This window comes from Goekera deserti (assembly GCF_010685995.1).
Classification (GTDB): Bacteria; Actinomycetota; Actinomycetes; order Mycobacteriales; family Geodermatophilaceae; genus Goekera; species Goekera deserti.
Genome location: NZ_JAAGWK010000001.1, coordinates 1 through 41,149 on the forward strand (window position 1 = coordinate 1; position 41,149 = coordinate 41,149).

Below are 41,149 nucleotides of genomic sequence, written 5' to 3' on the forward strand. Positions count from 1 at the left end.
GAAGCCCTCAACCACCTACTCTCACCACCTCAACCAACCGGTGATGCAACGACCACCTGAATCCACCTGAGCTGATCGATGCTGAGCGGGCGTCAGAAGAGGGCGGTCATGAGGGCGCGGCGGGCGGGGCCGACGCGCGGGTCGTCGTCGCCGACGACGGTGAACAGCTCCACCAGGTGCCGGCGGGCGACGTCCCGGTCCTCCCCGGCCGTGCGCCGGACGACGTCGAGCAAGCGGGCGAAGGCGGCGTCGACGTCGCCGGTGCCGAGCAGGAAGTCCGCGGCCCGGGTCTGGGCGGCCACGTCGTCCGGTGCCGCGTCGGCGGCCTGCAGCGCGTCCGGCCCGGCCTCCTCGGCGCGGCGGAACACCTGCACCTGGCGCAGCGCCAGCCCGGCGACCGGGTGGTCGGGCTCGACGGCGAGGATCGCCTGGTAGGCCTCCTCGGCGGCGACCAGGTCACCGCGGTCCAGGGCTGCCTCTGCGGCGTCCAGGCGCGGGTCCTCCGGCTCCTCGGCCTCGTCGGCGGGCTGCCCGCCGGGCACCGCGCCGCCGGTGGTGGCCGCGACCAGCTCGGTGACGAACTCGCGGGCCTGCTCCTCCGGGATGGCGCCGCTGAACTCGGCGACCAGCTGGCCCTGCCACACCGCCTTCACCGCCGGGATGCCCTGCACGCGCAGGCCCTGGGCCAGCGCCGGGTTGGCGTCGACGTCGACCTTGGCCAGCACCCAGGTGCCGTTGCCCTCGGCCGCGAGACGCTCCAGCACCGGGGACAGCTGCTTGCACGGCCCGCACCACTCGGCCCACAGGTCCAGCACGACCGGCACCTGGAAGGAGCGGTCCAGCACCTCGCTCTGGAAGCTGGCCTCGTCGACGTCGACCACCGCGGAGCCGGGGGCACCGGCGGGTGCGTCGGCGCTCGGCGGGGGCGCCGACTGGGCCCGGGCAGCCGCGTCCGAGCGCGCCTTCACGGCAGCGAGGTCGACAGCACCGGCGAGCGAGGCGGCCATCCGGGCCTGCTGGGCAGCGGCGCGCGGGTCGGAGCGCGGATCGGGTCGAGCGGGGCGGTTCGGCTGCATGGCCCGATCTTCCCACCGGGCCGGGGCACCTGCTCCGGCCCCCACCCGGCAGCCGGCTCAGCGGTCGCCGGGTGCCGCGTCCCCCGGCGGCATCGTCCCGCCCTGGCCGGGGGCGGTGACGTCCTCGGTGCGCACGTCGCCGGCCCCGAAGCGCACCCGGCGCAGCACCTGGAAGAGCGTGTCCAGCTCGTCGTCACCGAGGTCGCCGAGGCCGAAGTCCAGCCCGGTCAGCGCCGCGGTCGCGACGTCGACGACAGCCCGCCCGCGCGGGGTGATGGTGGCGAGCACTCCCCGGCCGTCGCTGGGGTTCGGGCGCCGGACGACGTACCCGGCCGCCAGCAGCCGCTCGATGGCGTTCGTGACGCTCGTCGGGTGCACCATGAGCCGGCTGCCGATGACCTTGAGCGGCAGCTGACCGGTGCGGGAGAACGTGAGCAGCACCAGCACCTCGTACCGGGCGAAGGTCAGCTGGTGCGGCCGCAGCGCCTCGTCGAAGCGGGCCAGCAGGATCTGCTGCACCCGGAACACCGACGTCGCCGCGCGCATGGACGCTGCCGGCCCGAAACGCTGCTCCCAGGTCTCACCGGCGCGCTCGATCGGGTCGAACGGCAGACCGAGCGCGCGTGCCATGGGCGCAGACGCTACCGGCACGGTGGCCGCCCGCCGTGCGCGTCGGGAGGTGGGCCCCCTCGGAGGAGGGTGCAGGTGCTCCCTCAGGCGGCGCGCAGCGCCGGTGCGTGCCGGACGCCGAAGACCTCGCGCAGGGCGACCCGCGCGGCGTTGTCCCCGCACATGCCGTGCACCGCGGGCCCGGGAGGCGTGGCCGCCGAGGCCAGGTAGCGGCCGGCCATCGGCGTCCTGTAGGTGTTCCAGCGGGGGACGGGGCGGGCCAGCATCTGGCGCAGGGACGCCTCGCCGTTGGAGATGTCACCGCCGACGTGGTTGGGGTTCCAGGCCTGCATCTGCGGCGCGTTCTTGGTGGCGCGGGCCAGCACGAGGTCGCGGAAGCCGGGGGCGAACCGCTCGATCTGCCGCTCGATGGCGTCGGTCATGTCCACCGGCGAGCCGTGCGGCACGTGCACGTAGGCCCAGAACACGTGCTTGCCCTCCGGCGCCCGGCTGGGGTCGACGACGGTCGGCTGCACGGCGAGCACGTACGGCAGGTCGGTGGTGCGCCCGGCGGCCGGCGCGGCCTCCCCGGCGATGGTCTCCTCCAGCGTGCCGGCCAGGTGGATGGTGCCGGCCCGCCGCACGTCGGGGTTGGTCCACGGCACCGGCCCGGACAGCGCCCAGTCGACCTTGAACACGCCGGGCCCGTGCTCGTAGCGGCGCACCCAGCGGCGGTAGCCCTCGTGCACGCCGGCCCCGGCCATCTGCACGAACGCACCGGGCGAGGTGTCCAGCAGGACCGCCGGGACGCGCTCGAACTCCCGCAGGTCGGTGACCTCGTGCCCGGTGACCACCTCGCTGCCCTGCTCCTCCAGCGCGCGCACCATCGCGTCGGCCAGCGACTGCGAGCCGCCCTCGACCAGCGGCCAGCCGGCGTGGTGGGCCAGCATCCCGAGGATCATGCCGAGCCCGGAGGTCAGCGGCCGGGTGAGGTCGAGCATGCCGTGCGCCGCGGCACCGCCGATCAGCGCGCGGGCGTCCTCGGTCTCGAAGTACCGGTGCGCCAGCCAGCGCACGTTCGGCAGCGCCTGGAGGCCGAAGCGGGCGATGCCGGTGACCCCGGAGGTGGGCAGCCGGCGGAAGGCGCTGGACAGGAAGTACCGCACGATGTCGTCGCCCTGGGCAACCAGCGGCTCGAACAGCCGCCGGTAGTTGTCCGCGTCACGCCCCAGCCCGCGCGCCGTCTCCTCCAGCGAGCGGTGGGACAGCGCGGCCCGGCCACCGTCCAGGGGATGGGCGTAGGCGATGTCCGGGTGCAGCAACCGCACCCCGCGGGAGGGCAGGTCGAACTCCCGGAAGAAGGGCGACGCCGCACCCATCGGGTGCACGGTCGAGCACACGTCGTGGGCGAAGCCGGGCAGCGTCAGCTCCTCGGTGCGCATGCCGCCACCGGCCCGCTCCCCACGCTCGACCACCTGGACGGCGAGACCGGCCGCCGACAGCCGCAGCGCCGCCGCGAGCCCGTTGGGTCCTGCACCGACGACGACGGCATCCGGGGTCCCGTTCACGGGCCCATCCTCGCCGAGGCGTGCCCGAGCTGCCGGACGAGCTCGTCGGCGGCCCGGTAGGGGTCGGTGCGGCCGGCGAGCACCTCGGCGGCGAGCGAGGCGAGTGCGGTCGACCCGCGCAGGTCGCCCATCCGGGAGCGCAGCTCGGCCACCGCGATCGCCTCGATCTCCCGGGTGGCCCGCTCGGTGCGCCGCCGCTGGCCCTCCCCCGACGACACCAGCCACCGCCGGTGCTCCTCGACGTGGGCCAGCAGCTCCGGCACGCCCGTGTCGGACTCCCTGGAGGCGACGGTGCGGCACACCGGGGGCCGCCAGCCGTCCTGCTCATGCCCGAGGGTGAGCATCGCCCGCAGCTCGCGCACGGTGCGGTCGGCGCCCTCCCGGTCGGCCTTGTTGACCACCAGGACGTCGGCCACCTCGAGGATGCCGGCCTTGGCGGCCTGGACGCCGTCGCCCATGCCCGGGGCCAGCAGCACCAGCGTGGTGTCGGCCAGCGAGGCGACCTCCAGCTCCGACTGGCCGACGCCGACGGTCTCGACCAGCACGACGTCGCAGCCCGCGGCGTCCAGGACCCGCAGCGCCTGCGGCGTGGACCAGGCCAGCCCGCCGAGGTGCCCGCGGGACGCCATCGAGCGGATGTAGACCCCGTCGTCCAGCGCGTGGTCGCCCATCCGCACCCGGTCGCCGAGCAGCGCGCCGCCGGAGAACGGGGACGACGGGTCCACGGCGAGCACGCCGACCCGCCGGCCGGCCGCGCGGAACCCGGCCACCAGCGCGGTCGTGGTGGTGGACTTGCCGACCCCGGGCGGGCCGGTCACGCCGACCACCTGGGCGCCGCCGGTGTGCGGGGTGAGCGCGGCGGCCACCTCCCGCAGCAGCGGGCTGGCGTCCTCGACCAGGGAGATCAGCCGGGCGACGGACCGGGGGTCACCGGAGCGGGCCCCACGGACGAGCTCCGGGACGTCGACCGACCGCCGGCCCCGCCGGGGGCCGGCGGGGCCGACGGCCGGGTCGGTCAAGCGGCGGAGCCGGCCCGGGCGGGCACGTGCAGGACGAGGGCGTCGCCCTGCCCACCGCCACCGCACAGCGCCGCGGCGCCGACGCCGCCCCCGCGTCGACCGAGCTCGTAGGCCAGGTGGAGCACGATCCGGGCCCCGCTCATGCCGACCGGGTGACCCAGGGCGATGGCGCCACCGTTGACGTTGACCTTCTCCGGGTCGACGCCCAGCTCCCGGGTGGAGACGATGCCGACCGCGGCGAAGGCCTCGTTCAGCTCGACCAGGTCCAGGTCGGCCGGGTCGATGCCCTCGCGGGCACAGGCCTTGGCGATGGCGCGCGAGGGCTGGCTCTGCAGCGAGGCGTCCGGGCCGGCGACGACCCCGTGGGCGCCGATCTCGGCCAGCGGGGTGAGGCCGAGCTCGGCCGCCTTCGCCGCGCTCATCACCACGACCGCGCAGGCGCCGTCGGAGATCTGCGAGGCGGTGCCGGCGGTGATCGTGCCGTCCTTGCTGAAGGCGGGCTTCAGCCGGGCCAGGCTGTCCACGGTGGTGTCGGCACGGATGCCCTCGTCCTCGCGGAACTCGATCGGGTCGCCCTTGCGCTGCGGGATCAGCACGGGGGTGATCTCGTCGTCGAACAGGCCGTTCTTCTGCGCCGCGGCCGCGCGCTGGTGGCTGGTGGCGGCGAACTCGTCCTGCTCCTGGCGGGTCAGGTCGTAGCGGGCGTTGGCCTGCTCGGTCAGCAGGCCCATCGCCACCTGGTCGAAGGTGTCGGTGAGGCCGTCGTGGCTCATCGAGTCGACGAGCGCGGTGTCCCCGAACTTGGTGCCGGTGCGGGAGTTGGCCAGCAGGTGCGGGGCCTGGGTCATCGACTCCATGCCACCGGCGACGACGACGTCGAACTCGCCGGCGCGGATGAGCTGGTCGGCCAGCGCGATGGCGTCCAGGCCGGACAGGCACACCTTGTTGAGGGTGAACGAGGGCACCGACATCGGGATGCCGCCGGCGACGGCGGCCGGGCGGGCGGGGTTCTGCCCGGCACCGGCCTGGATGACGTGACCCATGATCACGTAGTCCACCTGGTCCCCGGAGATCCCGGCGCGCTCGAGGGCGGCCTTGATGGCGACCCCGCCGAGCTCCGCTGCGGAGAAGTCCTTGAGCGAGCCGAGCAGACGGCCCATCGGGGTGCGGGCGCCGCTGACGATCACGGAGCGGGACATGGTGCCTCCAGGAGCTCGGGGCCGCCCTCGTCGGCGGCCTCAGGATCGTGGTCCGCGCGGACGCGGACCCGCCCGCGGCACCGCTGGTCACGGCACCTCGACGGCCGTGGCTCGTCGTCGGGCTCAGGGAGGATAGTTCGACTCCGGGACCCACGGGGAGGGGCGTCGCCCAGATGTGGAGCAGCCCACAGGGGCTGGGCCTGGGGCGTCCGCGGCGGCAGGATGCGCGCCGTGACCACCGACGACCACACCGGCCTGCCCTCCGAGCTCTTCACCACCATCGACCACGTGGGCATCGCGGTGCCCGACCTCGACGAGGCCGTCGCCTTCTACGCCCGGGCGTTCGGCGTCCACTCGGTGCACGAGGAGACCAACGAGGAGCAGGGCGTCCGGGAGGCGATGCTGGCCGTCGGCGACGGCGCCACCCGCATCCAGCTGCTGGCGCCGCTGACCCCGGAGTCGACGATCGCGAAGTTCATCGGCCGGTCCGGGCCGGGCCTGCAGCAGCTGGCGTTCCGGGTCGCCGACGTCGAGGCGGTCAGCGCGACGCTGCGCGAGCGGGGACTGCGCCTGCTCTACGACGTGCCGCGGCGCGGCACCGCCGGCAGCCGGGTCAACTTCGTGCACCCCAAGGACGCCGGTGGTGTGCTCGTCGAGCTGGTCGAGCCGGCTGGTGGTCCAGAACACGTCTGAGACGTCTGTTCAGTCCTGGTTACCGGCCGGTAACCTCCGCGCACCGCACTGCCCCCCCCTCGAGCCAACGACGACCCGGGAGACCACGTGGACCAGATCAGGGACGCGATCCTCAACGACCAGCTCGACGCGCTGGGCGGCCTCTCCGTCCCGGAGTCCTACCGCGGCGTGCTCGTCCGCAAGGACGAGCAGGAGATGTTCGCCGGGCTCGCCACCCGGGACAAGGACCCGCGCAAGTCGCTGCACGTCGACGAGGTGCCCACCCCGGAGCTGGGCCCGGGCGAGGCGATCGTCGCCGTCATGGCGAGCTCGGTGAACTACAACACCGTGTGGACGTCGATCTTCGAGCCGGTGTCGACCTTCGGCTTCCTCGAGCGCTACGGCCGGCTCTCGGAGCTCACGAAGAAGCACGACCTGCCCTACCACGTGGTCGGCTCGGACCTGGCCGGCGTCGTCCTGCGGGTCGGTCCCGGGGTGAACCGGTGGAAGCCCGGCGACGAGGTCGTCGCGCACTGCCTGTCCGTCGAGCTCGAGGACCCGGCCGGTCACGACGACACGATGATGGACCCGCAGCAGCGCATCTGGGGCTTCGAGACCAACTTCGGCGGGCTGGCGGAGCTGGCCCTGGTCAAGAGCAACCAGCTGATGCCCAAGCCCGGCCACCTCACCTGGGAGGAGGCCGCGGCGCCCGGACTGGTCAACTCGACCGCCTACCGGCAGCTGGTCAGCCGCAACGGCGCGAACATGAAGCAGGGCGACACCGTCCTCATCTGGGGCGCCTCGGGCGGCCTGGGCTCCTACGCGACGCAGATGGCGCTCAACGGCGGCGCCATCCCGGTGTGCGTGGTGAGCAGCCCGGAGAAGGCCGAGATCGTCCGGCGGATGGGCGCCGAGCTGGTCATCGACCGCTCGGCCGAGCAGTACAAGTTCTGGAAGGACGAGGACACCCAGGACCCCAAGGAGTGGCAGCGGCTCGGCAAGAAGATCCGCGAGCTGACCGGCGGCGAGGACGTCGACATCGTCTTCGAGCACCCGGGCCGCGAGACCTTCGGCGCCAGCGTGTACGTGGCCAAGAAGGGCGGCACGATCATCACCTGCGCCTCGACCACCGGGTACGTGCACCAGTACGACAACCGCTACCTGTGGATGAACCTGAAGAAGATCCTCAGCTCCCACTTCGCCAACTACAAGGAGGCGTGGGAGGCCAACCGGCTGATCGACAAGGGCCTGATCCACCCGACCCTGTCGAAGGTCTACCCGATGGCCGAGGTCGGCCAGGCCGCCCTGGACGTCCACCGGAACGCCCACCAGGGGAAGGTGGGTGTTCTCACACTGGCCCCCGAGGAGGGGCTGGGCGTGCGCGACACCGCCAAGCGCGAGCGCCACATCGACGCGATCAACCGCTTCCGCGACGTCTGACGGTCACCGGCGCGCCACCGTCCGTCCCCCCGGTCACCAGCTGTCCGGGGTCGATGACGGTGTGCGCGCCGGTGCCGTGTCCTGCCCGGCCACCGGGGCCGGGAGGTCGGGCGGGCAGCCCGTGCCGAACTGGACCGGCCCGGTTCTAGTGAGGAGGATGGGCCCATGAGCGACCCCCGGCACGACCTCGTCCCGATGCGTGAGGCCGCCGTCTCCTTCGACGTCGTCCTGCGTGGCTACGACAAGCACCAGGTCGCCGAGACGGTCGAGCGCCTGGACGCCGACGTCCGCGTCGCACTCGCCGACCGGGACGCCGCCGTCGCCCGGTCCGCCGACCTGGCCGCGCAGCTCTCCGCACTGCACAAGGAGATGGAGTCGCTGCGCCGCAAGGCCGCGACCGCCGTCGCCCCCAGCTTCGAGAACATGGGCGAGCGGATCGCCCACATGCTCCGGCTGGCCGAGGAGGAGGCGGCGGAGCTGCGCCGCACCGCCGAGGAGGAGACCACCGCGCTGCGCGAGGCCACCGCCGAGGAGGCCGAGGGCCTGCGCCAGCGCCTCGCCGCCGAGGAGACCGCGGCCGCGCAGCGGCTCGCCGCGGCCAACGACGAGGCCGAGCGGCTCGTGGCCGAGGCCCGCCAGCACGCGGAGCAGATCTCGGCGAAGGCGCAGGCCCGCGCCGACGAGCTGGTGCAGAAGGCACAGGAGCGGGTCGCGCGCCTGGACGCCGACTCCCAGGCGCGCCGCACCAAGATCGAGGAGGACTTCGAGATCGCCCAGCGGTCCCGTCGCGCCGAGGCCGCCCAGATCGAGCAGGAGCGGGCGCACGCCTCGGCCGCGGCCGCGCAGCAGCGCATCGCTGCCGCCGAGCAGCACGCCGCCCGGGTCGTCGCCGAGGCCGAGGCCGCCGTGGCCCGCGTGCAGGGGGTGCGCGACGACCTGCTCGACCGGCTCGCCGGCGTGCACCAGCTGCTCACCCAGCTGCCCGACCTCACCGACCGGCTCGCGCCGGACGCGGCCCGTCCGACCGGCGGTGGTCAGCGCCGGCCCGTCGCGCAGGGCGACGCGCAGGACGGCGATCCTGCCGCAGGGTCGCCGCGCGCGACCGGCACCGACCGCCCCACCGTCCCGTCCCAGCCGGGCGGCCGGCTGCCCCATGCCACCGGGCCCGACTCCGCCCGGCCTGCTGCCGTGCCGGCGTCGACCGACTCGGGCACGATGTCCGTGGCCGCCGCCGCGGCCCATGAGCAGGGGCAGGCCGCCGGCGACGGGGCCGCCCCCGGTGCACAGCGTCCCGCCGCACAGAGCCAGGCACCGGCCGAGCGAGGCCGGGACTCCGGCACGCAGGCATTGCCCGTGCAGCCGGCGCAGCAGCGCGTCGCGGAGAGCACCCCGCCCGCGCGCTGACCTCACCCGCTCGCGCGCCACGGCGCCCAGGCCCTGGCGGTGCCCGCGCGCTCCGGCGCGCGCGCTCACCTCGCCTTCCGCTGAGCCGGCCGCTGGTCGATCCGGCCGTCCGCTGGTCCGGCCGTCCGCTGGTCCGGCCGTCCGCTGGTCCGGCCGCGCGCCGGTGTGGCCGTCGGCTGACCCATCCGTCCGCTGACCCCGCCGCCCAGCGGCCGGCCGGTCGCCCGCCCTCCAGCGGGTGTGACCGGCCGGCTCCCGTCGTGGCCTGGCGCGTCCAGCGCTCGCCGTCCTCTCCACGGGAGACGTCACCCACCTGGTGACCTAGGGTGAGCCCCCGGATCCACGTCGCGCAGCGTGACCAGGCGTGACAGGGTCCGCACCAGCGCTCCCCTGTCCACCCGGCGTCATCGCCGGCGGTCGGCCGGGCCGATCCGTGAGAGGGGCCCCGTGTCAGAACCGCACCCGGACCCACCCGCACCGCTCCGCGGTCCCCGCGGACCCGCGTCCGACCGGCACCGGCTGCGCGGTCCGGGCGAGCGGCTACGGTTCCGCCGCTCACCCGCCCCGGGACAGGGCACCCGCCCCGAACAGGACGTTCCTGCTCACGCCGCCGCTGCCCCCACGGGCCCGGCGTCCGACCCGGTCACCGGCCCGACGCCCGCCCCGGCCGTCGGCCCGGACCAGCCCGCTCCGGAGCGAGCCGCCCCGGCCCCGCCCGCTCCTGACCAGCCCGCTCCGCGTCCGGCCGGCGCGCACCTGCCCTCTGCGGACCTGCCCGAAGCGGACCTGTCCGGGCACATCCCCGGCCAGGGCACGCCGGGTCGGCCCGTGCGCAGCCGGGACGTGCCAGGCCGAGACGTCCCGGACCGGGACCTGCCCGGCTGGGGCCTGCCCGGCCGGGACAGGACCGGCCGGGACGTCACCGGCCGCGGCGTGCCGGACCAGGGGTCGGTCCCGCCCGGCGGACCGCGCGACCAGGTCGCCGGCTCCACCGGGGCGCCGGCGGCCCAGCCTCCCGGGTCCGGCACCGGGAACGGGACCGACCCGTGGGCGACCGCCGACCCGGACGGGTACCCGGGCGCCCACGAGCCGCACACCGACACCGGGCGCCTCGTGCCCCCCGGCACCACCGCGTGGGCCCCGGACGCAGCCGGTCCACCCCGTGAACCGTCCGCTGCGCCGCGATGGGCCCGTCGACCCCGCCCGTCCCCCGCCCCCGTACGGACGTCCCCCGACGCGGACGACCTCCTGCCGCCGCTGACACCGCCGTCGGGCGACACCACCCGGACCGCCCCGGTCGGCGGGGGTCCGGGGGTCCGGCCCGGGTCCCAGCTGTTCCTTGCTGCGGCCGAGGAGGACCCCCTCGAGCAGGCCGGTGCCCGGCGCGCCCGGCACCGCGCCCGCTCCCGGCGGCTCAGCCCGCGGTTCACCGTCGGCCTGCTCTGGCCCATCGGCGCGCTGCTCCTCGTCGGGCTGGTGAGCGCCCGGCTGCTGCACGGCACCCGACTGCCGGACGACGGCCGGCTCACCGCGCCCGCGTTCGCACTGCTGCGCGGCGACAGCGGCACTGGTCTGCCTGCGCTGTCACCCGACGGACTGGGCGCCCTGCAGACCGCGGTCTACGCCACGCTGACCCGGGCCTTCGACCGGCACGCCACCCTGGTGGTCGCCGGACGCGAGCTCCTGCTGGTCAGCGTGCTGGTGGCCGGTCTGCTGCTGTGGCGCACCGCCCGGCGCGTGGGGCTGAGCAACCCCAGCTGCGCGGTGGCCCTGCTGGCGTTCGGCGCCGTCCCGGTGATCACACCGGTGTACCTGGCCAGCAGCCCCGGGGCGTTGGCCGTGCCGTGGCTGATGCTGTCGGCGTACCTGCTGGCCGGGGGACGGCCCGCGCCGGCAAGCGGTGTGCTGGCCGCCGTTGCCGCGGTGCTCTCGGTGCTGCTGGCCCCCGACGTGCTGCTGCTGGGCCTCGCCGGTGCCGCCGCGGCCCTGGTGACCGGTGCAGTACTGCCCCGCTGGCCCGCCAGTCGCCGGCTCGCCTGCGCCCTGGCGCTCGGGCCGCTGTTCCTGCTGGCCACCCTGACCCTGGACCGCTGGGACCCCCAGCCCGCCAGCCCCGGCCGCTGGGGGGCCACCAGCGGTGAGCTGGTGACCGTCACGGTGGTGCTGGTGCTCGTCGGGCTGCTCGGCGCGGTCGGCCTGCCCCGGTTGCGTGCCGCCGGGATCGCCCTGGCGCTGACCGCGGCCACCACGGTGGCCCCCTCCCCCGGCCGGCTGTCGGCGCTGCAGGTCTGCCTGCCGGTGGCCGCCCTGCTGGTGGGTGCGCTCGCGCAGGTCGCGGTGCGCCGCGTGCTGGCCGTGCGGCCGGCGGTGCCCTCCACGGCCACCGGCCGCCCGCGTCCCGGGTCCGCGACCCGGTCCCGGCGGCTGCTCCCGCTCACGCAGCTGGCCGCCGCGCTCGCCCTCGGAGCCGCCGTCGTCACCGCGAGCCTCGCGCTGGGTCGGGCCCCCACCAGCGACTTCGGCGACCGGGCACACCGGGCCACCCTCGCCTGGCAGGAGCAGCAACTGGCACCGGACGCGGTGCTGGTCGGGTCCGGCCGCATCTGGTCGGAGCTGGTGCACGCCGGTGGCGACCCGGCGCGGGTGCAGCTGGCCGGGGACACGCCCGCCGACGCACCAGGAGCTCGCCTGGTGGTGCGGACCACGACCGGTGCGGCCCCGCAGCCGGCGGACGCCGTGGCCACGTTCACCTCCAGCGGCGTCCAGGTGCACGTCGAGGACCCGGACCGGGGCAGCCCGACACCCGCAGCGCGCGAGCAGCGCCGTCAGCTCGCCGCGGCGCTGCTCACCAACCCGACCACCTCCGACTCCGGCCAGGCGACCGGTCAGCTCACCGCCGGCGACGTCGACCCGCGCCTGCTGTCGCTGCTGGCCGGGATGTCGGCACAGTTCGGCGTGGGGCTGCACAGCCTGCCGGTGGTGGCCGGGGAGGAGGGCACCGGCACGCTGACCCGGGTCGCGGTGCTGGACAGCATGGACGGCGTCCCACTGGACCAGGACCCCGCGCGGGTCGACCGGTTGCAGGCCTGGCTGTCGGTCCAGCGGGCCCCGTTCGCACCCGACGTGGTGCGCCGGACACCCGACGGGCTGCTGCTCGCGTTCCACTACGTACCTGACCCCGACGCCCTGGTCGAACGGGCCACCGCCTGAGTGTCGGGACGGAACGCCCCGTCCCGGGTTGGCAACCGGGGCGCCGAGCGGGTAGAGACGTCCGTGCACACGTCCGACTGCACCCTGTGACGGAAGGCCCCCGATGACCACCACGACCCGAGGCCTGCTGGTCACCCTGCTGTGTGCCGCCGCGGCACTGCTGGGCATGAGCCCGGCCAGCGCCGCCGACACCGGCCTGCTGCGCCTGGCCCACCTCTCCCCGGACACGCCGTCCGTCGACGTCTACGTCAACTCGGTCTCCGACCCGAACCAGGCGATCACCCTGCCGGGCGTCTCCTACGGCACCGTCTCGGACTACCAGAGCGTCCCCGCCGGCACGTACACGGTGAGCATGCGGTCGGCCGGCGCCGACCCGTCGACCCCGCCGGTGCTGTCCACCACCGTCCAGATCGAGCCGGGCAGCGCCCGCACCGTGGCCGGCGTGGGCTACTTCGCCTCCCTGGGGCTGGAGATCCTGGACGACTCCCTCGCGCTCCCGCCGGCCGGCCAGTCCCGCGTGCGGGTCATCTCCGCGGCCGCCACCGCGCCGTCCCTGGACGTCGCGGTGACCGGTGGTTCCAGCGTCGCCAGCAAGCTCGCCTTCGCCGCGCGCACCGACTACGTGGACGTGCCCGGTGGCACGACCACGCTGCAGGTGACCGGTGGCAGCGGCGCGCCGACCAGCCTGCCGGTCGACCTGGCGGCCGGGTCGGTCTACAGCGTCATCGTGCTGGACAACAGCGACGGCGGGCTCACCGTGCAGCTGGCCCTGGACGCCGCCAGCCCGCAGGTCGTGCCGGTCGGCGGGGTCGAGACCGGGGCCGGCGGCACCGCCGGCGGCCAGGACGCCGCCACCCTGCCCCTGGTGGCCGGCGGCATCGCCGCCATGGCCGCGCTCGCGGTGCTCACCACCGTGCTGCTGCGCTCGCCCGGGACGCACCGCCCGCGGCACGCCGCGACCCGGTCCTGACCCCCGGTGGCCGGAGCGCACCGTCGGCGGGGCCAGCGGCAGTGGCACGCGCTGCTGGCGCCGCTGCTGGCCACCGTCGCCGTGACGGCGACGGTCCTGGCCGTGCTGGTCGGCGCACCGTCCACCGTGCGGCAGAGCGGGTCGGTGCAGGCGCTGACCACCCCGGACGCGCAGCCCGCGGTGCTGGGGTCCAGCCCCGCGACCGGCGGCCCGGCGCCGGTCGCGGTGTCCATGCCGACGATCGGTGTGCAGGGGTCGCTCGTCCCGCTCGGCACCGACGCCTCCGGCGTGCTGGTGCCACCGACCGACTTCGCCCAGGCCGGGTGGTTCTCCGAGGGCACGGTGCCCGGGGACGTCGGGCCGGCCGTGATCGCCGGGCACGTCGACTCGCGGGCCGGCCCCGCGGTGTTCTACCGGCTGGAGGAGCTGGCCCCCGGTGACCGGCTGACCGTCACCCGCACCGACGGGTCGGTGCTGACCTTCCAGGTGACCCGCGTCGGGCAGTACCCCAAGGCGGAGTTCCCCACCGAGGAGGTCTACGGCCCGGTCGGCGCCCCAGAGCTGCGGCTGATCACCTGCGGCGGCGTCTTCGACCACACCCGTCGCAGCTACGTCGACAACGTCGTCGTCTTCGCCCGCTTGGTCTGAGCCGCCGTCCCCGCCCCGGGGTGGGCCGGGGTGCTCGGGCCGACGACCGCACGAGCTCACCACCGTCCGGCCGCACTACCGCCGAGCTCACCACCGTCCGGCCGGGTGCACCAACGCTGGTGAGCTCGGCCGGACGGTGATCAGCTGAGCTGATCGATGCTGCGGGGGCGGGGCGGGGCGGGGCGGGGCGGGGCGGGGCGGGGCGGGGGCGGGGCCGCCGCGGGGGCACCACTAGCGCTGGCGGCGCCGGGAGCGGGCGCGCCAGCAGGTGGTGTGCCAGTGCCGGCGCAGGTCGGCGGCCGAGTCGGTGTCCCACGGGTCCAGGTCGGAGTCCCGGGCGTAGGCCGGCCAGCTCACCACGTGCGGCGTCCCGGCCACGACCTCCTGGTCGCAGCCGGGACAGCGGTAGTTCTTGCCGGTGGCCGAGCCGGTGACCGACCGGACGACCCAGTCGCCGTCGCCGGCCTCCTCGACCTGCTCCGGGCGCGGACGCCACGGACCGGGCGCGCCCGGTCGTCCTCGCCCCCGGGCGCGCCTCCCCACCCGTTCAGCCTGCCACGGGTCAGCGGGTGGAGTGGTCCCGGAAGCCGCGACCGGTCTTGCGCCCCAGGTAGCCGGCGGTGACCAGGTGCTCCAGCAGCGGCGCCGGGGCGTAGCCGGGCTCCCGGAACTCCGTGTACAACTCCCGCTCGATGGCCAGCGACACGTCCAGGCCGACCACGTCGAGCAGCTCGAAGGGGCCCATCGGGTAGCCGCAGCCCACCTTCATCGCGGCGTCGATGTCGTCGCTGCTGGCGTAGTGCGCCTCCAGCATCCGCACCGCGTCGTTGAGGTAGGGGAACAGCAGCGCGTTGACGATGAAGCCGGCGCGGTCGGCACAGCTGACCGCGTGCTTGCCGAGCTGCTGGCACAGCGCGTGCGCGGTGGCGGCCACGTCGGGGGCGGTGGCGATGGTGCTCACCACCTCCACCAGCTTCATGACCTGGGCGGGGTTGAAGAAGTGCAGCCCGACGACGTCCTCGGGGCGCTCGCTGGCCTTGGCGCACTCGATCACCGGCAGGCTCGAGGTGGTCGTGGCCAGCACGGTGCCCGGCTTGGTGATCTCCCCGAGCGCGGCGAACAGCGTCTGCTTGACCTGCAGCGACTCGACGACGGCCTCGATGACCAGCTCCCGGTCGGCCAGCTCGTCGAGCGAGGTGGTGCCGTCCACCCGGGCGAGGACGGCGTCACGGGTGGCCTCGTCCAGCCGACCGCGGGCGACCTGCTTGTCCAGCGACCGGGTCAGCGCGGCGAGCACCGCAGCGACCTTCTCGTCGGTGCGGGCCACGAACCGCACGTCGAGCCCGCCCTTGGCGACGACCTCGATGATGCCGGTGGCCATCGTCCCGGACCCGACCACGCCGACGGAGCGGAACGGGCGGGCCCCCTCGGCCGCACCGGCCGCCGACGGGGTGGCGGCGTCGGGCACGACCTCGGCGGAGCCGCGCTCGGCATAGGTGTAGAAGCCGCGACCGGACTTCCGGCCCAGCAGGCCCGCGGTCATCATCTGCTTGATCAGCGGCCGGGGGGCGTGCAGCCGGTCGCGGGACTGCTGGTACATCGTCTGCAGGATCTCGTAGGCGGTGTCGATGCCGATCAGGTCCATCAGGGCCAGCGGGCCCATCGGCAGGCCGCAGCCCAGCCGCATGGCGGCGTCGACGTCCTCGCGGCTGGCGTAGCGGTTCTCCACCATCTCCACGGCGTGGTTGAGGTAGCCGAACAGCAGCGCGTTGGCGATGAAGCCGGCCTTGTCACCGATCGTCACGTCGACCTTGCCCAGCCGGGCGGCCAGCGCCTCGACGTCCTCGACGACGCCCGGCTCGGTGACGACGGTGCGCACGATCTCGACCAGCTTCATGACCGGCGCCGGGTTGAAGAAGTGCATCCCGATGACCTTGCTGGGCCGACCGGTGGCCACCGACAGCGCGGTGACCGACAGGCTGGAGGTGTTGGTGGCCAGGATCGTGTCCGGCGGGCAGATGCGGTCCAGCTCGGCGAACAGCTGCGCCTTGAGGTCCATCCGCTCTGGGACGGCTTCCACGACCAGCTCGGCGGAGCCCAGGTCGGCCAGGGTGGTGGTGTAGCGCACGCGCTCGAGGATCGCGGTGCGGTCGGCGTCCTCGAGCTTGCCGCGGGTGACCGCGCGCTCGGTGGACTGCTCGACGTGCGCCCGGCCGCGGGCGACCGCGTCGTCGTCGACGTCGACGGCGGTCACCGACAGCCCCGCGCGGGCCAGCACCTCGACGATGCCGGCCCCCATGGTGCCCAGCCCCACGACGCCGACCTCGGTCAGTTCTCTGGCCACGTTGCCATCTCCTCCTCGCGTGGGCGCGCCCGGCTCGCACCGGTCCCGCCGTCCGTCCTGATCGGGGCAGTCTGGCATCCCCGTCTCCGTCCCGGACAGTGAGGTTACTCATGGGTAACCCCGGTGGGTGGCCTAGAACAACCGCTGCGAGGGGTCGTCGGTGCCCTTGAGGACGGCGTAGTCGACGGTCACGCAGGAGATGCCCCGATCGGCGGCGAGCACGCGCGCCTGGGGCTTGATCTCCTGGGCGGCGAACACGCCCCGGACCGGCGCCAGCCGGGTGTCCCGGTTGAGCAGTTCCAGGTAGCGGGTCAGCTGCTCGACGCCGTCGATCTCGCCCCGGCGCTTGATCTCCACCGCCACCGTGCCGCCGGCGCCGTCCCGGCAGAGCAGGTCGACCGGGCCGATCGCGGTCGGGTACTCCCGGCGCACCAGCGACCAGCCCGCACCGAAGGTCTCCACGTGCAGCGCCAGCAGCCGCTGCAGGTCGGCCTCGACGCCGTCCTTCTGCAGGCCGGGGTCGACGCCGAGCTCGTGGGTGCTGTCCAGGTCGACCGACTCGATGGTGATGATCAGCTGCTCGCCGGCCTTGTTGGTCACCGTCCACGTACCGGCCCGGCCGCCGTCGGGGGTGTCGACCAGCTCGTCGGTGAGTGAGCAGGGCGGGCTCATCCAGTTCAGCGGCTTGTAGGCGCGGTCGTCGGCGTGCACCGACACCGACCCGTCGCTCTTGACCAGCAGCAGCCGCGTGGCGGGGGGCAGGTGGGCGGTGAGCCGGCCGACGTAGTCGACCGAGCAGCGAGCGATGACCAGACGCACGAGCAGCGACGCTACCGGCCCGCTCCCCCACCACGGGGGGCCGGGGCCGGGGGCGGGCCGGGCTCGGACGGAGCTGCCCTCGCGCTCGGCCACGACGACCGTCGGCCCCCGGTGGGCCGCACGGTGCGGGTGCGCCGGGTGGTCCGCGGCGGGAACGCAGCGTGCTCGGCGCGCGTCTGAGGGGCATGACACGATCCGGTCCCGGGCGGTCGGCGGTGCTGACCGCACTGGGTGCGCTGGGCCTGCTGGTGCTGGCCGGCTGCGCCGACCGGGACGGTGGGGCGGCCGGAGCGCAGTCCGGTGCGAGCGCGACCCCGGACCGGGAGGGTGCGGCGGCCGACGACCGGCTCGTGTTCCAGGTGGCCCTCACCGGCGGTTTCACCACGCCCACGGAACTCGCGGCGCGACTGCCGCTGGTCAGCGTGTACGCCGACGGTCGGGTGGTCGCCCAGGGCCCGGTCGCGGCCTCCTACCCAGGGCCGGCCCTGCCGTCGGTGCAGCTGCGTGACGTCGGCCCGGACGCCGTCGCCGACCTCGTCGCCGAGGCAGAGCGGGCCGGCGTCCTCGACGACACCGACCTGGGCTCCCCTCCGGTCGCGGACGCCCTCACCACGCGCTTCGTGCTCGTCGACGCCGACGGGACCCACGTGCGGGACGCCTACGCGCTGTCCGCCGGGTGGACGGCGGGGCCGGGGCTGTCGACCGAGCAGGTGGCCGCCCGTGCCGACCTGCTCGAGCTGCTGGACGCCGCCCGGGCGGTCGCCTCCCCGGCGGACCAGCGCGAGCTGCGGCCCTACCCGGTCAGCGCGCTGGCCGTGGTCGCCACCCAGCACCTGGACGTCGACGACGGCCTGGCCACCCCCGACGTCGCCTGGCCGGGGCCGCCGCTGCCGGGCACCGCGCTGGGTGGGCTGCCCTCGATGAGCTGCACCCTGGCCACCGGGGACCAGGCCCGAGCCGTCCTGGACGCCGCCGCGACGGCCACCACCCGCACGCCCTGGGTGACCGCCGACGGCAGCCGCTGGTCGGTCACGCTGCGCCCGCTGCTGCCGCACGAGGACGACTGCACCGACCTCACCTCCTGAGCAGGCGGCCGCGCCGGACGACGGCCGGCACCGGTCCCCTGCGGCGTCCCGCCGCGAGCGTGCTCTCGGTGGAGCTCCTCAGTCGGTCCAGGCGGCCGGGCGCTTCTCCAGGAACGCGGCCATGCCCTCGCGGGCGCCGGGCAGCTGGCTGGCCGCGGCCATCACGTCCACGGCGTGGGTGTAGGCGTCCCGCTCGGGCCGGTCGAACTGGGCGTAGAGGGTCTGCTTGCCCCACGCCTTGCTCGCCCGCGAGCCCCGGGTCGCCCGGCCCAGCAGGTCGGCCACGGCGTCGTCGAGGTCGCCATCGGGCACCACCCGGTTCACCAGGCCCCAGTCCAGCGCCGTCCGGGCGTCGATGACGTCGCCGGTGAGCGCCAGCTCCATCGCCCGCTTGCGCCCGACGTTGCGGGCCACGGCGACCATCGGGGTGTGGCAGAACCAGCCGCCCTTGCCGCCCGGGGCGGCGAAGCCCGCCGACTCGGCGGCCACCGCCAGGTCGCAGGAGGCCACCAGCTGGCAGCCGGCCGCCGTCGCCAGGGCGTGCACCCGGGCGAGCACCACCTGGGGCACCTCCTGCAGCGTGCGCATCAGCTCGGTGCACAGCGCCAGCAGGCTGCGCACCTCGGGCAGCGAGGCCCCCGCGACGTCGGCGAAGTCGTGCCCGGCGCTGAACACCGGGCCCTCCCCGGCGAGCACGATGCCGGTGGCGTCGGTGCCGCCGGCGTCGGTGACCGCCGCGAGCAGCTGCGTGAGGTGCTCGCGGGACAGCGCGTTGCGCCTGTGCCCCCTGGTCATGGTGATGCGGACGGTGTCCCCGTCGCGCTCGACACGCGGTGCGCCGTCGCTGGTCATGCTCAGCTGCTCCTTCGAGATGCCGGGGGGTGGCCCAGCGGGGCGCCCCGGCCGGAGCCCACCACGGCGACGGCCGGCCGGCAAGCGCCGATGCCCGACGGGGGCCGGCGACACGGGGGGCACAGATGACCGGCAGCCGCACGACTCCGACCCGGGCCCGGACGCCGAGCAGGTCGTCGGGTTCGCTGTACCTGCTGCTGGCCGCGGTGCTGCTGATCGGCGCGCTGGGTGTGGTCTACCTCAGCTACGCCCACCGCGACCCGGCCCCGGCCGCCGCGTCGGGCACCCCGACGTCGCCGTCGGCGAGCAGCGCCGCCGCCACCACCGCACCCACCGCGGGCAGCGGCATCGAGCAGGCACCGCCGGGCGCGCTCACGTTCGAGGTGCTGCTGCCCCCGGAGGAGCTGACCGGGATCGGCCTGGAGTCCGGCGTGCCCGTCGCCGAGGACTCGCCGCAGTTCCCGGTGCTGTGCGACGCCGCCGACTGGGCGCAGACCTGGAGCGCACCGACCGGGGACGTCGGCCACCGCTACCCCGTCGCCGGTGCCGGCGTCACCGAGCACGCCCTGGGCTACGCCGACGCGACCACCGCCGAGGCCGCGCTCGCCCGGCTGGTGGCCGATGCGGGCAGCTGCTCGTCACCGGCGAGCGGGTCGATCCAGGTCACCGACCCGGCCGCCGGTCTCGGGGACGGCGCCGCGGCCTTCCGCTTCGACGACGGCGGGCGGGACGGCGTCCTCGCCGTCACCCGGGCCGTGGTGGCCCGCTCCGGTGACCGGCTGGTGCTGGTCACCTACACCACGCAGCAGTCGATCGGCACCGGGAACGGCCCGGGCGACGGCGGCGGGGACGACTCGGCCGGCGACGGCGCGGGCGCGGAGTCGACCACCCGCGCGATCGCCGAGCTGGCCCTGGCCCGGCTGGCCGGGCAGCCGCAGGACTGACCGGGGCCCACCGCCCGCGCCGCCGGATCAGGCACCCTCGGGTGGTGACCGCGAGCAGACAGCCGGCCGAGCCCGTCACCGGCACCTCCCCCCGACCGATCTCCCGCACCGTGTTCACCCAGGGCTGGCGGGACGCCACGTTCCTGCACTGGGCCCTGGAGCCCGACCGGGTCGCGCCGCTGCTGCCGGCGGGCACCGTGCCGGACACCCTGGACGGCGTCACCTACGTCGGCCTCATCCCGTTCCGGATGCTGCGGATCGGCTTCCTCGGCGCCCCCGGCCTGCCCTACCTGGGCAGCTTCGCCGAGACCAACGTCCGGCTGTACTCGGTCGACGAGCGGGGACGCCGCGGCGTCGTCTTCCGGTCGCTGGACGCCGACCGGCTGCTGCCGGTGCTCGCCGCGCGCTGGGTGGCCCGGCTGCCCTACCTGTGGTCCCGCATGCGGATCCGCCGGGACGGCTCGCGGATCAGCTACACCACGCAGCGCCGCTGGCCCGGTCCGGTCGGGGCGAGCAGCCGGATCGACGTGCGGATCGGGGAACGGCTGACCGACCCGGACCCGCTGGCCCGCTTCCTCACCGGCCGCTGGGGCCTGCACGAGCGGTTCCTCGGCCGCACCGCGTACTGGCCCAACGAGCACCCCGAGTGGCCGCTGCACCGCGCCGAGCTGCTGCACCTGGAGGAGCAGCTGCTCGCCCCGGCCGGCCTGCCCGGCATCGCGGGCGCCCCGGACAGCGTGCTGTACTCCCCCGGCGTCGACGTCCGGTTCGGCCCGCTCAGCGCTCGGTGACCCGATGGAACGGCCCCCGCACAGGGTCCCGGCCCGCGCGGAGCATGGGTCGGGGGCGCGGGGGTCCTCCTACAGGTCGTTGGCCTCGCGGACGACGTCGACGATCTGGCCCATGATGTCGGTCATCCCGAAGTCCTTGGGCGTGAAGACCCGGGCGACGCCCAGCTCGCGCAGCCGCCGGGCGTCGGCGTCGGGCACGATGCCGCCGACGACCACCGGCACGTCCTCCAGGCCCGCCGCGCGCAGGCCGTCGAGCACCGCCGGGACCACCTGCAGGTGCGAGCCGGACAGCACCGACAGCCCGATGACGTCGACGTCCTCCTCGACCGCGGCGGCGACGATCTGGGCCGGGGTCAGCCGGATGCCCTGGTAGACCACCTCGAAGCCGGCGTCCCGCGCCCGGACGGCGATCTGCTCGGCACCGTTGGAGTGCCCGTCCAGCCCGGGCTTGCCCACCAGCAGCCGCAGCCGCCCGCCCAGCTCGGCACCCGTGTCGGCCACCCGCCGGCGCACCTCGGTGAGCGCGGCGTCGGCTGCCCCCGGCCCGACCGCCGAGGACACGCCGGTGGGCGCCCGGTACTCCCCGAACACCTCGCGCAGCGCCCCGGCCCACTCGCCCGTCGTCACCCCGGCGCGGGCGCACTCCAGGGTGGCGACCATGAGGTTGGTGTCGGTGGCCGCCGCCGCGCGCAACGCGTCGAGGGCGGCGGTGGCGGCAACGTCGTCCCGCTCGGCACGCCACTTCTGCAGGGCCTCCTGCGCGGCGGCCTCGACCGCGGGGTCGACGGTCTGGATGGCGGTGTCCAGGTCGGCGATCAGCGGGTTCTCCTCGGTCGTGGTGAACCGGTTGACCCCCACGACCACGTCGTCGCCGCTCTCCATCCGGCGGCGGCGCTCGGCGAGCGAGCCGACCAGCTGGCCCTTCATGTAGCCGGACTCCACCGCGGCCACCGCACCGCCCATCTCCTGCACCCGGGCCATCTCGGCCCGCGCGCCCTCGACGAGCTCGGCGACCTTGGCCTCCACCACGACCGAGCCGGTGAAGAGGTCCTCGTACTCCAGCAGGTCGGTCTCGAAGGCGAGCACCTGCTGCAGCCGCAGCGACCACTGCTGGTCCCACGGGCGGGGCAGGCCGAGCGCCTCGTTCCACGCCGGCAGCTGCACGGCGCGGGCGCGGGCGTCCCGGGACAGCGTGACGGCCAGCATCTCCAGCACGATGCGCTGCACGTTGTTCTCCGGCTGAGCCTCGGTCAGGCCCAGGGAGTTGACCTGGACGCCGTACCGGAAGCGCCGGTGCCTGGGGTCCTGCACGCCGTAGCGCTCCAGCGTCAGCTCGTCCCAGAGCTGGCCGAAGGCGCGCATCTTGCACATCTCCTCGACGAAGCGCACCCCGGCGTTGACGAAGAAGGACATCCGGGCCACGACCTCGCCGAAGCGCTCCTCGGGGACCTGGCCGGAGTCGCGCACCGAGTCGAGGACGGCGATGGCGGTGCTCAACGCGTAGGCGACCTCCTGCACCGGCGTCGCCCCGGCCTCCTGCAGGTGGTAGCTGCAGATGTTGATCGGGTTCCACTTGGGCATCGTCGTCACGGTGTAGCTGACGACGTCGGTGATCAACCGCATCGAGGGCCCGGGCGGGAACACGTAGGTGCCCCGGGACAGGTACTCCTTGATGATGTCGTTCTGCGTCGTCCCGGCCAGCCGGCTGAGCACCTGGGCCCGGTCGACGCCGGACTCCCCCGCCTCGCCGTCCGCTGCCTGCTCCAGCGCCACGGCCTGGTACAGCGCGAGCAGCCACATCGCGGTGGCGTTGATCGTCATCGACGTGTTCATCTCGCTGAGCGGGATGCCGTCGAAGAGCGCACGCATGTCGCCCACGTGGCTGACCGGCACGCCCACCTTGCCGACCTCGCCCACGGCCAGCTCGTCGTCCGGGTCGTAGCCGGTCTGCGTCGGCAGGTCGAAGGCCACCGACAGACCGGTCTGGCCCTTGGACAGGTTGCGCCGGTACAGCGCGTTGGACTCCTTCGGCGAGGAGTGCCCGGCATAGGTGCGCATGACCCAGGGGCGGTCGCGCTCCGAGGGGGAGGTCGGGAACGGCATGGCGGGAGTGTAGGGGTGTTACCCGCCAGTAGCACTCCCCCGTCCGGGGCTCAGCGGTGGCACACTCGGGTCACAGGTGACCCCGGGCAGCCGGGGCGTGCGACCGGAGGGTGTGCGGGTGTCCATCTCGGCCGGCAGCTTGAACTTCCTCGTCGGACCGGTTGTGGCGCTGCTCATGGTGGGCCTGCTCGCCCTGTTCCTGCGGTGGGCCTTCGGCTCGGGTGCGCCCACGCGTCGCGCGTCCACCCCGGAGGAGGGCCTGCTCACCCGGGTCGCCACGCTGCCCCGCCGCGAGACGGCGCTGGCGCTGCGGGCCGTGCTCTCCGACGCGGGCATCCGCTCGACGATCCGCTTCCCCGCCGCGCACCGGGCCGACGTCCTGGTGTTCCCGGAGGACGCCGCCCGGGCCCGCACTCTCGCCGCCTCCTTCTCCCACGGCGCCTGACCCGCCCGGACCACGCTGTACGCGACCCTCCCGCACTTTCTGTACAGAGAGGGTGCAGGAGGGGAGGTGGCCGCCGACGTCGTCGTCAGGGGCGGGTGGTGCGCTCGATCTGGACGCCGAGGCCGCGCAGCTGACCGACGAAGTCCGGGTAGCCACGGTCGACGTGGTGCACGTCCTGCACCTCGGTCACGCCGTCGGACAGCAGGCCGGCGAGCACCAACCCGGCGCCGGCCCGGATGTCGGTGGCCAGCACCGGGGCGCTGGAGAGCCGCTCCCGGCCGCGGACCACCGCGTGGTGGCCGTCGATGCGCACGTCGGCGCCCAGGCGCACCAGCTCGTTGACGAACATGAACCGGCCCTCGAACACGTTCTCGGTGATCAGCGCCGTGCCGGTGGACACCGCGGCCAGCGCGACCGCCATCGGCTGCAGGTCGGTCGGGAACCCGGGGAACGGCAGCGTGACGATGTCCACGCAGCGCGGCCGCTCGTCCATGGCCACCCGGATGCCGCCCTCGACCTCCTCCACGTGCGCCCCGGCCGAGGCCAGCTTGTCCAGCGGCACCACGAGGTGGTCGGCCACGGCGCGCTCGATGACCACGTCGCCCCGGGTCATCACCGCACCGATCGCCCAGGTGCCGGCGACGATGCGGTCGGGCACCGTCGTGTACCTCACCGGGGACAACGACTCCACGCCCTGCACGGTGAGCGTGGAGGTGCCGGCGCCCTCGATCTGCGCGCCCATGGCGGTGAGCATCGAGCAGAGGTCGACGATCTCCGGTTCCCGGGCCGCGTTGTCGATGACGGTGCTGCCGGTGGCCAGGGCCGCGGCCATGACCAGGTTCTCGGTGGCGCCGACCGACGGGAAGTCCAGCCAGATCGACGTGCCGACCAGCGTGGGCGCGGTGGCGATCAGGAAGCCGTGCTCGCTCACGACGGTGGCGCCGAGCTTCTCCAGCCCGCTGACGTGCATGTCCAACCCGCGCGACCCGATGGCGTCGCCGCCGGGCAGGGCCACCTTCGCCGTCCCACAGCGGGCCACCAGCGGGCCCAGCACGCTGATCGAGGCGCGCATCCGCCGCACCAGGTCGTAGTCGGTCTCGGTGGACGGCGCCTCGGGGACGTCGATCTCCACCACGCCGCTGCCCGAGCCGGTGGGCCGGAACGCCACGGTGCACCCCAACCGGCGCAGCACCTCGCTCATGATCGAGACGTCGAGGATGTCGGGGACCTCCTCGATGGTGGTGCGCCCGGCGGCGAGCAGAGCGGCCGCCATCAGCTTCAGCGAGCTGTTCTTGGCACCCGTCACCCGGACCCGGCCGGTCAGCGCCGTGCCACCGACCACCTCGAAGCACTCCACCCGGTCACCCTACGACGCTCTCCCGACACGCCTCGACGACGAGTGCGCACGCCCCTCGGCCGGCTCGTGCGGGAGCAGTGGCAGTACGGCCACTGCTGCGGGGGCCCGCCGCGAGTGGGAGGACCCCGTCCTCCCACTCGCAGGCTCGGGCGAGCCCGGGGACGGGGCCGGGGGCAGCAGGGTCCCTCACCTACGCTCCGGTCATGACCGTCCGCCTGACCCGCATCTACACGAAGACCGGCGACGAGGGCCAGACCCACCTCGGCGACATGAGCCGGGTCGCCAAGACCGACCGGCGACTGACCGCCTACGCCGACGTCGACGAGGCCAACAGCGTCATCGGGGTGGCGATCGCCGTCGGTGCCCCGGCCGCCCCGGTGGTCGAACTGCTGCGCAGCGTGCAGAACGACCTGTTCGACCTCGGTGCCGACCTCTGCACCCCGCTGGTGTCCGAGCCGGAGTACCCGCCACTGCGGGTCACCCCGGCCTACACCGAGCGGCTGGAGGAGGCCTGCGACAGCTGGAACGCCGAGCTGCCCAAGCTGGACAGCTTCATCCTGCCCGGCGGCACCGCCGCCGGGGCGCTGCTGCACCAGGCGCGCACCGTCGTCCGGCGGGCCGAGCGCAGCGTCTGGGCGCTGATCGAGGTCGATGCCCAGCGGGTCAACGCCGAGCCCGCCCGCTACCTGAACCGGCTCTCGGACCTGCTGTTCATCCTGTCCCGCGTGGCCAACCCGGGCGGGGACGTGCTGTGGGAGCCCGGCGCGCACAGCGGCGTCCACGCCCAGCGGGCCGCCCGGGAGTCCTGAGCCGGCAGCCGAGGGCACCCGGCGCCCTTCCGTACGGCGACGGGTGCCCGCGCCTCAGCGGGTGGCGGGGGGCGCGGACTCGACCCAGGACAGGAACCCGGTCACCGTCGAGGCGTCCATGGCCAGCTCCTGGGCACCCGATGCGGTGCGGCAGGTGAGCACCACGGTGTCCACCGGCAGCGCGAGGTCCTCGTGCGTGGCCCGCCGGCTCTCCTGGACGACGAGCTCGGCACGGCACAGCCGGCGCTGCGGGCGGACCGACAGGGAGACCGCCCGGTACCAGTTGAGGCTGTCCCCGCTGAACCAGGCGACGCCCACCGCCCATCGGGGTGCGCCGCCGGGGCGCAGCCACATGGTGACCGCCCCCAGCCCGGACAGCAGGAAACGCCGGCGCAGCAGGAACGCGACCACGACCGCGACGAGCAGCACGCCCCCGGCAACCAGCACCAGCGTGGTCACCGGGGTCGGCCCTGCTCAGCCGGCGTACGTGGCGCGCTCAGGGCCTCAGGCGTCCTGGCCGGCGGCGCGCAGTCGCGACTGGGCGCGGCGGGCGGCGGCCAGCGACTCGTCGTCGTCGCCGGACTCGGCGTTGCGCAGCGCCGCCCGGGCCCGCTCGACGTCGATGTCGCTGGAGAGCTCGGCGGTCTCGGCGAGGATGGAGACGCCCTTGCCGGTCACCGACAGGAAGCCGCCGTGGGCGGCCACGACCAGGTCCTCGCCGTCGACGACGCGGATGCGGACGACGCCACCCGGTGCCAGCTCGCCGAGCAGCGGGGCGTGGCCGGGGAGCACCCCGATCTCGCCCTCGGTGGTGCGGGCGATGACCATGCTGGCCTCACCGGACCAGATCTTCTTCTCGACAGCCACCAGATCGACCTGCAGGGTCGCCACGACACTCCTCGGGTCCACGATGAGACGGTGCTCAGGTCACCGGTCCGGGCTCCGGACCAGGTGACGGTTCCCGCCCACTCTAGCTGCGCACCGGTGGCGTGCCCCCGGGCGTGTCCCGCCGGACGACTCAGCAGCTGCCCGGCGTGTTGCCGCGCCGGTAGACGAGCGTCCAGCGGCCCAGGCGGACCAGGGGGCGACGCACCGTCGAGGCAGGCGCCCACTCCTCGGTGACGAACCGCTGGCCACCACCCTCGTCCAGCGGACCGAAGGGCGGCCAGGTCCAGTCGAGGTCGTCGGCCGGCGACAGCCCACCGGGCGCCGCCGACTCGGCCGCGTCCACCGGTGCCACGCTGTCGTCCACTGTCGATCTCCCACCGTCGCGCCCGTCGATCAGGCGCCGTCCCGTCATGTTCTGCCGTCCTACCCGCGAACACGGTCCCACACCGGGAAAGTCCACTCTTCCGGGCCAGAACAGGTCACAACCCGGTCACGACCGCACACGACGACGGCCGGGCCACCCCTGGGAGGGCAGCCCGGCCGTCGTCGAACCCCGTGACCCACGGGGGCAGCACTCCGCCGGCCTGCTCAGGAGCCTCCTCGGCCCCCGGACGACCCGGGAGAGCTCCGCCCGACTCCCTCCAGCGGCTCGGCCCCGAGGAACGAGAAGGGCGGAGCCCCCTGGCAACACCAGGAGGGCTCCGCCCGGCCCCGTTCAGAGGCTCGGCCCGAGGAACGAGGGCTGAGGGGAACGGGGTGTTTACTTCTTGAGCTTGGCGGCGTTCCGCTCGAGGTCCTCGAGCCCACCGCACATGAAGAACGCCTGCTCGGGCACGTGGTCGTACTCGCCGGCCGCGACGGCCTTGAACGACTCCAGCGTCTCGCTGAGCGGGACGTAGGAGCCGGGCTGCCCGGTGAAGGCCTCGGCCACGAACATGTTCTGGGAGAGGAACCGCTCGATGCGGCGGGCCCGGTTCACGGTGACCTTGTCCTCCTCACCGAGCTCGTCGATGCCGAGGATCGCGATGATGTCCTGCAGCTCCTGGTAGCGCTGCAGGATCCGCTGCACCTCGCGGGCGGTGTCGTAGTGCTCCTGCCCGACGTACTGGGCGTCGAGGATCCGGCTGGTGGAGTCCAGCGGGTCGACGGCGGGGTAGATGCCCTTCTCCGAGATCGGCCGGCTGAGCACGGTCGTCGCGTCGAGGTGGGCGAACGTGGTGTGCGGCGCCGGGTCGGTGATGTCGTCGGCGGGCACGTAGATCGCCTGCAGCGAGGTGATCGAGCGGCCACGGGTCGAGGTGATCCGCTCCTGCAGCTCGCCCATCTCGTCGGCCAGCGTGGGCTGGTAGCCCACCGCGGACGGCATGCGGCCGAGCAGCGTGGACACCTCGGAGCCGGCCTGCGTGAACCGGAAGATGTTGTCGATGAACAGCAGCACGTCCTGCTGGATCTCGTCGCGGAAGTACTCCGCCATCGTCAGCGCGGACAGCGCGACCCGCAGCCGGGTGCCCGGCGGCTCGTCCATCTGGCCGAACACCAGCGCGGTGGAGTTGATGACGCCGGACTCGGTCATCTCGGTGATGAGGTCGTTGCCCTCACGGGTGCGCTCGCCGACCCCGGCGAACACCGACACGCCACCGAACTCCTGGGCGACCCGGCGGATCATCTCCTGGATGAGCACGGTCTTGCCCACGCCGGCCCCGCCGAACAGGCCGATCTTCCCGCCCTTGACGTAGGGCGTCAGCAGGTCGATGACCTTGATGCCGGTCTCCAGCAGCTCGGTGCGGCCCTCGAGCTGGTCGAACTTCGGCGCGTGCCGGTGGATCGTCCAGTGCGGGGCGTCGGCGCCGTAGCCGGGGGTGTCCAGGCACTCGCCGAGGGCGTTGAAGACGTGGCCGGTGACGGCCTCGCCGACCGGCACGGAGATGGCCGAGCCGGTGTCGCGCACGGGAGCACCCCGGACCAGGCCGTCGGTGGGCGCCATGGAGATCGTGCGGACCACGTTGTCACCCAGGTGCTGGGCGACCTCGAGGGTCAGCGTCTTGCCCATCTCGGCCAGGGTGACCTCGACCTGCAGGGCGTTGAAGAGGTCCGGCATCGCGTCGCGGGGGAACTCGACGTCGACGACGGGCCCGGTGACCCGGACGACGCGGCCGGTGCCGGTCTGGGTGCTCGTTCGGTCCTCGGTGACGGTCATCTGTACAGCTCTCCTGCCCTCGGGCGCCTGCGCCCAGGTCGACTCTCGGGTCTGGTGGTCGTGTCTCGATGGTCCCCCACCCCGGCGGCGCGTGCCGCCGGGGTGGGGGGCGTGCTAGTTGTCCGAACCTGCGGTGACCAGCGCGTCGGCACCGCCGACGATCTCGCTGATCTCCTGGGTGATCTCCGCCTGCCGGGCGGCGTTGGCCTGGCGGGACAGGTTCTTCGCCAGCTCCTCCGCGTTGTCCGAGGCCGACTTCATCGCGCGGCGTCGCGACGCCGACTCCGATGCGGCCGACTCGAGCATCGCCGCGTAGATGCGGGTGGTGATGTACTTCGGCAGCAGGGCGTCGAGCAGTGCCTCCGCCGAGGGCTCGAACTCGTAGGAGGTCGGGACCTCCGAGCGGCTGTTCCCGGCGGCGGCGTCCGCGCGCTCGTCGTCGAACTGCTCCACCTCCTCGACCTCCAGGGGCGCCATCCGCTTCGCGACGGGCACCTGGGCGAGCAGGGAGCGGAACTCGGTGTAGACGATGTGCAGCTCGTCGACGCCGAGGACGCCGTCGGCGCCCCCGCCGCCCGCGTCGTCGTCGTCCAGGCCGGCGGTGAACGACTCGATGAGCGTGCTGCCCACCCGCTGCGCGTCCTCGTAGCCGGGCTGCTCGGAGAAGCCGGTCCAGCTGTCCTCGACCTGACGGTCACGGAAGCGGTAGTACGTCTCGCCCTTGCGGCCGACGACGTACAGCACCGGGTCCTTGCCCTCGTTGCGCAGCAGGCCGAGCAGCTCCTCGGTGCGGCGCAGGACGTTCACGTTGTACGACCCGGCGAACCCGCGGTCGGACGTGATCACCAGCACCGCCACCCGCCGAGGCTGGTCCCGCTCGGTGAGCAGCGGGTGGTCCAGGCTCGCCGAGCCGGCCAGCGCGGAGAGCACGCGGGTGATCTCGCGGGCGTAGGGCTTGGAGGCCTCCACCCGGGCCTGGGCGCGCACGATGCGCGCACCGGCGATCAGCTCCTGCGCCGAGAAGATCTTCTTCGTCGACCGGGTGGAGCGGATGCGCCGGCGCAGCGCGCGGAGGGAACCGGCCATGTCAGTTGGCCCGCTTGACCTGGACGCGCTCCTGGCCGCGGTCGCCCGCCGCCATGGCCTCGACCGGCTCGTCCTGCACGAGGGACTCGTCGTCGCTGGTGCGGTACTGGCCCATGAACGTCTCGACCGCGCGCTCGAGGCTGCTCACGGTGTCGTCCTCCAGCTTGCCCGAGCTGCGGATCGAGTCGAACACGACGTTGTCGCCGCGGCCGATGAACTCCAGGAACTCGCGCTCGAAGCGGCGGACCTCCGGCACCGGGACCTTGTCCAGCTTGCCGGTGGTGCCCAGCCACAGCGAGACGACCTGCTTCTCCACCGGGTACGGCGAGAACTGGCCCTGCTTGAGCAGCTCGACCAGTCGCTGGCCGCGGTCCAGGGTGGCCCGGGAGGAGGCGTCCAGGTCCGAGGAGAAGGAGGAGAACGCCTCCAGCTCGCGGAACTGGGCCAGGTCCAGGCGGAGCCGGCCGGCGACCGAGCGCATCGCCTTGACCTGCGCCGAACCACCGACGCGGGACACCGAGATGCCGACGTTGATGGCCGGGCGCACACCGGAGTTGAAGAGGCTGGTCTCCAGGAAGATCTGCCCGTCGGTGATCGAGATGACGTTGGTCGGGATGTAGGCCGACACGTCGTTGCCCTTGGTCTCCACCAGCGGCAGGCCGGTCATCGACCCGCCACCGAGCTCGTCGGAGAGCTTCGCGCAGCGCTCGAGCAGCCGCGAGTGCAGGTAGAACACGTCGCCCGGGTAGGCCTCGCGACCCGGCGGGCGGCGCAGCAGCAGCGAGACGGCGCGGTAGGCCTCGGCCTGCTTGGACAGGTCGTCGAAGACGATGAGGACGTGCTTGCCCTCGTACATCCAGTGCTGGCCGATGGCCGAGCCGGTGTAGGGGGCGATGTACTTGAAGCCGGCGGGCTCGGAGGCGGGTGCGGCGACGATGGTCGTGTACTCCATCGCGCCGGCGTCCTCGAGGGCCGCGCGGGTGGCGGCGATCGTCGAGCCCTTCTGGCCGACCGCGACGTAGATGCAGCGCACCTGCTGGGCCGGGTCGCCGGTCGCCCAGGCCTGCTTCTGGTTGATGATCGTGTCGATCGCGATGGCCGACTTGCCGGTCTGCCGGTCACCGATGATCAGCTGACGCTGACCGCGCCCGATGGGCGTCATGGCGTCGACGGCCTTGAGGCCGGTCTGCATCGGCTCCTTCACCGACTGGCGCTGCACCACGGTGGGCGCCTGCAGCTCCAGCGCGCGGCGCTCGGTGGCCGCGATCGGGCCGGCGCCGTCGATCGGGTTGCCCAGCGGGTCGACGACACGGCCGAGGAAGGCGTCACCGACGGGCGCGGAGAGCACCTCGCCGGTGCGGCGCACGGTCTGGCCCTCCTCCAGCGACGCGAAGTCACCGAGGATGACGACGCCGATCTCGCGGACGTCGAGGTTCAGCGCCAGGCCGCGGACGCCGCCCTCGAACTCGAGCAGCTCGTTGGTCATGACCGAGGGCAGGCCCTCGACCCGGGCGATGCCGTCTCCGGCCTCGGTGACGATCCCGACCTCTTCCCGGGACACGTCCGGCTTGTAGTCGGTGACGTAGTTCTGGATCGCACTGCGGATCTCGTCTGCGGAGATCGTCAGCTCGGCCATGGTGGCGTCCTCTTCCCTGCTCAGGTCTGTCAGTGAGTGCACGCGCGGTGCGGCGCTGGGGTGGTGCGGCGGTGCAGGTGGGTCAGCCGGCCAGCCGTCGTCCGGCCTCGTCGAGACGGTGGGCGACGCTGCCGTCGATGACCTCGTCCCCGACCCGGATGACCAGCCCGCCGAGCACCTCACGGTCGACGGCGATCTGGAGACCCACCGGCCGGCCGTACATGCGCTCGAGCAGACCGGCCAGGCGCTGCTCCTGCTCGGGGCTGAGCGGGACGGCGCTGGTGATGTGCGCGACCGAGCGGCCACGCCGGCTGGAGGCCAGCTCGGAGAGCCGCTCCACCGAGTTCTCCGCGTTGTGCACGTGCGGGCTGGTGAGGGAGTTCCGCACCAGGCGCTCGGTGACCGGGCTCACCCGGCCGCCGAGCAGGCGGTCGAGCAGGACGGTCTTGCCCTCGCGGGAGGCCGAGCGGTCGCCGAGCAGGCGGGTCAGCTCCGGGTCGCCGCCGATGATCCGGCCGAACCGGAACAGCTCGTCCTCGACGCTGTCGAGCTCCCCGCGCTGCTCGGCGGCGTCCAGGGCCGCCTCGCGGGCGAGGGTCTCGGTGGCCTCGACCAGGTCCAGCGGGCGGGACCAGCGGGCCCGCGCCACCGCCTGGACGACCTCGAGGGTGCCGGCCGAGACCTGCTGGCCGAGCAGCCGCTGGACCAGGCCCGCGCGGTCCTCCGGCCGTGCCGACGCGTCGGCCAGCGCTCGGCGCAGCGTGGGCTGGCCGTCGAGCAGGTGGGCCACGGCGAACAGCTCGTCGGCGAGTGCGAGCAGGGCGTCGCCGCCCTGACCCGCGGCGACGGCGTCGAGGCGGGTGCGCGCCTCGACGATCGCCGCGCGACTGGAGGCGTCCATCAGGCGGGAGCCCCCGGCGTGTACGCCGTCGCGCCGGTGCTGCCACCCGTGGACCCGGAGGGGGTGCCGGCGGGTGCACCGGAGGTGCTGGCGCTCATGGAGCCGAGCTCGTCGAGGAAGCGGTCGACGGTGCCCCGACGGCGGGCGTCGTCCTCGAGGGACTCCCCGACGACCCGGCCGGCCAGCTGGACGGCCATGGTGCCGATCTGGCCGCGCAGCTCGTTGACGACCTGCTGCCGGGAGGCTGCCAGCTGCTCCTCGCCGCGGGCGACGATGCGGGCGGACTCCTCCTGGGCCTGGGCGCGCAGCTCCTCGAGGATCTGCTGGCCCTCGGCCCGGGCGGTGTCGCGGATCTGCGCCGCCTCGTTGCGTGCCTCGGCGAGCTGGGCGCGGTACTGCTCCAGCGATGCCTTGGCCTCGGCCTGCATGGCCTCGGCCCGCTCCATGCCGCCCTCGATCGCGTCCCGTCGGGCCACGAAGGCCTTCTCGAACTGCGGGGCGACGAACTTCATCACCACGAAGGCCAGCACCCCGAAGGCGATGAACCCGATGATGATCTCGCCGACCGGCGGGATCAGCGGGTTCGAGCTCTCCGCTGCGATGTTGATCATGCGCTCAGTGTCCCTGTCTCGAGGCGAGGCGACGCGACTCGGCGGTGGATCAGTAGATGAAGGGGGCGACGAAGCCGATGAGGGCCAGCGCCTCGGAGAGGGCGAACCCGAGGAAGGCGTAGGTACGCGTCAGGCCGGCCGACTCGGGCTGGCGGGCGGTGGCCTGGATGTAGGCGGCCCACACGATGCCGACACCGATGCCGGGGCCGATGGCGGCGAGGCCGTATCCGACCGAGCCGATGTCGCCGGTGAGCTCTGCGAGAACCTCGTTCATTGCGGGGTGTTCCTCCTGTGTCGTCGCCCGGCGGGGCGCCGGGCGGCTTGCGGGGTCCTGCGGTGGTGCGGTCCTGGGGGGCCGGTGAGGCCGCGGGCCGGTCAGGCCCGGGTGGCGCGGCTCAGTGCTCGGCCTCGAGCGAGGCGTTGAGGTAGGTGCCCATCAGCACGGTGAACACGTAGGCCTGCAGGATGATCACCAGCAGCTCGAAGAACGTCATCACGATCGCCATCAGCGCCGAGATCGGGCCGAAGACGGCGGAGAAGTTGCCGACCTGGAACAGGTAGACAGCGCCGAGGGAGAACACCACCAGCAGCATGTGGCCGGCGAACATGTTGGCGAAGAGCCGGATGGCCAGGGTCACCGGCCGCACGACGAAGTTCTGCAGCACCTCGATGGGCGTGACCAGCACGTACATGTAGCCGGGCACGCCCGGCAGGAAGAAGATGTCCTTGAAGTACTTCGCTGCGCCCTGCTCGCGGATGCCCACGTAGATGTAGAGGACGTAGCAGATGATCGCGAGCACGACCGGGAAGGCGAACTTGCTCATCGGCGAGATCTGCGCCAGCGGCACGATCGCCATGAAGTTGTTCGCCAGGATGAAGAAGAACAGCGAGGCCAGGAACGGCGCGAAGGGCACGCCCTTGGGGCCGACCACGTCGCGGGCGATCCCGTCCCGGACGAGGGAGTAGCCGCTCTCCCCGGCGAACTGGAGCCGCCCGGGCACGATCGAGGCCTTGCGGGAGGAGAAGTAGAGGAACGCCGTCATGGCCAGCGTCGCCACCCAGAGGATCAGCGTGATCCGGGTGATCTCGAAGTCGATCCCGAGGAGCGAGAACCGGGCGATGGCCTCGGGGAAGAACTCACCGAGGCCAGGAGCCTGGAAGCCCGTGTCGCCGCTGTCGCTCTCCACAGCGAGCACGTTCCCGAGCGCGATGGCGCTGGAGGTCACCGTTGTCCCTTCTGCGTCTGGTTCCCGGGCACCGGCCGGTTCCGTCGTGTGCCCGAGGTCGTGCGGGCGCCGGACCCGGGGACCGGGTCAGGGGCGCCGTACCGCTTGACCACCATGAAGATGGCCAGTGCCATGCCGACGAGCACGCCCACCGGGAAGAACAGGGTGATGCCCAGCCAGTTGTCGAGGAGCCAGCCGATCCCACCCCACACGGCCATGCCGGAGACCATGGTCCCGACGACCGCGTAGCCGATCTCCGCCCCGTTGGTGGACGGGTGGGCCGACCGGGCAGGTGGACGCCGAGCGGCTCCGCGGGTGGAGGTGTCGTCGGCCATCGCGAGGGGACACTATCAGCCCTGTTTCCGCGGGATGTCGGGCCAGGGCCGCGGGCGGCTCAGCCCCCGGACGGCGGTGACGGCGGCGGTGCCTGCGATGACTCTCCGGGCGCGACCGGCCGCACGCCACCCTCTCCCGCCCGGTCCAGCAAGGGACGGTCGGCGGCCGGCGGGGCCGGCGGGGGCACGTAGTAGAGCTGCCGGGTCCAGACCCAGCGCAGCTGCACACCGCTCCAGGCCAGGGCGCCGACCACCACGGTCCAGGCGACCGCGCGACGGTCGAGCCACCCGTCCACCGGCAGGGCGTTGAGCAGCGAGAACAGCACCAGCGCCTTGACGAAGAACATGCCCAGGGCAGCCGGCAGGGTGAACGTGTCGTCGATCTTCCCCGCCCAGGCCACGACCAGGCCGGACAGGCAGAAGAACGCGGTGACCACCGCTGCCCCCAGCAGCACGCCCCACGCCTGCGGCCACCCGGCGACGACCGCGACCACCGGCACGGCCACCACGGTGAGCACCAGCGCTGTCAGCGCGCCCACCCGCAGGAAGGACAGGTCCCAGGGGGCGTCACTGCGCGGACCCGCGCTGCCCGGGCGGGGCGGGGAGGAGGGGCTCACGGGGTGAGCCTGCCAGCCGGGGCAGGCGTGGGCGCCGGGGGCGGTGGCGGAGCAGGCCGCGGCGGCACGGGCAGCGGGAGCCCGCGCTCGGCGGCCGCCCGCTGCTCGCGCTCGTACCGGGCGCTCGGGTGGGCCATCCGGCTGCGGGTGCGCTGGGCCTCGATCTCGGCCAGCCGCTGCGCGCGGGCGGCGCGCCCGGCCCGCGGGCTGAGCACGCTGACCACGCCGACGACCAGCAGCACGGCGACGACGACCAGCACCTCCGCGGTGCCCCCGGTGATGCTCAGCGCCACCGCGCCGAAGCTGAGCAGCGCCGCCCAGAAGTACATGATCAGCACGGCACGGCGGTGCGAGTGGCCGATGGCCAGCAGCCGGTGGTGCAGGTGCATCTTGTCCGGGGAGAACGGCGACTGGCCCTTGCGGGTGCGCCGCACGACCGCCATCACCAGGTCGATGAACGGGATGAACAGGATGGCGATCGGCACCAGCAGGGGCAGCGCCAGCGGCAGCACGCTCGCCGCGGAGTCGAAGGACTGCGGGTCGACCCGGCCGGTCGCCGACACCGCAGCCGCGGACAGCATCAGCCCGACCAGCATGGAGCCGGAGTCGCCCATGAAGATGCGCGCCGGGTTGAAGTTGTGCGGCAGGAACCCCAGGCACGCACCGGCCAGCACCGCCGTCAGCAGGGCCGGGGAGCTGGCCACGTCGTCGTACCCGGTGAGCCCGAGGTTGTAGCTGTAGGCGAAGAACGCCAGCGCGGCGATCGCCGAGACACCGGCAGCCAGCCCGTCCAGCCCGTCGATGAAGTTCAGCGCATTGACGACCATCACGGTGAGCAGGATGGTCACCGGGACGCCGACGTCCGGGCCCAGGACGAGGGTGCCGATGTCGGCGACCGGCAGGAAGAGGAAGGCCAGCTGCACGCCCAGCAGCACCATCACCCCGGCCGAGGCGATCTGGCCGGTCAGCTTGGTGAGCGCGTCGAGGCCGAAGCGGTCGTCCAGCAGGCCGAGCAGGCAGATCAGCCCGCCGGCGATGAGCACCGCGATCGTCTGGCTGTTCAGCTCGAAGGTGCGGCGCAGCGCCGGCAGCTGGTGGGCGACCAGCATGGCCGCCGCCACCCCGAGGTACATCGCCACGCCCCCGCCGCGAGGCGTCGGGATCACGTGCACGTCACGGTCCCGGACGGCGGCCATCAACTTCAGCCGGATCGCCAGCATCCGCACCACCGGGGTGGCCAGGAAGGTGACCAGCGCCGCGGTGAGCAGGACGACGGCGTACTCGCGCACGGCTCAGCTGCCCACGGCGGGAGCAGGACGGGCGAGCACCCGCCCACGGTATCCCGGCCACCGGCTCACCTGGCGGCGCCGTCCCGACGAGCCCGAGCCCCTGACGGCCCCGTCGCAGGGGCCCGCACTGAGCTTGCGAAGGGTGGGGGGCGACGGGGTCCTTCCTTCAGTCGTCGGTGAGCGCCGGCACGACCTCCTGCAGCCGGGCCAGCGACACGGCGCCCACCCGCAGCAGCCGTGGCGCGGGGCCGGTGCAGTCGACGATCGTGCTGGCACCGGAGCCACCGCGGGCACCGCCGTCCAGCAGGACGGCCGCGCGGGTGCCCAGCTGCTGGTCGGCCTCGGCCGCCGACGTCGCGGCCGGCCGGCCGGAGCGGTTCGCGCTGGACACGGCCAGCGGGCCGGTGCGGCGCAGCAGCTCGCGGGCGAGGTCGTCGTCCGGCAGCCGGACGGCGACGGTGCCCTCGGAGTCGCCGAGGTCCCAGGCCAGCGACGGCGCGTGCTCCAGCACCAGCGTCAGCCCGCCCGGCCAGAACGCCTCGGCCAGGTCGTGCGCGACGGGTGGGATGACGGTCACCAGGCCGGCCAGGGTGGAGGCCTCCCCCACCAGCACGGGCACCGGCATGGCCCGGCCGCGGTTCTTGGCGGTCAGCAGCCGGGTGACGGCCGCCGGGGTGAAGGCGTCGGCAGCCACGCCGTAGACGGTGTCGGTGGGCAGGAGCACGAGGTCACCGGCGGCGATGGCCGCCGCGGCGGCGTCCAGGCCGGCGGCGCGCTGGTCGGGGTCGGAGCAGTCGTAGGTGTCGGCCACGAGCAGCGAGTCTCCCCCATCGCGCCGCGGCGGTCGGCGGCGCCGTCCCCGCGGCGGGCGGGCACCCGTCTCCCGGGGCGTGGGATCAGGCTCGGCGGGTGCCGGTGGTGAAGCGTGGGCGGCCGGCCAGGTCGGGGTGGTCGGCGACGTCGGTCCACCGGCCGTGGGCGCGCACCAGCGCCGGCAGCGAGCCGCCCTGGGCGTCGGCGTGCTCGATCGCCAGCCGGCCGCCGGGCCGCAACAGCCGGGCTGCGGTGTCCAGCAGCCCCCGGACGACGTCCAGGCCGTCCGGCCCGCCCCAGAGCGCCATCGGTGGGTCGTGGTCGGCCACCTCGCGGGGCAGCCGGGCGTCGTCGGGCACGTAGGGCGGGTTGGAGACGACCAGGTCGACGGTGCCGTCGAGGTCGGTGAGCAGGGCGGGGTCGGTCATGTCGCCGGCGAGCACCTCGACCGGGGTGTCCCCGGCGGCGCTGCGCCGCTCGGCGTTGTGCCGGGTCCAGCCGATGGCCTCCGGGTCGCGCTCGACGGCGGTGACCTGGGCGCCCGGGTGCTCGTGCGCGACGGACAGCGCGATCGCCCCGGACCCGCTGCCCAGGTCGACGACCCGCGGCCGGTCGGTGCCGGCCAGCTGCTCCAGGGCCCAGCCGGCGATCTGCTCGGTCTCCGGCCTGGGCACGAAGACCCCGGGCCCGACGGCGAGCTCCAGGTGCCGGAAGGCCGCGGTGCCGGTGAGGTGCTGCAGCGGCACCCGGTCCGCGCGCTGGTCGAGCAGGGCGGCGAACCGGGTGGCCACGTCGTCCGGCACGTCGTCGAGGGTGACCAGCCGGGCGCGGGCCACGCCGAGGCAGTGCGCGAGCAGCAGCTCGGCGTCGACCCGCGGGGACTCCACCCCGGCCTCGGTGAGCCGGCGGGCCGCCTCGCGCAGCAGCTCGCGGGCGGGACGGTGCCCGGGGCTCAGCTGCCGGCCCCGTGCGAGGCGAGCAGCTCGGCGGTGTGCGCCGCGGTCAGCGCGTCGATCACCGGGTCGAGCTCCCCGTCGAGCACGGCGTCCAGGTTGTGCGCCTTGAAGCCGACCCGGTGGTCGGAGATCCGGTTCTCCGGGAAGTTGTAGGTGCGCACGCGCTCGCTGCGGTCGACGGTGCGCACCTGGCTGCGGCGGGCGTCCGAGGCGCTGGCCGCGGCGTCCTCACGAGCGGCGGCGAGCAGCCGGGAGCGCAGCACCCGCAGCGCGGACTCCCGGTTCTGCAGCTGGCTCTTCTCGTTCTGCGAGCTGACCACGGTGCCGGTGGGCAGGTGGGTGATCCGGACGGCGGAGTCGGTGGTGTTGACGCTCTGCCCACCCGGCCCGGAGGAGCGGAAGACGTCGATGCGCAGGTCACCGGGGTCGACCTGGACGTCGACCTCCTCGGCCTCGGGCAGCACCAGCACGCCGACGGCGGAGGTGTGGATGCGGCCCTGGCTCTCGGTGACCGGCACACGCTGCACGCGGTGCACGCCGCCCTCGAACTTCAGCCGGGACCAGATGCCCTCGTCGCTGCGGGAGCGCACCGCGACCGCGACGTCCTTGTAGCCACCCAGCTCGGCGTCGACCGCCTCCAGCACCTGGGTGGCCCAGCCGCGACGCTCGGCGTAGCGCAGGTACATCCGCAGCAGCTCCCCGGCGAACAGTGCGGACTCCGCGCCGCCCTCCCCCGCCTTGATCTCGAGGATGACGTCCTTCTCGTCGTCGGGGTCCTTGGGCAGCAGCTGCTCCTGCAGGCGCTCGGTGAGCACCGCGATCTCCGCCTCCAAGGACTGCGCCTCGGCGGCGAAGGAGGCGTCCTCGGCGGCGAGCTCGCGGGCCGCGGACAGGTCGGCGCGGGCGGCGTCCAGGGCGCGGGTCGTCTCCACCACCGGCGCGAGCTGGGCGTACCGGCGGCCGAGCCGGCGGGCGCGGGCCTGGTCGGCGTGCACCGCGGGGTCGGCGAGCTCTGCCTCCAGCGAGGCGTGCTCGGACAGCAGGCCGGCGAGCCGGTCCGGCCCGACGTCGGTGCTGCTGCTCACGACAACCCCCTCACTTGAGCCCGAAAGAGTCACGGGGACTTGAGCCCGAAAAAGTCACGGTGGCTGGACACGGCGACGGCGCCCGCTCCACCGCGAGGGTGGGGCGGGCGCCGTCGAGGGTGCTACTTGGCGTCGGCGCCGGCGCGCTTGCCGAACCGCTTCTCGAAGCGGGCGACGCGACCGCCGGTGTCCAGGATCTTCTGCTTGCCGGTGTAGAAGGGGTGGCAGGCAGAGCAGACCTCGACGTTCAAGGTGCCGTTCGGTGCCGTGCTGCGCGTGGTGAAGGTGTTGCCACACCCGCAGGTCACGGTGGTCTCGTGGTAATCGGGGTGGATGCCGGTCTTCATCGCTGACTCGCCTCTTCTGGTCTGTGTCGGTGCGTCTGGTCGAACGCCGGTCCCGGTGGGCTTGTTCCACCGGGAGGCGGGAGCATCGTGGCCCAGCCCGCGACGGACCAGCATCCCAGAACCCGATGCACCCCGCCGCAGCGCCCCCCGGTCGGCCCCGCTGCAGGGCCCCGCCGCGTGCGGAGCGCGTGGCGGGGGGCAGCGGGGTCCTTCATCAGTCGCTGTTGCCGGGTCCCGGCGTCGTCTTCTGGATCTGCATGAGGAACTCGACGTTGGTACGGGTCTTGCGCAGCCGGTCGAGCAGCAGCTCGATGGCCTGCTGGGGCTCCAGCGCAGCCAGCACCCGGCGGAGCTTGATCACGATGGCGAGCTCGTCGGGCGACATCAGGATCTCCTCCTTGCGGGTGCTGGAGGCGTTGACGTCGACCGCGGGGAAGACCCGCTTGTCCGCCAGCCGGCGGTCCAGCTTGACCTCGGCGTTGCCGGTGCCCTTGAACTCCTCGAAGATCACCGTGTCCATCGTCGACCCGGTCTCGACCAGCGCCGAGGCGATGATGGTGAGCGAGCCGCCGTTCTCGATGTTGCGGGCGGCCCCGAGGAAGCGCTTGGGCGGGTACAGCGCGGTCGAGTCGACGCCACCGGACAGGATGCGCCCGCTGGCGGGGGCCGCCAGGTTGTAGGCGCGGCCCAGCCGGGTGATCGAGTCGAGCAGCACGACGACGTCGTGGCCCATCTCCACCAGCCGCTTGGCCCGCTCGATGGAGAGCTCGGCCACGGTGGTGTGGTCGGTCGCCGGCCGGTCGAAGGTCGAGGCGATGACCTCGCCCTTCACCGAGCGCTGCATGTCGGTGACCTCTTCGGGCCGCTCGTCGACGAGCACCACCATGAGGTGCACCTCGGGGTTGTTCGTGGTGATCGCGTTGGCGATCGCCTGCAGCACCATGGTCTTGCCGGCCTTGGGCGGGCTCACGATCAGGGCCCGCTGGCCCTTGCCGATCGGCATCACCAGGTCGAGCACCCGGGTGGTGAGCAGGTTCTGCTCGGTCTCCAGCCGCAGGCGGTCCTGCGGGTAGAGCGGCGTCAGCTTGTGGAACTCCGGCCGGTTGCGGGCCTGCTCGGGGTCCAGGCCGTTGACCGAGTCCAGCCGCACCATCGCGTTGTACTTGTCCTTGCGCTCGCCCTCGCGGGGCTGGCGCACGGCACCGGTGACGGCGTCGCCGCGGCGCAGGCCGTAGCGGCGCACCTGCGACAGCGACACGTACACGTCGTTGGGCCCGGTCAGGTAGCCCGACGTCCGGACGAACGCGTAGTTGTCCAGCACGTCGAGGATGCCGGCGACGGGCAGCAGGACGTCGTCCTCGCTGACGGTCGGCTCGCCCTGGTCGAAGCGGTCGCGGTTGCCGCCGCCGGGGCCGTTGGCCCCGCGCCGGTTCCGGTCCCGGTACCGGCGCCCGCGCCGGCGGCCGTTGGCGTCGAACTCGTCGTCGTCCTCGGTGTCGTTGGGGTTCGGGCCGACGTCGCGGCCGGCGTTGCGGCCGCCCCGGTCGGCCTGGCCCCGGTCGGCCTGGCCCCGGTCGTTCTGGCTGCGGTCGTTCGGACCACCCCGGTCGGCCTGGCCCCGGTCGCTCTGACCCCGGTCGCTCTGACCCCGGTCGTATTGGCCCCGGTCGGCCTGACCCCGGTCTGCCTGGCCGCGACCGTTCCGGTCGCCGCCGTTGCGGTCGCCACCGTCGCGGGCCGCACCGCTGCGGTCGTTGCCGCCACGGTCGCCGTCCCGCGCGGAGCGGTCGGCGTCGCG

Annotated in this window: 40 protein-coding genes; 11 read left to right on the top strand and 29 right to left on the bottom strand. The window is 74.1% G+C overall.

From position 1 onward, the window contains the following. Nucleotides 1-92 precede the first annotated feature (92 nt). The 5 genes from G1H19_RS00005 to G1H19_RS00025 all read right to left on the bottom strand — a co-directional run bounded on the left by G1H19_RS00005 (nucleotide 93) and on the right by G1H19_RS00025 (nucleotide 5,471). A complete protein-coding gene (locus tag G1H19_RS00005; RefSeq protein WP_152731387.1) occupies nucleotides 93-1,076 on the bottom strand; it encodes a tetratricopeptide repeat protein in 984 nt (327 codons plus the stop codon). A 57-nt stretch (nucleotides 1,077-1,133) separates the two neighbouring features. Further along, nucleotides 1,134-1,706 carry a MarR family winged helix-turn-helix transcriptional regulator gene (locus tag G1H19_RS00010; RefSeq protein WP_152731386.1) on the bottom strand — a complete coding sequence of 191 codons (573 nt, stop codon included), beginning with the start codon at nucleotides 1,704-1,706 and terminating at the stop codon, nucleotides 1,134-1,136. Nucleotides 1,707-1,789: 83 nt separating this feature from the next. After that, complete coding sequence (locus G1H19_RS00015; protein ID WP_162393475.1) at nucleotides 1,790-3,253, bottom strand: phytoene desaturase family protein; 1,464 nt, start codon at nucleotides 3,251-3,253, stop codon at nucleotides 1,790-1,792. Further along, a complete protein-coding gene (meaB, locus tag G1H19_RS00020) occupies nucleotides 3,250-4,272 on the bottom strand; it encodes a methylmalonyl Co-A mutase-associated GTPase MeaB (RefSeq protein WP_152731385.1) in 1,023 nt (340 codons plus the stop codon). Before meaB ends, G1H19_RS00015 begins: the two co-directional genes overlap by 4 nt. Continuing rightward, complete coding sequence (locus G1H19_RS00025) at nucleotides 4,269-5,471, bottom strand: acetyl-CoA C-acetyltransferase (RefSeq protein ID WP_152731384.1); 1,203 nt, start codon at nucleotides 5,469-5,471, stop codon at nucleotides 4,269-4,271. Before G1H19_RS00025 ends, meaB begins: the two co-directional genes overlap by 4 nt. A gap of 231 nt (nucleotides 5,472-5,702) precedes the next feature. On the opposite strand from G1H19_RS00025, the gene mce reads away from it, so the two are divergent. The 6 genes from mce (at nucleotide 5,703) to G1H19_RS00055 (ending at nucleotide 13,815) form a co-directional block, all read left to right on the top strand. Further along, complete coding sequence (mce, locus tag G1H19_RS00030; RefSeq protein ID WP_202926006.1) at nucleotides 5,703-6,164, top strand: methylmalonyl-CoA epimerase; 462 nt, start codon at nucleotides 5,703-5,705, stop codon at nucleotides 6,162-6,164. 87 nt (nucleotides 6,165-6,251) lie between these two features. Beyond that, complete coding sequence (gene ccrA, locus G1H19_RS00035; protein ID WP_162393474.1) at nucleotides 6,252-7,583, top strand: crotonyl-CoA carboxylase/reductase; 1,332 nt, start codon at nucleotides 6,252-6,254, stop codon at nucleotides 7,581-7,583. A gap of 165 nt (nucleotides 7,584-7,748) precedes the next feature. Further along, nucleotides 7,749-8,987 carry a coiled-coil domain-containing protein gene (locus G1H19_RS00040; RefSeq protein WP_152731381.1) on the top strand — a complete coding sequence of 413 codons (1,239 nt, stop codon included), beginning with the start codon at nucleotides 7,749-7,751 and terminating at the stop codon, nucleotides 8,985-8,987. 843 nt (nucleotides 8,988-9,830) lie between these two features. Continuing rightward, nucleotides 9,831-12,197: a hypothetical protein gene (locus tag G1H19_RS00045; RefSeq protein ID WP_152731380.1), complete on the top strand. Its 2,367-nt coding sequence runs from the start codon at nucleotides 9,831-9,833 to the stop codon at nucleotides 12,195-12,197. A gap of 103 nt (nucleotides 12,198-12,300) precedes the next feature. Continuing rightward, complete coding sequence (locus G1H19_RS00050) at nucleotides 12,301-13,167, top strand: DUF4397 domain-containing protein (RefSeq protein WP_152731379.1); 867 nt, start codon at nucleotides 12,301-12,303, stop codon at nucleotides 13,165-13,167. 6 nt (nucleotides 13,168-13,173) lie between these two features. Continuing rightward, nucleotides 13,174-13,815, top strand: a complete 642-nt coding sequence (locus G1H19_RS00055) for a class F sortase (protein ID WP_202926005.1) — start codon at nucleotides 13,174-13,176, stop codon at nucleotides 13,813-13,815. Between the two features lie 231 nt (nucleotides 13,816-14,046). On the opposite strand, the gene G1H19_RS00060 is transcribed toward G1H19_RS00055, so the two are convergent. The 3 genes from G1H19_RS00060 to nucS all read right to left on the bottom strand — a co-directional run bounded on the left by G1H19_RS00060 (nucleotide 14,047) and on the right by nucS (nucleotide 16,978). Then, the gene (locus G1H19_RS00060) at nucleotides 14,047-14,358 is read right to left on the bottom strand and encodes a hypothetical protein (RefSeq protein WP_162393473.1); all 312 of its coding nucleotides are present in this window, start codon (nucleotides 14,356-14,358) and stop codon (nucleotides 14,047-14,049) included. Between the two features lie 19 nt (nucleotides 14,359-14,377). Beyond that, a complete protein-coding gene (locus G1H19_RS00065; protein WP_162393472.1) occupies nucleotides 14,378-16,159 on the bottom strand; it encodes a 3-hydroxyacyl-CoA dehydrogenase family protein in 1,782 nt (593 codons plus the stop codon). Between the two features lie 132 nt (nucleotides 16,160-16,291). Further along, on the bottom strand, nucleotides 16,292-16,978 hold the full coding sequence (gene nucS / locus G1H19_RS00070; RefSeq protein ID WP_162393471.1) for an endonuclease NucS: 687 nt from the start codon (nucleotides 16,976-16,978) through the stop codon (nucleotides 16,292-16,294). A 185-nt stretch (nucleotides 16,979-17,163) separates the two neighbouring features. Here nucS and G1H19_RS00075 point away from each other — a divergent pair, with 185 nt between their 5' ends. Next, on the top strand, nucleotides 17,164-18,063 hold the full coding sequence (locus G1H19_RS00075) for a hypothetical protein (protein WP_152731376.1): 900 nt from the start codon (nucleotides 17,164-17,166) through the stop codon (nucleotides 18,061-18,063). A 78-nt stretch (nucleotides 18,064-18,141) separates the two neighbouring features. Here G1H19_RS00075 and G1H19_RS00080 read toward each other — a convergent pair whose 3' ends face one another. Beyond that, on the bottom strand, nucleotides 18,142-18,915 hold the full coding sequence (locus tag G1H19_RS00080; protein ID WP_152731375.1) for an enoyl-CoA hydratase-related protein: 774 nt from the start codon (nucleotides 18,913-18,915) through the stop codon (nucleotides 18,142-18,144). A gap of 125 nt (nucleotides 18,916-19,040) precedes the next feature. On the opposite strand from G1H19_RS00080, the gene G1H19_RS00085 reads away from it, so the two are divergent. After that, nucleotides 19,041-19,859 (top strand): hypothetical protein, encoded by an 819-nt coding sequence (locus G1H19_RS00085; protein ID WP_152731374.1) that lies wholly within the window; start codon nucleotides 19,041-19,043, stop codon nucleotides 19,857-19,859. 44 nt (nucleotides 19,860-19,903) lie between these two features. Then, a complete protein-coding gene (locus G1H19_RS00090) occupies nucleotides 19,904-20,650 on the top strand; it encodes a YqjF family protein (protein ID WP_162393470.1) in 747 nt (248 codons plus the stop codon). Nucleotides 20,651-20,719: 69 nt separating this feature from the next. On the opposite strand, the gene G1H19_RS00095 is transcribed toward G1H19_RS00090, so the two are convergent. Continuing rightward, nucleotides 20,720-22,753 (bottom strand): protein meaA, encoded by a 2,034-nt coding sequence (locus G1H19_RS00095; protein ID WP_152731372.1) that lies wholly within the window; start codon nucleotides 22,751-22,753, stop codon nucleotides 20,720-20,722. Between the two features lie 118 nt (nucleotides 22,754-22,871). On the opposite strand from G1H19_RS00095, the gene G1H19_RS00100 reads away from it, so the two are divergent. Beyond that, nucleotides 22,872-23,198 (top strand): hypothetical protein, encoded by a 327-nt coding sequence (locus tag G1H19_RS00100; RefSeq protein ID WP_162393469.1) that lies wholly within the window; start codon nucleotides 22,872-22,874, stop codon nucleotides 23,196-23,198. Nucleotides 23,199-23,283: 85 nt separating this feature from the next. Here the strand turns inward: G1H19_RS00100 and murA are convergent, their stop codons facing one another. Further along, nucleotides 23,284-24,555, bottom strand: a complete 1,272-nt coding sequence (murA, locus tag G1H19_RS00105) for a UDP-N-acetylglucosamine 1-carboxyvinyltransferase (protein WP_162393468.1) — start codon at nucleotides 24,553-24,555, stop codon at nucleotides 23,284-23,286. 203 nt (nucleotides 24,556-24,758) lie between these two features. Here murA and G1H19_RS00110 point away from each other — a divergent pair, with 203 nt between their 5' ends. After that, nucleotides 24,759-25,364 carry a cob(I)yrinic acid a,c-diamide adenosyltransferase gene (locus tag G1H19_RS00110; RefSeq protein ID WP_152731371.1) on the top strand — a complete coding sequence of 202 codons (606 nt, stop codon included), beginning with the start codon at nucleotides 24,759-24,761 and terminating at the stop codon, nucleotides 25,362-25,364. Between the two features lie 54 nt (nucleotides 25,365-25,418). Here G1H19_RS00110 and G1H19_RS00115 read toward each other — a convergent pair whose 3' ends face one another. The 18 genes from G1H19_RS00115 to rho all read right to left on the bottom strand — a co-directional run. Beyond that, a complete protein-coding gene (locus G1H19_RS00115) occupies nucleotides 25,419-25,823 on the bottom strand; it encodes a DUF2550 domain-containing protein (protein WP_162393467.1) in 405 nt (134 codons plus the stop codon). A 45-nt stretch (nucleotides 25,824-25,868) separates the two neighbouring features. Then, nucleotides 25,869-26,255, bottom strand: a complete 387-nt coding sequence (locus G1H19_RS00120) for a F0F1 ATP synthase subunit epsilon (RefSeq protein ID WP_162393466.1) — start codon at nucleotides 26,253-26,255, stop codon at nucleotides 25,869-25,871. A gap of 127 nt (nucleotides 26,256-26,382) precedes the next feature. Next, the gene (locus G1H19_RS00125; protein WP_152731370.1) at nucleotides 26,383-26,616 is read right to left on the bottom strand and encodes a hypothetical protein; all 234 of its coding nucleotides are present in this window, start codon (nucleotides 26,614-26,616) and stop codon (nucleotides 26,383-26,385) included. 396 nt (nucleotides 26,617-27,012) lie between these two features. Beyond that, nucleotides 27,013-28,449, bottom strand: coding sequence for a F0F1 ATP synthase subunit beta (gene atpD / locus G1H19_RS00130; protein WP_152731369.1), 1,437 nt, complete (start codon nucleotides 28,447-28,449; stop codon nucleotides 27,013-27,015). Between the two features lie 114 nt (nucleotides 28,450-28,563). Then, on the bottom strand, nucleotides 28,564-29,535 hold the full coding sequence (locus tag G1H19_RS00135; protein WP_152731368.1) for a F0F1 ATP synthase subunit gamma: 972 nt from the start codon (nucleotides 29,533-29,535) through the stop codon (nucleotides 28,564-28,566). A gap of 1 nt (nucleotide 29,536) precedes the next feature. Beyond that, nucleotides 29,537-31,171, bottom strand: coding sequence for a F0F1 ATP synthase subunit alpha (atpA, locus tag G1H19_RS00140; protein WP_152731367.1), 1,635 nt, complete (start codon nucleotides 31,169-31,171; stop codon nucleotides 29,537-29,539). Between the two features lie 82 nt (nucleotides 31,172-31,253). Beyond that, a complete protein-coding gene (locus G1H19_RS00145; RefSeq protein ID WP_152731366.1) occupies nucleotides 31,254-32,072 on the bottom strand; it encodes a F0F1 ATP synthase subunit delta in 819 nt (272 codons plus the stop codon). Then, nucleotides 32,072-32,683 carry a F0F1 ATP synthase subunit B gene (locus G1H19_RS00150; RefSeq protein ID WP_152731365.1) on the bottom strand — a complete coding sequence of 204 codons (612 nt, stop codon included), beginning with the start codon at nucleotides 32,681-32,683 and terminating at the stop codon, nucleotides 32,072-32,074. Before G1H19_RS00150 ends, G1H19_RS00145 begins: the two co-directional genes overlap by 1 nt. Before the next feature lie 49 nt (nucleotides 32,684-32,732). Continuing rightward, entirely contained in the window at nucleotides 32,733-32,957 is a 225-nt protein-coding gene (atpE, locus tag G1H19_RS00155) for an ATP synthase F0 subunit C (protein ID WP_152731364.1), read from the bottom strand. A 121-nt stretch (nucleotides 32,958-33,078) separates the two neighbouring features. After that, nucleotides 33,079-33,909: a F0F1 ATP synthase subunit A gene (atpB, locus tag G1H19_RS00160; protein WP_162393465.1), complete on the bottom strand. Its 831-nt coding sequence runs from the start codon at nucleotides 33,907-33,909 to the stop codon at nucleotides 33,079-33,081. Then, nucleotides 33,906-34,244, bottom strand: a complete 339-nt coding sequence (locus tag G1H19_RS00165; RefSeq protein ID WP_152731363.1) for an AtpZ/AtpI family protein — start codon at nucleotides 34,242-34,244, stop codon at nucleotides 33,906-33,908. Before G1H19_RS00165 ends, atpB begins: the two co-directional genes overlap by 4 nt. A 59-nt stretch (nucleotides 34,245-34,303) precedes the next feature. Next, the gene (locus G1H19_RS00170) at nucleotides 34,304-34,861 is read right to left on the bottom strand and encodes a hypothetical protein (protein WP_235928321.1); all 558 of its coding nucleotides are present in this window, start codon (nucleotides 34,859-34,861) and stop codon (nucleotides 34,304-34,306) included. After that, the gene (locus tag G1H19_RS00175) at nucleotides 34,858-36,150 is read right to left on the bottom strand and encodes a glycosyltransferase family 4 protein (protein ID WP_162393464.1); all 1,293 of its coding nucleotides are present in this window, start codon (nucleotides 36,148-36,150) and stop codon (nucleotides 34,858-34,860) included. Before G1H19_RS00175 ends, G1H19_RS00170 begins: the two co-directional genes overlap by 4 nt. A gap of 166 nt (nucleotides 36,151-36,316) precedes the next feature. Continuing rightward, nucleotides 36,317-36,961 carry an L-threonylcarbamoyladenylate synthase gene (locus G1H19_RS00180; RefSeq protein ID WP_162393463.1) on the bottom strand — a complete coding sequence of 215 codons (645 nt, stop codon included), beginning with the start codon at nucleotides 36,959-36,961 and terminating at the stop codon, nucleotides 36,317-36,319. Nucleotides 36,962-37,046: 85 nt separating this feature from the next. After that, a complete protein-coding gene (gene prmC, locus G1H19_RS00185) occupies nucleotides 37,047-37,919 on the bottom strand; it encodes a peptide chain release factor N(5)-glutamine methyltransferase (RefSeq protein WP_152731361.1) in 873 nt (290 codons plus the stop codon). Then, nucleotides 37,916-39,004 (bottom strand): peptide chain release factor 1, encoded by a 1,089-nt coding sequence (prfA, locus tag G1H19_RS00190; protein WP_162393462.1) that lies wholly within the window; start codon nucleotides 39,002-39,004, stop codon nucleotides 37,916-37,918. The genes prmC and prfA overlap by 4 nt, the downstream gene beginning before the upstream one ends. 122 nt (nucleotides 39,005-39,126) lie before the next feature. Next, complete coding sequence (rpmE, locus tag G1H19_RS00195; RefSeq protein WP_152731360.1) at nucleotides 39,127-39,351, bottom strand: 50S ribosomal protein L31; 225 nt, start codon at nucleotides 39,349-39,351, stop codon at nucleotides 39,127-39,129. A gap of 214 nt (nucleotides 39,352-39,565) precedes the next feature. Then, on the bottom strand, nucleotides 39,566-41,149 hold a 1,584-nt coding region (gene rho, locus G1H19_RS00200), incomplete at its 5' end, for a transcription termination factor Rho (RefSeq protein WP_163638765.1).

Excerpts from the sequence above, each read along its gene's own strand:
- G1H19_RS00005 (WP_152731387.1), bottom strand. The coding sequence starts at position 1,076 with ATGCAGCCGAACCGCCCCGCTCGACCCGATCCGCGCTCCGACCCGCGC.
- G1H19_RS00010 (WP_152731386.1), bottom strand. The coding sequence starts at position 1,706 with ATGGCACGCGCGCTCGGTCTGCCGTTCGACCCGATCGAGCGCGCCGGT.
- G1H19_RS00025 (WP_152731384.1), bottom strand. The coding sequence starts at position 5,471 with ATGTCCCGCTCCGTGATCGTCAGCGGCGCCCGCACCCCGATGGGCCGT.
- G1H19_RS00040 (WP_152731381.1), top strand. The coding sequence starts at position 7,749 with ATGAGCGACCCCCGGCACGACCTCGTCCCGATGCGTGAGGCCGCCGTC.
- G1H19_RS00050 (WP_152731379.1), top strand. The coding sequence starts at position 12,301 with ATGACCACCACGACCCGAGGCCTGCTGGTCACCCTGCTGTGTGCCGCC.
- G1H19_RS00075 (WP_152731376.1), top strand. The coding sequence starts at position 17,164 with ATGACACGATCCGGTCCCGGGCGGTCGGCGGTGCTGACCGCACTGGGT.
- G1H19_RS00080 (WP_152731375.1), bottom strand. The coding sequence starts at position 18,915 with ATGACCAGCGACGGCGCACCGCGTGTCGAGCGCGACGGGGACACCGTC.
- G1H19_RS00085 (WP_152731374.1), top strand. The coding sequence starts at position 19,041 with ATGACCGGCAGCCGCACGACTCCGACCCGGGCCCGGACGCCGAGCAGG.
- G1H19_RS00095 (WP_152731372.1), bottom strand. The coding sequence starts at position 22,753 with ATGCCGTTCCCGACCTCCCCCTCGGAGCGCGACCGCCCCTGGGTCATG.
- G1H19_RS00110 (WP_152731371.1), top strand. The coding sequence starts at position 24,759 with ATGACCGTCCGCCTGACCCGCATCTACACGAAGACCGGCGACGAGGGC.
- atpD (WP_152731369.1), bottom strand. The coding sequence starts at position 28,449 with ATGACCGTCACCGAGGACCGAACGAGCACCCAGACCGGCACCGGCCGC.
- G1H19_RS00135 (WP_152731368.1), bottom strand. The coding sequence starts at position 29,535 with ATGGCCGGTTCCCTCCGCGCGCTGCGCCGGCGCATCCGCTCCACCCGG.
- atpA (WP_152731367.1), bottom strand. The coding sequence starts at position 31,171 with ATGGCCGAGCTGACGATCTCCGCAGACGAGATCCGCAGTGCGATCCAG.
- G1H19_RS00145 (WP_152731366.1), bottom strand. The coding sequence starts at position 32,072 with ATGGACGCCTCCAGTCGCGCGGCGATCGTCGAGGCGCGCACCCGCCTC.
- G1H19_RS00150 (WP_152731365.1), bottom strand. The coding sequence starts at position 32,683 with ATGATCAACATCGCAGCGGAGAGCTCGAACCCGCTGATCCCGCCGGTC.
- atpE (WP_152731364.1), bottom strand. The coding sequence starts at position 32,957 with ATGAACGAGGTTCTCGCAGAGCTCACCGGCGACATCGGCTCGGTCGGA.
- G1H19_RS00165 (WP_152731363.1), bottom strand. The coding sequence starts at position 34,244 with ATGGCCGACGACACCTCCACCCGCGGAGCCGCTCGGCGTCCACCTGCC.
- rpmE (WP_152731360.1), bottom strand. The coding sequence starts at position 39,351 with ATGAAGACCGGCATCCACCCCGATTACCACGAGACCACCGTGACCTGC.